Annotated in this window: 47 protein-coding genes and 1 tRNA gene (1 of these 48 running past the window's edge); 30 read left to right on the forward strand and 18 right to left on the reverse strand. The window is 73.1% G+C overall.

Annotation, left to right across the window (positions count from 1 at the left end; genetic code table 11):
• Positions 1-109: 109 nt before the first annotated feature.
• The 5 genes from AB0C21_RS36380 to AB0C21_RS36400 form a co-directional block, all read right to left on the reverse strand.
• The gene (locus AB0C21_RS36380) at positions 110-889 is read right to left on the reverse strand and encodes an SDR family NAD(P)-dependent oxidoreductase (protein WP_500210479.1); all 780 of its coding nucleotides are present in this window, start codon (positions 887-889) and stop codon (positions 110-112) included.
• Between the two features lie 80 nt (positions 890-969).
• A complete protein-coding gene (locus tag AB0C21_RS36385) occupies positions 970-2385 on the reverse strand; it encodes a sigma-70 family RNA polymerase sigma factor (protein ID WP_500210480.1) in 1416 nt (471 codons plus the stop codon).
• On the reverse strand, positions 2378-3610 hold the full coding sequence (locus AB0C21_RS36390) for a PP2C family protein-serine/threonine phosphatase (RefSeq protein ID WP_500210481.1): 1233 nt from the start codon (positions 3608-3610) through the stop codon (positions 2378-2380). Before AB0C21_RS36390 ends, AB0C21_RS36385 begins: the two co-directional genes overlap by 8 nt.
• A 9-nt stretch (positions 3611-3619) precedes the next feature.
• Entirely contained in the window at positions 3620-4720 is a 1101-nt protein-coding gene (locus AB0C21_RS36395) for an acetate/propionate family kinase (RefSeq protein ID WP_500210609.1), read from the reverse strand.
• Positions 4720-7080 carry a phosphoketolase family protein gene (locus tag AB0C21_RS36400; RefSeq protein WP_500210482.1) on the reverse strand — a complete coding sequence of 787 codons (2361 nt, stop codon included), beginning with the start codon at positions 7078-7080 and terminating at the stop codon, positions 4720-4722. The genes AB0C21_RS36395 and AB0C21_RS36400 overlap by 1 nt, the downstream gene beginning before the upstream one ends.
• A gap of 492 nt (positions 7081-7572) precedes the next feature.
• Between AB0C21_RS36400 and AB0C21_RS36405 the strand changes: the two genes are divergently transcribed.
• Positions 7573-8898 (forward strand): amidase, encoded by a 1326-nt coding sequence (locus tag AB0C21_RS36405; RefSeq protein WP_500210483.1) that lies wholly within the window; start codon positions 7573-7575, stop codon positions 8896-8898.
• A gap of 109 nt (positions 8899-9007) precedes the next feature.
• Here the strand turns inward: AB0C21_RS36405 and AB0C21_RS36410 are convergent, their stop codons facing one another.
• From AB0C21_RS36410 to AB0C21_RS36420, 3 genes are all read right to left on the reverse strand, one after another.
• Positions 9008-11767, reverse strand: a complete 2760-nt coding sequence (locus tag AB0C21_RS36410) for an AAA family ATPase (RefSeq protein WP_500210484.1) — start codon at positions 11765-11767, stop codon at positions 9008-9010.
• A 105-nt stretch (positions 11768-11872) separates the two neighbouring features.
• The gene (locus AB0C21_RS36415; protein WP_500210485.1) at positions 11873-12778 is read right to left on the reverse strand and encodes a serine hydrolase; all 906 of its coding nucleotides are present in this window, start codon (positions 12776-12778) and stop codon (positions 11873-11875) included.
• Complete coding sequence (locus tag AB0C21_RS36420; RefSeq protein ID WP_500210486.1) at positions 12775-13746, reverse strand: LysR family transcriptional regulator; 972 nt, start codon at positions 13744-13746, stop codon at positions 12775-12777. The genes AB0C21_RS36415 and AB0C21_RS36420 overlap by 4 nt, the downstream gene beginning before the upstream one ends.
• Positions 13747-13899: 153 nt before the next feature.
• Between AB0C21_RS36420 and AB0C21_RS36425 the strand changes: the two genes are divergently transcribed.
• Positions 13900-15549 carry a penicillin-binding transpeptidase domain-containing protein gene (locus AB0C21_RS36425; RefSeq protein WP_500210487.1) on the forward strand — a complete coding sequence of 550 codons (1650 nt, stop codon included), beginning with the start codon at positions 13900-13902 and terminating at the stop codon, positions 15547-15549.
• A gap of 95 nt (positions 15550-15644) precedes the next feature.
• On the opposite strand, the gene bla is transcribed toward AB0C21_RS36425, so the two are convergent.
• The 3 genes from bla to AB0C21_RS36440 form a co-directional block, all read right to left on the reverse strand.
• On the reverse strand, positions 15645-16598 hold the full coding sequence (gene bla / locus AB0C21_RS36430; RefSeq protein WP_500210489.1) for a class A beta-lactamase: 954 nt from the start codon (positions 16596-16598) through the stop codon (positions 15645-15647).
• 107 nt (positions 16599-16705) lie between these two features.
• Positions 16706-17740 carry a magnesium transporter CorA family protein gene (locus tag AB0C21_RS36435; protein WP_500210490.1) on the reverse strand — a complete coding sequence of 345 codons (1035 nt, stop codon included), beginning with the start codon at positions 17738-17740 and terminating at the stop codon, positions 16706-16708.
• A 65-nt stretch (positions 17741-17805) separates the two neighbouring features.
• Positions 17806-18819 (reverse strand): LacI family DNA-binding transcriptional regulator, encoded by a 1014-nt coding sequence (locus tag AB0C21_RS36440; RefSeq protein WP_500210492.1) that lies wholly within the window; start codon positions 18817-18819, stop codon positions 17806-17808.
• A 123-nt stretch (positions 18820-18942) separates the two neighbouring features.
• On the opposite strand from AB0C21_RS36440, the gene AB0C21_RS36445 reads away from it, so the two are divergent.
• Positions 18943-20151: an MFS transporter gene (locus AB0C21_RS36445; RefSeq protein WP_500210495.1), complete on the forward strand. Its 1209-nt coding sequence runs from the start codon at positions 18943-18945 to the stop codon at positions 20149-20151.
• A gap of 16 nt (positions 20152-20167) precedes the next feature.
• Here the strand turns inward: AB0C21_RS36445 and AB0C21_RS36450 are convergent, their stop codons facing one another.
• On the reverse strand, positions 20168-22006 hold the full coding sequence (locus AB0C21_RS36450) for a dolichyl-phosphate-mannose--protein mannosyltransferase (RefSeq protein ID WP_500210497.1): 1839 nt from the start codon (positions 22004-22006) through the stop codon (positions 20168-20170).
• Between the two features lie 94 nt (positions 22007-22100).
• On the opposite strand from AB0C21_RS36450, the gene rsmI reads away from it, so the two are divergent.
• The gene (rsmI, locus tag AB0C21_RS36455) at positions 22101-22958 is read left to right on the forward strand and encodes a 16S rRNA (cytidine(1402)-2'-O)-methyltransferase (RefSeq protein ID WP_500210498.1); all 858 of its coding nucleotides are present in this window, start codon (positions 22101-22103) and stop codon (positions 22956-22958) included.
• 140 nt (positions 22959-23098) lie between these two features.
• Positions 23099-23401, forward strand: a complete 303-nt coding sequence (locus AB0C21_RS36460; protein ID WP_149260990.1) for a hypothetical protein — start codon at positions 23099-23101, stop codon at positions 23399-23401.
• 96 nt (positions 23402-23497) lie between these two features.
• Here AB0C21_RS36460 and AB0C21_RS36465 read toward each other — a convergent pair whose 3' ends face one another.
• A complete protein-coding gene (locus AB0C21_RS36465; protein WP_500210500.1) occupies positions 23498-25342 on the reverse strand; it encodes a glycosyltransferase family protein in 1845 nt (614 codons plus the stop codon).
• A 413-nt stretch (positions 25343-25755) separates the two neighbouring features.
• Here AB0C21_RS36465 and AB0C21_RS36470 point away from each other — a divergent pair, with 413 nt between their 5' ends.
• Positions 25756-27081, forward strand: a complete 1326-nt coding sequence (locus AB0C21_RS36470; protein ID WP_500210501.1) for a glycosyltransferase family 2 protein — start codon at positions 25756-25758, stop codon at positions 27079-27081.
• Between the two features lie 178 nt (positions 27082-27259).
• Positions 27260-29143 (forward strand): hypothetical protein, encoded by a 1884-nt coding sequence (locus AB0C21_RS36475; RefSeq protein ID WP_500210503.1) that lies wholly within the window; start codon positions 27260-27262, stop codon positions 29141-29143.
• Here AB0C21_RS36475 and AB0C21_RS36480 read toward each other — a convergent pair.
• Positions 29140-30756: an ArnT family glycosyltransferase gene (locus AB0C21_RS36480; RefSeq protein WP_500210504.1), complete on the reverse strand. Its 1617-nt coding sequence runs from the start codon at positions 30754-30756 to the stop codon at positions 29140-29142. The genes AB0C21_RS36475 and AB0C21_RS36480 overlap by 4 nt on opposite strands.
• Positions 30757-30938: 182 nt before the next feature.
• Here AB0C21_RS36480 and metG point away from each other — a divergent pair, with 182 nt between their 5' ends.
• The 10 genes from metG to AB0C21_RS36530 all read left to right on the forward strand — a co-directional run bounded on the left by metG (position 30939) and on the right by AB0C21_RS36530 (position 41443).
• Entirely contained in the window at positions 30939-32732 is a 1794-nt protein-coding gene (gene metG, locus AB0C21_RS36485; protein WP_500210506.1) for a methionine--tRNA ligase, read from the forward strand.
• Positions 32729-33553 carry a TatD family hydrolase gene (locus AB0C21_RS36490; protein ID WP_500210507.1) on the forward strand — a complete coding sequence of 275 codons (825 nt, stop codon included), beginning with the start codon at positions 32729-32731 and terminating at the stop codon, positions 33551-33553. The genes metG and AB0C21_RS36490 overlap by 4 nt, the downstream gene beginning before the upstream one ends.
• Positions 33554-33711: 158 nt before the next feature.
• Positions 33712-34536 carry a resuscitation-promoting factor gene (locus AB0C21_RS36495; protein WP_500210508.1) on the forward strand — a complete coding sequence of 275 codons (825 nt, stop codon included), beginning with the start codon at positions 33712-33714 and terminating at the stop codon, positions 34534-34536.
• A gap of 59 nt (positions 34537-34595) precedes the next feature.
• Positions 34596-35501 (forward strand): 16S rRNA (adenine(1518)-N(6)/adenine(1519)-N(6))-dimethyltransferase RsmA, encoded by a 906-nt coding sequence (gene rsmA / locus AB0C21_RS36500; protein ID WP_500210511.1) that lies wholly within the window; start codon positions 34596-34598, stop codon positions 35499-35501.
• The gene (locus AB0C21_RS36505) at positions 35498-36682 is read left to right on the forward strand and encodes a glycoside hydrolase family 26 protein (RefSeq protein ID WP_500210512.1); all 1185 of its coding nucleotides are present in this window, start codon (positions 35498-35500) and stop codon (positions 36680-36682) included. The genes rsmA and AB0C21_RS36505 overlap by 4 nt, the downstream gene beginning before the upstream one ends.
• Positions 36683-36703: 21 nt before the next feature.
• On the forward strand, positions 36704-37633 hold the full coding sequence (locus AB0C21_RS36510) for a 4-(cytidine 5'-diphospho)-2-C-methyl-D-erythritol kinase (RefSeq protein WP_500210514.1): 930 nt from the start codon (positions 36704-36706) through the stop codon (positions 37631-37633).
• Positions 37634-37759: 126 nt separating this feature from the next.
• Entirely contained in the window at positions 37760-38005 is a 246-nt protein-coding gene (locus AB0C21_RS36515; RefSeq protein ID WP_500210515.1) for a hypothetical protein, read from the forward strand.
• Positions 38006-38094: 89 nt separating this feature from the next.
• Positions 38095-38454: a collagen-like triple helix repeat-containing protein gene (locus tag AB0C21_RS36520; RefSeq protein ID WP_500210518.1), complete on the forward strand. Its 360-nt coding sequence runs from the start codon at positions 38095-38097 to the stop codon at positions 38452-38454.
• A 60-nt stretch (positions 38455-38514) separates the two neighbouring features.
• Positions 38515-40278, forward strand: a complete 1764-nt coding sequence (locus AB0C21_RS36525) for an ABC-F family ATP-binding cassette domain-containing protein (protein WP_500210519.1) — start codon at positions 38515-38517, stop codon at positions 40276-40278.
• Between the two features lie 46 nt (positions 40279-40324).
• Positions 40325-41443, forward strand: a complete 1119-nt coding sequence (locus tag AB0C21_RS36530) for an amidase (protein WP_500210521.1) — start codon at positions 40325-40327, stop codon at positions 41441-41443.
• 10 nt (positions 41444-41453) lie between these two features.
• Here the strand turns inward: AB0C21_RS36530 and AB0C21_RS36535 are convergent, their stop codons facing one another.
• The gene (locus AB0C21_RS36535) at positions 41454-41942 is read right to left on the reverse strand and encodes a MarR family winged helix-turn-helix transcriptional regulator (protein WP_500210523.1); all 489 of its coding nucleotides are present in this window, start codon (positions 41940-41942) and stop codon (positions 41454-41456) included.
• A 45-nt stretch (positions 41943-41987) separates the two neighbouring features.
• Positions 41988-42788, reverse strand: a complete 801-nt coding sequence (locus AB0C21_RS36540; RefSeq protein WP_500210525.1) for a patatin-like phospholipase family protein — start codon at positions 42786-42788, stop codon at positions 41988-41990.
• A gap of 114 nt (positions 42789-42902) precedes the next feature.
• On the opposite strand from AB0C21_RS36540, the gene AB0C21_RS36545 reads away from it, so the two are divergent.
• Positions 42903-43697 carry a trans-aconitate 2-methyltransferase gene (locus tag AB0C21_RS36545; RefSeq protein WP_500210526.1) on the forward strand — a complete coding sequence of 265 codons (795 nt, stop codon included), beginning with the start codon at positions 42903-42905 and terminating at the stop codon, positions 43695-43697.
• A 176-nt stretch (positions 43698-43873) separates the two neighbouring features.
• Positions 43874-44236, forward strand: coding sequence for a VOC family protein (locus tag AB0C21_RS36550; RefSeq protein WP_353818050.1), 363 nt, complete (start codon positions 43874-43876; stop codon positions 44234-44236).
• On the opposite strand, the gene AB0C21_RS36555 is transcribed toward AB0C21_RS36550, so the two are convergent.
• Together AB0C21_RS36555 and AB0C21_RS36560 are read right to left on the reverse strand one after the other, a co-directional pair.
• Complete coding sequence (locus AB0C21_RS36555; RefSeq protein ID WP_268843265.1) at positions 44228-45010, reverse strand: TetR/AcrR family transcriptional regulator; 783 nt, start codon at positions 45008-45010, stop codon at positions 44228-44230. The genes AB0C21_RS36550 and AB0C21_RS36555 overlap by 9 nt on opposite strands.
• A 17-nt stretch (positions 45011-45027) precedes the next feature.
• Entirely contained in the window at positions 45028-45981 is a 954-nt protein-coding gene (locus tag AB0C21_RS36560; protein WP_500210527.1) for an acyl-CoA desaturase, read from the reverse strand.
• A 441-nt stretch (positions 45982-46422) separates the two neighbouring features.
• Here AB0C21_RS36560 and AB0C21_RS36565 point away from each other — a divergent pair, with 441 nt between their 5' ends.
• From AB0C21_RS36565 to AB0C21_RS36615, 11 genes are all read left to right on the forward strand, one after another.
• Positions 46423-47196, forward strand: coding sequence for a hypothetical protein (locus tag AB0C21_RS36565; protein WP_500210529.1), 774 nt, complete (start codon positions 46423-46425; stop codon positions 47194-47196).
• A gap of 75 nt (positions 47197-47271) precedes the next feature.
• Positions 47272-47344: transfer RNA gene (locus AB0C21_RS36570), tRNA-Gln, on the forward strand.
• A 167-nt stretch (positions 47345-47511) separates the two neighbouring features.
• On the forward strand, positions 47512-48957 hold the full coding sequence (gene glmU, locus AB0C21_RS36575) for a bifunctional UDP-N-acetylglucosamine diphosphorylase/glucosamine-1-phosphate N-acetyltransferase GlmU (RefSeq protein WP_500210530.1): 1446 nt from the start codon (positions 47512-47514) through the stop codon (positions 48955-48957).
• Positions 48958-49152: 195 nt separating this feature from the next.
• Positions 49153-50133: a ribose-phosphate diphosphokinase gene (locus AB0C21_RS36580; protein WP_141578287.1), complete on the forward strand. Its 981-nt coding sequence runs from the start codon at positions 49153-49155 to the stop codon at positions 50131-50133.
• A 320-nt stretch (positions 50134-50453) separates the two neighbouring features.
• Entirely contained in the window at positions 50454-51089 is a 636-nt protein-coding gene (locus AB0C21_RS36585) for a 50S ribosomal protein L25/general stress protein Ctc (RefSeq protein WP_500210532.1), read from the forward strand.
• Positions 51090-51217: 128 nt separating this feature from the next.
• Complete coding sequence (gene pth / locus AB0C21_RS36590; RefSeq protein WP_500210534.1) at positions 51218-51793, forward strand: aminoacyl-tRNA hydrolase; 576 nt, start codon at positions 51218-51220, stop codon at positions 51791-51793.
• 314 nt (positions 51794-52107) lie between these two features.
• Positions 52108-53583, forward strand: coding sequence for a sugar transferase (locus tag AB0C21_RS36595; RefSeq protein ID WP_500210537.1), 1476 nt, complete (start codon positions 52108-52110; stop codon positions 53581-53583).
• A gap of 151 nt (positions 53584-53734) precedes the next feature.
• On the forward strand, positions 53735-54679 hold the full coding sequence (locus AB0C21_RS36600; protein WP_500210539.1) for a 3'(2'),5'-bisphosphate nucleotidase CysQ: 945 nt from the start codon (positions 53735-53737) through the stop codon (positions 54677-54679).
• Positions 54680-54771: 92 nt separating this feature from the next.
• Positions 54772-55689, forward strand: coding sequence for a sulfate adenylyltransferase subunit CysD (gene cysD / locus AB0C21_RS36605; protein WP_500210540.1), 918 nt, complete (start codon positions 54772-54774; stop codon positions 55687-55689).
• Between the two features lie 62 nt (positions 55690-55751).
• Positions 55752-57014 carry a sulfate adenylyltransferase subunit 1 gene (locus AB0C21_RS36610; RefSeq protein WP_149261241.1) on the forward strand — a complete coding sequence of 421 codons (1263 nt, stop codon included), beginning with the start codon at positions 55752-55754 and terminating at the stop codon, positions 57012-57014.
• Positions 57015-57105: 91 nt separating this feature from the next.
• Positions 57106-57671, forward strand: the 5' portion of a protein-coding gene (locus AB0C21_RS36615) for a glycosyltransferase family 2 protein (RefSeq protein WP_149260970.1). The gene runs 331 nt beyond the window's last position; only the first 566 of its 897 coding nucleotides appear in the window; the start codon lies at positions 57106-57108; its stop codon lies beyond the right edge, outside the window.

Below are 57671 nucleotides of genomic sequence, written 5' to 3' on the forward strand. Positions count from 1 at the left end.
CTGAAGATCGGCCCCAGGAAGGCCCTGATCCTGGCGTCCGCAGCGCTCTTCGTGATCGCCGCGGTGGGCGGCGGCGCGTTCCTGCCCTCCGCTGCGCTCCGGGCGCCCGTCAGTCGGTGAAGATGCCCGCCGTCGCGTTGACGAACGTCGCGGTGATCGCGGCGGCGCCGTCCGAGGCGAGGAAGGCGGCGGTGTCGGCGATCTGGGCGAGCGTGGGGGAGCGGCGCAGCATCCGCATCTCGGCCAGCCGCGTCAGCAGCCCCTCGAAGGCGGCCTCGTCCAGGTCGGCGCCGTGCAGGGCGAGCTTCTCCCGCGTCATCGTCTCGGGGAGCCCGGCCGTCCAGATCCCGACGACGCGGACGCCGCTCGGGCCGCACTCCTGCGCCAGGTTCCGGACGAGGGCGTCGATCGCGGCGTCCGCCGGGCCGGTGCCGCCCATCATCGGGCTGCCCTTGGCCGAGCCGCTGTTCAGCGCGAGGATCACGCCCGAGCCCTGCTCGGACATGTGCCGCGCGGCGGTCCGGGCGGTGAGGAAGTTCGCGGTGATGCCGGTGGTGACGGGGCGCAGGAAGTCCTCGGCCGGTACGGCGGTCAACGGGGTCCCGTGGACGTCGCCGCGCGAGACGAGGTTGAGCGACACGTCCAGGCTCCCGGCCTCCTCCACGACGCGGCGGGCGTGCTCCTCGACGGCCTTCTCGTCCAGCGCGTCCACCACGGCGACCTCGGCGCGGCCGCCCGCGGCGGCGATGCCGGCCGCGACCGCCTCCAGGCTCGCGCGGGTCCGGCCGGCCAGGTGGACGGTCGCGCCGTGCCGGGCGAACGTCCGGGCCACCGCGCCGCCGATCGCGCCGCCGCCGCCGTAGATGATCGCGTTCTTGTTCTCCAGCATGTCCTTGCTCCGTTCCTGTAGGGCGAACGGATGTTGAGACGTACCCCGGCGGAGAAATCATCGCGGGCCGGGCGGGAGGGTCAGGGCGCCAGGGTGAGCGGAAGGCCGAAGGCGGGGAACAGATGGGGCTCGAAGGAGGTGATCTCGGCGATCAGGCCTTCCTCCACGCGCAGGACGTCCAGCACCTGGGCGCGGTAGACGCTGGTGCCGGGGCGCTGGACGTAACCGGCGACCGCAAGCTGCCCGTTGGCGCGGGCCGGGAGGTGGCGCCAGCGGCCGATGTAGGCGGGGGAGGCGGGGTCGAACGTCTGCCGGAGCATGCCGATGATCGCTTCGCGGCCGCCGAACCAGAGCGGGTTGGGCGGCATGGTGATCCGCACGTCGTCGCGGAGCATGGCCGCCATCGCGGCGGTGTCGCCCTCCACGGCGGCCTTCATGTACCGCGCGAGCAGGTCCTTCTCCGCCTCGGACGGGTCGGCGCCGCGCGCCCACCGCTCGCGCCGCCGGGGGAGGTGCTCGCGCAGGGCGGGGCGGGCCCGCTGGAGGGCGCTGTTCACCGAGGCCAGGGTCATGTCGAGGGCGGTCGCGGTGTCGGCGGCGGGCCAGCCGAGGAAGTCCCGCATGATCAGCACGGCGCGCTGCCGGGGCGGCAGGTGCTGGATCGCGGCGAGGAACGCCAGCTCCATCGTCTCCGACGACTCGGCCGCCGCCTCGGGCTCCGCGTCCGGGAACGGCTGCAACCAGGGGAGGAACGGCGACGCCTCCACCCCGTCGGTGGGCGGGACCGGCGAGGGGCCGTAGCGCTGGGGACGGCGCTCGTCCCGGCGCAGGAAGTCCAGCGCCGTGTTCGTGGCGATCTTGTAGAGCCAGGCGCGGAGGCTGGAGCGCCCCGCGAAGCCGTCGCGGTTCTTCCACGCCTTGAGCAGCGTCTCCTGGACGAGGTCCTCGGAGTCGTCGTAGGAGCCGACCATCCGGTAGCAGTGCACCTGGAGTTCGTGCCGGTACCGCTCGACCAGCCCGGCGAAGGCCCACTCGTCGCCCTCCCGGAGGACCGCCGCCTCCTCCGACTCCGCCGCCTCGTCCGGTTCCGTCACGCCCGGTTGCGTTACGCCTGATTCCGTCACGGAGGCGTCCGTTACGGAATTCCGGGGTGCGGGGCCCGGCGCCGCGCTGGTTCGCGTCACGCGTTCCGGCGTTACGGTTCCCGCCGCGTCCCGGGCCACCCGGGCGATGCGGCGCAGCCGTCCGACCGAGGACGCCAGCGACTGAACGCCGGTGTAGAACGGCCCGGGCGCTTCGGGGGTGAGGCCGCGCACCTGGCGTTCGATGTCGGAGATCAGCTCGTGGACGGCCTCGCCCCCGGCCCGCCGCGTCCGGTACGCCTTCTGCCGGCACGCGGCCGAGCAGTACAGCGACGCGCGCCCCGGCCTCCCGGCCGCGGGCGGCATGGGCTTGCCGCAGGAGCGGCACGCACGGCCCGGCGCCGTGTCAGTCATCCCGGGGGTCCTGCGGGATGCGGCGCACGAGCAGGAGGGCGACGTCGTCCGGCGCCGCCTCGCGGCCGATCAGCGCCGACATCACCGCCGCGCCGACCGCCTCCGGCGGACCGGCGTGGACCGCCTGGCACAGCCGGGCGACGCCGTTGAGGATCGAGTCGTCCCGCCGCTCGATGAGGCCGTCGGTGTAGAAGCAGAGCAGGGCGCCCGGCGGGACGTCGATGGTCTTGGTCCGCCGGGGGATGTCCTCGCCCAGGCCGATCAGGACGTCGAACTTCATGTCGAGGGGCTCCGCCGGGCCGTCCGGCGGCGCGAGGACCGGGGGAGGGTGGCCGGCCGACGACAGCCGGATCCGGCCCCCGGTGCGGTCGGCGACCGCGTACAGCACGGTCGCCGTCGCCTCGGGCTCGAAGTGCAGCATCTTCCGGTTGAGCTTGCGCAGTACCTCGGCCGGGTCGTCGTTGTCGAGCGCGTACGCGCGCAGCGCGCTGCGCATCCGGCCCATGACGACGGCCGCCGGCAGCCCGTTGCCCGCCACGTCCCCGATCACGATGCCGATCTCCCCCGACGGGAGCATGAACACGTCGTACCAGTCCCCGCCGACGATCGCCTTGCCGGGACGGTAGCGGGCGGCCATCTCGAACCCGGGGACGTCCGGCGGCGCGGCCGGGATCAGGCTGCGCTGGAGCTCCAGCGCGCCGGCGTGTTCGGAGCGGCTGAGCACGGACTGCACCGCCTGCGCGGCGCGGGAGCCCGCGAGCTGGAGGAACTCGGTCTCCTCGGAGGTGAACCGGCGGGGGGCGAGCGTCCCGACGTGCATGACGCCGACCAGCCTCCCGGCGCCGACGAGCGGGACGCCCAGCAGCGACTGCAGGCCCCGCTCGACGAGCAGCGGGTTGAACACGTTCGCGCTCGGGACGTCCGGAATGTAGACCGGCCGGCGCTCGGCGGCGACGCGTCCCGCGAACCCCTCGCCGATCGGGACGTGGGCGGCCTGGGCGACCTCTTCCTCGATGCCCTTCGCGGCGGTCGCCACGAGGAAGCGCTCCTCGCGGTCCAGGAGCAGGACGACGGCGGTGTCCACGCCGAGGACGGCGCGGACGCGGTCGAGGAGGGTGTCGAGCAGTTCGTCCACGCCCATCTGGACGAACGCCTCGTCGGTGATCGCCTGGATGTTCGCCAGCCTGCGGTTCGCGCCCTCCGTAGCGCCCGCCGTCTTCTCCACCTTCACACCTTATGTACTAACCCGCTGGTCCTGACAGGAATCGTTCCCGAGGCACCTCCGGACACCGTCGGCGATCTCCAGGTCCTCGCGGGCCGCCACCACGAGCGTCCGGACGGCGGCGCCGTCCGCGGTGACGTCGGTGTCGCCGTCGGCGGCGGCGTTGCGGCCGGGGTCGACGGAGGTCCCGAGGTACGCGAGGTCCTCGGCCAGCCGCGCGCGGACCGCCGGATCGTGCTCGCCGATGCCGCCGGTGAAGACGAGCACGTCGAGCCCGCCGAGGGAGGCGGTCATCGCGGCGGCGCAGGCGCGGAGGCGGTGGTGGTAGACGTCGAGGCCGGCGAGGGCGGTCGCGTCGCCCTCGGCGGCCCGCTCGCGGACCCGGCGCATGTCGCCGGTGCCGGTCAGGCCGCGCAGCCCGGAGCTGCGTTCGAGCGCGTCGCCCACCTCCGCCGCCGGCACCCCGTGCTTGATCAGCCACAGCGGGATGCCGGGGTCGATGCTGCCCGCCCGGGACGCCATGACCAGCCCTTCGAGGGGCGTGAACCCCATCGTGGTGTCGACCGACCGGCCTCCGGCCACCGCGCACAGGGACGCGCCGGCCCCCAGGTGGCACACCACCATCCGCGGCGCGGCCGGGTCCGTGCCGAGCATCTCGGCGGCGCGCCGCACGGCGTAGGAGAACGACAGGCCGTGGAAGCCGTAGCGGCGCAGGCCGAACCGTTCGACCCACTCCCGAGGGAGCGCGTAGGCCGCGGCCGCGTCCGGCAGGGCGGCGTGGAACGCGGTGTCGAAGCACGCCACGGCCGGGACGTCCGGCAGCACGCCGGTGATCTCGTCCAGGGCGTGCAGGGAGGCGGGCTGGTGCAGCGGCGCGAGGTCGGCGAGCTCGCGGAGCCGCTCGGCGACCTTCCCGTCGACGCGCACCGGCTCGGTGAAGTCGGTACCGCCGTGGACGAACCGGACGCCGATGGCGTCCGGCCGGGGCATGTCCGCGACCAGCCCGGCCATCTCGTGGCCGCCGCCGGAGTCCTCGGCGAGGACCGTGTCGCCGGCGTCGAGCAGGCTCACCTTCAGGCTGCTCGACCCGGGGTTGACCGTCAGGACCCGCATCAGTAGGGCCACGTCCAGTCGCTGACCTCGGGTGCGTCCTCGCCGTGGTCGCGCGTGTAGGAGCGCAGGAAGAGGCGCTGGTCGGCCATCCGCTGCCGGATGTGGGCGACGCGGGCGCCGAGCTGCGGGACCCGGTCGATGACGTCCATGACGAGGTGGAACCGGTCCAGGTCGTTCAGCATGACCATGTCGAACGGCGTGGTCGTCGTCCCCTCCTCCTTGTAGCCGCGCACGTGCAGGTTGCCGTGGCCCGCGCGCCGGTAGGTGAGGCGGTGGATGAGGTACGGGTAGCCGTGGAAGGCGAAGATGACGGGCTTGTCCCTGGTGAACAGGGTGTCGTACTCGCGGTCCGACAGGCCGTGGGGGTGCTCGCTGTCCGGCTGGAGCCGCATCAGGTCGACGACGTTCACGACCCGGACGCGCAGTTCGGGGAACAGCTGCCGGAGCAGGTCGACGGCCGCGAGCGTCTCCAGCGTCGGGATGTCGCCCGCGCAGGCGAGCACCACGTCGGGGTCCTCGCCGCCGTCGGTGGAGGCCCACTCCCAGATGCCGATGCCGCGGGTGCAGTGCGCGATCGCGGCGTCCATCGGCAGCCAGTTCAGCGCGGGCTGCTTCCCGGCCACGATCACGTTGACGTAGTCGCGGGAGCGCAGGCAGTGGTCCCCGACCGACAGCAGCGTGTTCGCGTCCGGCGGCAGGTACACCCGGACGATCTCCGGCTTCTTGTTCAGCACGACGTCGAGGAAGCCGGGGTCCTGGTGGGTGAAGCCGTTGTGGTCCTGCCGCCACACGTGCGACGACAGCAGGTAGTTCAGCGACGCGATCGGCCGCCGCCACGGCAGGCCTCGGGTGACCTTCAGCCACTTCGCGTGCTGGTTGAACATCGCGTCGACGATGTGCACGAACGCCTCGTAGCTGTTGAACAGCCCGTGCCGCCCGGTGAGGAGGTAGCCCTCCAGCCAGCCCTGGCACAGGTGCTCGCTCAGCACCTCCATCACCTGGCCGGACGGCGCCTGGTGCTCGTCGGTCGGCAGCAGCTCGCCCTCGAAGACGCGGTCGGTGGCCTGGAACACGTCCCCGAGCCGGTTGGAGGCCGTCTCGTCCGCGCCCATGATCCGGAAGTTGTCCGGGTTGGCCCGCACGACGTCGCGCAGGAAGGTCCCGAGGCGCCGGGTGGGCTCGGTGGTGACGGTGCCGGGCTTGCCGACCTCCACGGCGTACTCGCGGAAGTCGGGCAGCGTCAGCGGCTTCAGCAGCAGCCCGCCGTTGGCGTGCGGGTTCGCGCTCATCCGCCGCCCGCCCTCGGGCGCGAGGGCCCGCAGCGCGGCGACCGGGCGGCCGTCCTCGTCGAACAGCTCCTCCGGGCGGTAGGAGCGCAGCCACTCCTCCAGCTGCGCGCGGTGCCCGGCGTCCTCGCACACGCCGGCGAGCGGCACCTGGTGGGCCCGCCAGGTGTTCTCGACCGGGAGGCCGTCCACCTCCTTCGGGCCCGTCCAGCCCTTGGGGGACCGCAGGACGATCATGGGCCAGCGGCGCCGCTCGGTCGCCCGCCCCTCGCGGGCGCCGCGCTGGATGTCGGCGATCTCGTCGAGGGCCTGGTCGAGGGCGGCGGCCATCTTGCGGTGCATCGACGCGGGCTCGTCCCCGCTCACCAGGATCGGCCGGTAGCCGTACCCGTCCAGCAGCTGGACGAGCTCCTCCTCGGGGATCCGGGCCAGCACCGTCGGGTTGGCGATCTTGTAGCCGTTGAGGTGCAGGATCGGCAGGACGGCGCCGTCGCGCACCGGGTCGAGGAACTTGGTGGAGTGCCAGCTCGCCGCCAGCGGGCCCGTCTCCGCCTCGCCGTCCCCGACGATGCACGCCACGACGAGGTCGGGGTTGTCGAACGCGGCGCCGAACGCGTGGGCGAGGGAGTAGCCGAGCTCGCCGCCCTCGTGGATGGAGCCGGGCGTCTCCGGCGCGACGTGGCTCGGGATGCCGCCGGGGAAGGAGAACTGCCGGAACAGCCGCCGCATGCCCGCCTCGTCCTGCGAGACCTCCGGGTACACCTCGCTGTAGGTGCCTTCGAGCCACGCGTTGGCGACGGCCGCCGGCCCGCCGTGCCCCGGGCCCATGACGTAGATCATGTCGAGGTCGCGCGCCTTGATCACGCGGTTGAGGTGCGCGTAGCAGAAGTTCAGCCCCGGCGTGGTGCCCCAGTGCCCGAGGAGCCGGGGCTTGAGGTCCTGCCGTTCGAGGGGCTCGCGGAGCAGCGGGTTGTCGAGGAGGTAGATCTGCCCGACCGACAGGTAGTTCGCCGCCCGCCAGTACGCGTTGATCGCTTGCAGTTCGTCATCGCTCAGGGTGAACGACTGGGTCATTGGCGCGTCCTCCGGGTGCTCGTGACCGCCCTGAGGACATCCCGTCCCCACGAACGGGGTTCTCAACCGTCATGGAGAGCCCATCAGCCCTTTGCCCGCGGGCCTAGGGCCGAACGTCCCGGAGGGCCGGAACGACAACGAGGCCACGGCGCTCGGCCGTGACCTCGTTCCCCCCACCTGGATGTGAACGTCGCCGGTTACAGGGGCGGCCTGCCGTGCGAGACGGCGCCCGGCCTCCGCCCCGCCCCCCAGCGAACCGGCGGGACCACTGGGTGCGACGAAGCCTGCCGCCTACTCGTGCGTAGGTGCGCGGTTCCCGGAGCGCGGTCGACAAGCGGCGGGCCGCCTGCGACGAGCGGTCGACAGTGAGTGATCAATTGGTGACGGAGTGCCCGATCGCGGACGCCGGCGGGGGCCGCCGGAGGGACCGGAGGGGCTGGTGCGGTCTGAGATGCTACGCAGATCGGTACAGGTAACCGGCAAGGAGGCGGAATGGGCGGGTTCTTCACCGGACGGACGCTGACCGGCATCGGGCGCGACCTGCGCTCGGGCCGGGAGTCGGCGCGGGGGCTGGTCGCCCGGGCGCTGGAGTCGGTCGACGAGGACCTGAACGCCTTCACGACCCTGGACGCCGAGGGCGCCGAGTCCGCCGCCCGCTGGGCCGACGAGGAGCTGGCGTCCGGCGTCGACCGGGGGCCGCTGCACGGCGTCCCGGTCGCGGTGAAGGACATCATCGACGTCGCCGGGCTGCCCACCGGGATGGGGTCCGGGCACTTCGCCGGGCACGTCGCGGAGACCGACGCGGCCTGCGTGAGGATGCTGCGGGACGCGGGCGCCGTGATCCTCGGCAAGACCGGGACGCAGGAGTTCGCGTTCGGCGGCAGCGGCGACGTGTCGGTGAACGGGGCGGTCCGCAACCCCCGCGACCGGGAGCGGATGTCCGGCGGGTCCAGCAGCGGCAGCGCCGTCGCGGTCGCCTCCGGCACGGTCCCGCTGGCCATCGGCACGGACACGGGCGGGTCGGTGCGCATCCCGTCCGCGTTCTGCGGGGTCGCCGGGTTCAAGCCGCCCTACGGCGTCATCCCGGCGGACGGCGTGTTCCCGCTCTCGCGCTCGCTCGACCACGTGGGCGTCCTCGCCGCCACGGCCGACGACTGCCGCATCGCCTACCACGCGCTGACCGGCCCGGCGGTGGCCGTCCCCTCCCTCGTGGACGGGCCGTCCGCGAGCGGCCCGGACGGGGGCGCGCCGTACGGGCGCGTCGCGTGGATCGAGCCGCCGGCGTGCGACCCCGAGGTGGAGCGGCGCGTCCGCGCCCTGTTCCCGGACGCGCCGTCCGAGCGGATCGACTTCGCCGGCCTCCGGCAGGTGTTCCTCGCGATCGAGTACAGCGAGGCGTACGACGTGCACGCCGAGCGCGTCGCCGAGGCGCCCGGCCTGTTCCAGCCGGCGACGCTCGGCCGCCTGGAGGAGGCGGGCCGGATGCCGGGCTGGCGGCTCGTCCGGGCGCTGCGCGAGCGGGACCGGTACGCCGAGGAGATCGCCGGGCTGCTGGACCGCTACGACCTGCTGGCCATGCCGACCATGCCGATCCCCGCGCCGCGGATCGGGGCCGCCGAGGTCGGGCTCGGTCCGCTCACCGCGCTCCTGGTCAGCCTCACCTCGCCGTGGAACGTGCTGGGCCTGCCCGCCCTGACCGTCCCCGCCGGGACCGTCCCGGCGGACGGCGGTGTCGAGCTGCCGGTCGGGGCGCAGCTCGTCACCCGCCGCGGCGGCGAGAGCCTGCTGTTCGCCGCCGCCGAGCACCTCGCGCCCTGACCCGGCCCGCGCCCAGGCCTGTCTCGAAGTGGCCTCGGCCACGCGCGCGAACGCGTGACCTGCCCGGTGGAGCGAAGCCGGAGGCGAGCGAAGTGGGCCGGGGCTCGGTCTACAGGTAGAGGCCGAAAAATTCTTCTGGGTGCTCCAGCAGCGGGGGGAGGTCGTCGGCGGTCAGGGTGACCAGCTCCTCCTTCGTGGGGAGCGCGGCCTGGTCGCCGGCCTTCTCCTTCCCCCCGGCGCCCTTCTTGGTCGCGGCCCCGTTCTTGGCCGCCGCGTCCTTCCTGAAGGAGACGGCGGCGGAGGCGACGCGGTCGGCCTGGTTCGCGACGGCCACGTCCAGCATGTTGCGCATCAGGCGGCCGTTGCCGAAGGACGGGCCGCGGGGCGCGCGGCGCAGCATCGTGCGCAGGACGTCCTCGGTGCCGGGGGCCAGCTCGAAGCCGTCGGCTGCGGCGAGCTGGCGGAACACGGTGATCAGCTCGTCGTCGGTGTAGTCGGGGAAGTGGATCTGCTTGGGGAAGCGGGAGTCCAGGCCGGGGTTGGCGGCGAGGAACTCGGCCATCTCCTGCTCGTAGCCCGCGACGATCACGACGAGGTCGTCGCGGTGGTCCTCCATCAGCTTGACCAGCTCGGCGATCGCCTCGTGCCCGTAGTCGCCCTTCAGCGGCGATTGCGTCAGCGTGTAGGCCTCGTCGATGAACAGGACGCCGCCGACCGCGCGCTCCACGAGCCGGCGCGTCCGGGGCGCGGTCTGCCCGATGTACTCGCCGACGAGGTGGGCGCGGGACGCCTCCACCAGGTGCCCGGACGACAGGACGCCGAGCCGCTTGTAGATGCGGCCGAGCAGCCGGGCCACCATCGTCTTGCCGGTGCCCGGGTTGCCGGTGAACACCATGTGCCGGGTCGGCGGGGTGATCCGCAGGCCGGACTCGCTGCGCAGCCGCGCCGCGTGGGTGCCCGCGACGAGCAGCGCGATCTCGTGCTTGACGGTCTCCAGGCCGGTGAGCTCGCGCAGCTCGGCCAGCGGGTTCCCGGCGGCCTGCGCGGTGTCGAGCGCGGCCGGGATGTCCTGCTTGCGGATGACCAGCTCGCCGCCCGGCGCACCCGGGTCGAGCTTGGCCCGCGCCGCGGCGACGACCTGCTCGGCGAGGTGCGAAGCCAGGCGGGCGTTGCGGAGCGTCTGCATCGGCGGGGTCGCGGCCAGCAGCGCGCCCGCCGCCTCGACGGCCGGGCGGGTGGCGCGGGCGCCGCGGGCGTCCAGCGCGCGGCGGAACAGCTCGGCGTGGCCCGCCGCCGTGAACGGCCGGGTGCGCGCGATCCGGAACCGCTGCGGCAGGACGGGGTTGATCTCGCGGATCCGCTCCTCGCCGCCGGCGTCGCACAGCGCCACCACGTTCAGGTCGGGGTGGACGGCGAGGAGCCGGTGCAGCTCGGCGGCCAGGGCCTCGCCGTTGCCGGGGTCGGCGACGATCCCGTCCAGGCCCTCGATGATGAGCAGCCGGTCGCCGGCGCAGTCGCGGGCGTCGGCGTGCAGCTTGGCGACGGCGTCCGACAGGCGCTGCCCGGCGAACAGGTTGTCGGTGACCCAGTGCGGGTCGCGGCCGAACGCGAGCGCCCTGCCGAGCTCCTCGGCGGCGTCGCGCTTGCCGGTGCCGTCCGGGCCGCTGATCAGCAGCCGGACGGGCGCGCTGCCGCGGGTCAGCTCGTCCAGCGCCGCGGTCACCTCCGGCTGCTCGACCAGCGTCGTGGCGATCTCCGAGCGCGCGGCGGGGGCCGCCGCACCGGCGCCGCCCGCGGCGGGGACGCTCTTCAGCGTCTCGGTGAGCGGGTTCACGACGCGGCGGCGCGGCGCGTACAGGCGGCGCAGGTCGGTCTGGAACTGGCCGACCGGGATCCACTCCGCCTTCGGGAACCACGGGTCGCCCGGCAGGCCCTGCACGATCGCGACGAACCGCATCGCCATGTCGAGCCAGCCGCGGCACGCGTCGGCGGCGCCCGCGACGAGCGCCCGGACGAGCCACGCCCGCGTCCGCTCCTGCCACGCGCCCGGCTTGAACCCGCGGCGCTCCGCGGTGAACCGCTGGAGCAGCTCGCCGTAGCGGTCCTCGCCGAGCGCGACCGCGAGCTCGGCGGGGACGTGGTCCATGCTGCCCTGCAGGAGCAGCTGGACCAGGTGGACCTCGATGCCCTCCTCGCGCGGAGCCGCCTCGACCAGGTGCTCGTAGGACGCGGTCAGCCCGGCGCAGACCCACTCCAGGTAGCCGACCGGGCCGAGCAGCTCGGGCACCGCCGCGACGATGTCGTCCCCGGCGTGCGCGTGCCAGTGCTCTCGCAGCTCCATCTTGGGCAGGTTCACGTCGCAGACCGGCGGGTCGTCGTAGAGGCGCAGCAGCGCCTTGCGCCGCTCCTCCAGCGGCTCGATGCCCTCCAGCACCGACAGGCAGTCGCGGGCCAGCTCGATCGCCAGGGCCCGGTCGGGCGCCTCGATGAGCCAGTCGACCGGCGGGCGCCACCGGCCGCCGGGCGCGTCCCAGCGGGTCATGCGGTCGCTGAGCGGGCCCGGGTTCACCAGGTGGCGGTGCAGCAGCCGCTCGGGGAGCTGCGACCAGGAACCCGCCTTGATCGCGCCGCCGCCCGGCAGGAACGCCAGCATGCCGAAGATCTCCGCGGTGACGAGCGACGCCGGCAGCGTCAGCAGCTTGTGCTCGTCGGTGGTCAGCTCCACGGCCCGCGGGTCGGCCGCCAGCCCGTCGATCCGGGCCGAGATCTCCTCGAACAGCCCGTCCGGGACGCGCCACGGGCCGTGCGAGTAGACGTCGAGCACCGGCTCGTCGGTGAGCAGTAGCTCCAGATGCTCCGGCAGCCGCAACGAACACTCCCCAATACCGTCCAAAACAGGGGTACAGCTTATGTTTCCAGAGCGGGTGCCGTGGCGTCCGTGTCCCACCGCACACTCAAGGGTCCCACCGCACGCTCAAGGCCGGCGGAGCGACTCCACGGCGATCCGGGCGGCGGTTCCGATGACCGCGTCGGCCTCCGGGAGGACGGCGACGGGCAGCGTCGACCTGGTGAACACCGCCACCGCGTAGCGCGCCCCGTCGGGGTACTCGACCGCGCCCACCTCGTTGCGGAGGGTCGGCAGCGTGCCGGTCTTGCCGCTGACGACGACGTCGTCGTAGGGGAACCCCGACGACAGGCGGTGCGGCCAGACCTGGAGGCCGAGCAGGCGCCGCATCGCCGCCGACCCGGCGGGCGGGGCCGCCTCGTCCCGCCAGATCATCGACAGCAGCCGGGTCATGTCGCGGGGCGTGCTGCGGCTCGTGCGGAGCGGGTCGAGGGCGCGCAGCCGGCCCTGGAGTCCCGGCTCGTCCAGCCTCGCCCACACCTCGGCGACGCTGTCCGCCCCGGCGTCGGCGAGCAGCGTCTCGTGCAGCTCGCGGCCGTTGCCCAGGATGACGGTCCGGCGGAGCCCGAGGTCGGCGGCCGTCGCGTTGACGGCGTCCAGGCCGACCCGCTCCATCACGACGTCGGCGGCGGCGTTGTCGCTGACGGTGATCATCAGGCAGGTGAGGTCGCGCAGCGACATGCGGACCTCGTCCAGCAGCGCCGACACCCCGGTCGGCCCGGCCGTGCGGTCGTCGGGGCGCAGCACCACCTGCTCGGTCGGGTCGAGGACGCCGTCGGCGGCCTGCCGGTGGAACGCGACGAGCAGCGGCACCTTGAACACCGACGCGAGCACCACCGGCTCGTCGGCGCCGACCGCGACCTCCCGGCCGGTGTCCATGTCGACGACGTGCAGGAAGCCGGTCACCCCGGCGGACCGGAACGCCGTCTCGATCCGCTCGGCCGCCTCCGCGCTCCTGACGGGGGCCCCGCTCATGCCAGGAACCCCGAGGAGGGGCGCGGGACGACCCGGCGGGCGGGCGGCCGGTCGAGGGGCGCCATGCCGGCCTCGTCGCGCAGGACCGCGGTCGCGACGGCGGTGAAGTCGGCGATGGCGCGGGCGTGCTCGGGGTCGCGGGCCCGCCGCCAGGCGCACGACGTCCGCCAGGCGAGCGGCTCGCCCGCCAGCGGCCGCCACGCCGCCCCGGCGGTGTCGTCGGTGCGCGGGACGAGCGCCACGGCCGTCCCGGCGAGGACGAGCCCCAGCGCGAACCCCGGATGCCGCGCCTCGTGCACGGCAGCGGGCGCGTACCCGTGCCGCCGGCAGCCCGCGAGAAGCTCGTCGTGCGCGCCCGGCGCCTCCTCGCGCGGCGGGACGACGACCTCGCGGGTGTTGAGGTCGGCCAGGTGCACCTCGGGGGGCGCGCCCGGCTCGGCGGCGCCGTCGCCGGCGGGCAGCAGCACGCCGAGCGGCTGCGCCAGCATCGGGCCGAGGTCCAGCCCGCGGGTGTCGCACGGGTGCCGCACCACCCCGGCGTCCAGCGCGCCCTCGGCGAGCGCGCGGATCTGGTCGTCGGTGCCCGTCTCGCGCAGGTCGAGCCGCAGGTCCGGGCGGCGCTCCCGGAACGCGGCGATCAACGCGGCGACGACCCGGCCGCCGAGGTCGCTCGGCAGGGCCGCGCGCACCGTCCCGACCTCGCCCAGCCGGGCCCGCTCGGCGACGGAGTAGATGCGGTCCACGCGGGTGAGGATGTCACGTGCCTCCTCCAGCAGCAGGCCGCCCGGCGGGGTGAGCCGCACCCGCCGGCTGGACCGGTCGAACAACCGCACGCCGAGCTCCTTCTCCAGCCGCTGGATACGCTGGCTCAGCGGCGGCTGCGCCATGCCGAGGCGCTCGGCCGCGCGGCCGAAGTGCAGTTCTTCGGCGACGACGACGAAGCACCGCAGATGCCCGACCAGGTTCACGAGCAGCGATGATATCAATTCGGATATTCATCCGGAGCGATATCAATCTTGGACTTTTCGGGCAGAGCCTGGTCTCCTTGTGCCCCCACCGGTCCGCCCGCCCCGTCAGCGGGCCCCCGGCCGGTGGACCGATCAGGGGGAAGGAGTTGGACGATGCGCCGATCCCGTGTGCTCGCCGTCGCCGCGGTCGCGGTGGCGGTCGTGATCGTGGGGGCGGGGGCGGTGTGGTTCCTGCGCGACGGTGACGACCCGAGGGACACCGCCGAGCGCTATCTCGCGGCGTGGAGCGGCGGCGACTTCGCCGCGATGAAGGCGCTGACCGACCGCCCGCCCGCCGACTTCGAGGCGCGCCTCAAGCGGATGCGGGACGACCTCGGCGCCGTCAGGCAGCGCTACACGGTCGCCTCCGTGGGGCGTCCCAAGAACGACGCGGTGGGCGGGTCCTACGGCGCCGAGGTGACGCTGGCCGGCGACCGGAAGTGGAAGTACACCGGGTCGCTGCCGATGGTGAAGACGGACGGCGAGTGGCGCGTGCGCTGGTCGCCGCAGGTCGTGTACCCGGAGCTCAAGGAGGGGCAGCGGCTGCGCGCGTCCCGCGCCTGGCCGGACCGCGCCGCCGTCCTCGCGGCGGACGGCAGCGACCTCGCCTCCTCGCCGTCCGGGTCCGCCCGGCAGCTCGCCGGGCAGGTCGGCCCCGTGTCCGCCGAGGCCGCGGGCAAGCTCGGCGCTCCCTACCGCAAGGGCGACCCGGCCGGTGTGGACGGCCTGCAGAAGCAGTACGAGCACCGCCTCTCCGGCAAGCCCGCGCTCGCCGTGCAGATCGTGGACGCCAAGGACGTCCCGGTGAAGACCCTGGAGCGGTTCGGCGGCGCCGAGGGCGAGCCGGTGAAGACGACCATCGACCCGAAGACGCAGGCCGCCGCAGGGCAGGCCGTCTCGACCGCGAGCAAGCCCGCGTCGATGGTGGCGCTGCGCCCCTCCACCGGCGAGATCCTCGCCGTGGCGAACCAGCCCGGCGGCTACAACCGCGCGCTGATGGGCCGGTACCCGCCCGGCTCGACGTTCAAGGTCGTCACGGCCGCCGCGCTCGTCGCGGGCGGCATGTCCCCGGCGACGAAGGTGGGGTGCCCGGCGACCACCACGGTCGGCGGCAGGTCGTTCCACAACTACAAGCACGAGGACTTCGGGTCGGTCCCGCTCCGGGAGGCCTTCGCGCACTCCTGCAACACCACGTTCGCGCGCCTCGCCGTGGACAAGCTGGGCGAGAAGCGGCTCGCCCAGGTCGCGGCCCAGTTCGGGTTCAACGCCCCGGTCATCGCGGGGCTCCCCGCCGTGCGCGCCGCGTTCCCGGACACCAAGGACGACACCGCGTTCGCCGCCGCGTCGTTCGGGCAGGGCCAGGTGCTGACCAGCCCGCTCAACATGGCGAGCGTCGCCGCCGCGGCGGCCGACGGCACCTGGCGCTCGCCCCGCCTGGTCGGCGCCTCCCTCGCCGCGCAGGCGGCCGACGCCGGGGGCCGCAAGCCCGAGCCGCCGAAGCGGCTGGAGCCCGCCGTGGAGAAGGCCCTGCACGCCCTCATGCCGGCCGTCGTCAGCGAGGGCACCGCGTCCGGCGTCGGCTTCCCGGCCGGTACCGCCGGCAAGACCGGCACCGCGGAGTTCGGCGAGGGGGACGACCCGCCGACCCACGCCTGGTTCATCGGCTACCGCGGGGACGTCGCCTTCGCCGTGATCGTCGAGGGCGGCGGCACCGGCGCCGAGGCCGCCGCTCCGATCGCCGCGAAGTTCCTCCGGGCGCTCTAGCCCGCGGCGGTCCGCGACGCGCGTCGCCCCTGGCACCGGACGCCTGGACGTCCGGTACCAGGGGCGATCGCCTTCGGAGCGCTTCCGGGAAGCGCTCAGCGGAGGGCGTTGGCGAGGATGCGCGCCGTCTGGGCGACGGCCTGGTCGTCGGCCGCCGCGTCGGGCGCGAACCGGTTCGTGGTGATCACGATGACCAGCGGGGCGCCGGACGGCGGCCAGGCGATCGCGATGTCGTTGGCGGTGCCGTAGGTGCCGCCGGTGCCGGTCTTGTCGCCGACCGTCCAGTTGTTCGGGAGCCCCGCGCGGATGCGCTTGTCCCCGGTGACGGTCGCCTTCATCCAGTCGATGAGCCGCCTGCGATCGGCCGGCACGAGCGCGCCGCCGGTGGTGAGCGCCCGCAGGTTCCCCGCCCACGGGCGCGGCGCGGTGGTGTCGCGCACCTCGCCGGGCTTCCAGATGTTGAGGTCGGTCTCCCAGCGGTCGCTGCGGCTGACCGTGTCGCCGAGCGAGCGGAAGAACGCGGTGAGGCCCGCGGGCCCGCCGATCTGCTTGAGCACCAGGTTCCCGGCGGTGTTGTCGCTCTGGGTGATGGCGGCGTGGCACAGGTCGGCGACGGTCATGCCGGTGTCCACGTGCTTCTCGGTGACGGGGGAGTACTCGACCAGGTCGTCCTTCGTGTAGCGGATCACCCGGTCGAGCAGGCCGGGGTCGGACTGCCGGGCCTTGCGCAGCACCGCGCCGCACGCCATCGCCTTGAACGTCGAGGCGAACGGGAAGCGCTCGTCCGGCCGGTGGGCCACGGCGCGCCCGGTGCCGGTGTCGATCGCGAAGGCGCCGATGCGCGCGTGGTGCGTCGCCTCGAGGCGGCCGATCTGCCGGGTGACCCTCGCCTGCGCGGAATCGACGGCGATCGTGGACGTGGCGCTGCGCGGCGCCGCGGTCCGCGCGTCCGGCTCCGTGCCGGAACCGCAGCCGGCGAGGCCGGCGATCGTCGTCAGGGCGAGAGCGGCGGCGCCGAGCCGCCGGTGTCGGGTGCTGTGGGTCGTCATGCGGGAGAGAAGACCAGAGCCGCGAACGTCATGTCCAATATTGATATGGCGCGGGATCCGATATGCGAACGCATATGATGCGGCCCTGACCTGGCCGGACCCGGCGGTCAGAGCCAGTCGCGGACCTTGAAGATCACATAGAGGGCGAGGCTGCAGACGACGACGATGACCGTGCTGGCGACGAACCCGGAGTAGTGGCCGAACCCGGGATAGGGGACGTTCTGCCCGTAGAACCCGGTGACGGCGGTCGGCACCGCGATGATCGCCGCCCAGCTGGTGACCTTCTTCATCACCTCGTTCATCCGGTTGCCCTGCAGCGCCAGCCGCGTCTCCAGCAGGTCGGCGACGAGGTCGCGCAGGGCGTCCGTCCACTCCCCGACGCGCAGGGTGTGGTCGTAGACGTCCTGGAAGTAGGGGACGAGCGGCGCGGGGACGATCCGCGGGTCGCGGCGGAGCAGCGTGTTCAGCACCTCCCGCATCGGCAGCGCGATCCGCCGCAGCGCGGCCAGGTTCTTGCGCAGCCGGTAGCTGCGCCGCTGGATCTCCTTGACCGGGAACGCGTCGTCGAAGACCAGGTCCTCGACCGCGTCGGCCTCGTCGTCCAGCGCCTGGACGGCCGCCAGTTGCAGGTCGACCACCAGGTCCAGGAGCCCGTAGAGCAGGAAGGCCGCGTTCGGCTCGCCGAGCCCGGCGTCCGGGCTCTGGTCCCAGCGCCGGATGAGCGCGTCCACGTCGAACCCGCAGTCCTGCCGGACCGTGACGAAGGCGCGCTCGCTGATGAACGCCGACACCTCGTGCATCGCCAGCTCGCCGTCGGTCACCACCGGAACGTAGACGTTGAGGAACGCGTACCCCCGGTAGCGGTCGAGCTTCGCCCGCTCGTGCCGGGACACCGCGTCCTCGACGGCCACGGGATCGAGGCCGAGTTCGTCGCTGACCACGTGCAGGTCCTCGCGCCCCGGCGCGCACAGGTCGAGCCACACGACGACGTCCGGGCGCTCCAGGTAGTCGCTGAGCTCCGCGACGGGGAACCCCTCCGCCTCGATGCGGCCGTCGCGCCAGGCCCGCGTCCGCGGCGGCGCCGAGCCGATCCGGTCGTCCGGATGCGCGTCGATGTCGATCTCAGACGGATGGGATTCCATGGGCGGCGTTATACCCCTCTTTTCGAAAACATGATGGTCCGGTGGGCTTGCGGGCCCCGGACCGGTCAGCGGGGGCGCGGCGGCGCCGTCGACCCGCGGACGACGAGTTCGCCGGGCAGGACGAGGGGCGCCGGGGCGCGGCCGTCGAGGAGGGCGAGCAGCGCCGCCATGCCCTGGGCGCCCAGTTCCTCGGCGGGCAGCCGGACGGTGGTCAGCTCGGGCTCCAGCGCCGTCGCCAGCAGCACGTCGTCGAACCCGGTGACCGACACGTCGGTCGGGACGTCCAGTCCCAGCGCGCGCGCCGCCTTGTACGCGCCCGCCGCGATCAGGTCGTCGTCGCAGACGAGCGCGGTCGGCGGGTCGGGGGCGGTGAGCAGCCGGGTGGCGGCGCCCTTGGCCGAGGCGACGTCGATCGCGCAGGCGGACCGGGTCAGCACCCCGCCCGGCAGGCCCGCGACGGCGCCGGCGAGGGCGTCCGCGCGGGCGTGGAACGTCCACTGGTCCACGGCGGCGGCGACATGCCCGATCCGGCGGTGGCCGAGGGCCGCGAGGTGCGCCGCGATCTCCCGCATCCCGTCGGCCACGCCGAAGTCGACCGTGGGGACGGGGGCGCCGGGCCGCCCGGCCGGGCCGCTGTCCAGCATCACCGCGGGCGTCCCGCGGAACCGGCCGAGCGCCTCCACGGCCATCGAGCTGGCGAGGATGCCGTCGATCGCCTCGTCCGGTGCCGCGAACGGGCTGTCGGCGGGGCCCGCGGCGTCGTCCGGCCAGGTCGAGACCACGACGCCGAAGCCGTGCCGGGACGCGACCCGCGCCGCGCCGGTGTAGACGGGGCCGAAGAACGGCGCGGTCAGGGTCGGCACCATCAGCAGGACGGTCCGGGTCGTGCCGAGCCGCAGATTCCGGGCCGCCTGGTTGGGCCGGTAGCCGAGCCGCTCGGCGGCGCTCCGCACGCTGCGCGCGGTCGCGGGGGAGACGCGCCCGCTCCACTTGCCGCCCAGCACGAGCGAGACCGTGGACTGCGAGACCCCGGCCTCCTGAGCCACGTCCTTGCTGGTGGGACGGCTGATCGCCGGCACCTGCGCCTCCCTGGCGGATCGGTCGGACGAAATCAGACTAGAACGGGACGACCCGGAGGTGGTACGTATGACGGGGGTAATACGTATGACTCGGCAAGCAGGACGGGATCTCGGGGGCCATCGATGCGCGGCTATGTCGTCTTCCTGCGGAGGCCGTACGCGGGACGCCTGCTCGGCGGCACCCTCCTCGGACGGCTCCCCAACGGGATGGGCATCCTCGCCGTCGTCCTGCACGTCCGCGCCGACGACGGCGGCTACCCGCTCGCCGGGACCCTCGCCGCGATCCTCGGGCTCGCCACCGCCGCCGGGCAGCCCGTCCTCGGCCGCGCCATGGACCGGTTCGGCCAGCCGCGCGTCCTGCTGCCCGCCGCCTGCGCCTCCGCGGCCGGTTTCGCCCTGCTCGCCGCGGTCGGCGCGGACCCGCTCCCGGTGGCCGTCGCCGCCGTCTTCGCCGCCGGGTTCGCCACCCCGCCCCTCGAAGCCGGGCTCCGCGCGCTGTGGCCCGACGTCCTGGACGGCCCCGAGCAGGTCGACGCCGCCTACGCGCTCGACGCCGCCGCCCAGGAGCTGCTGTTCACCGCCGGGCCGCTGCTCGTCGTCGCCGCGGCCGTCGTGAACACCGAGACCGCGCTGCTGCTCACCGGCGCGCTCGGCATCGCCGGAACGCTCGTCGTCGCGCTGTCGGGGCCGTCGCGCAGGTGGCGGGGCGCGCCGCGCGCCTCCGACTGGGCCGGGCCGCTGCGGTCCCCGGGCCTGCGGGTCCTGCTGCTGTCGCTCGGCTGCGCCGGGATCGCGCTCGGCGTCTACTCCGTCGCCGTCGTCGCCTACGCCGAGGACCAGGGCAGCGACCTCGCCTCCGGGCTGCTGCTGGCGTGCATGGCGGGCGGCGCCCTCGCCGGCGGGATCGCCTACGGCGCCCGCTCGTGGGCGGGCGCGCCGCACCGGCGGCTGCCCTGGCTGCTGGCCGCGCTCGCCGCCGGATACCTCCCGCTCGTCCTCGCGCCGGGCCTGCCCCTCATGTCGGTGCTCGCCTTCGCCTCCGGCGTCTTCCTCGCGCCCGTGCTCGCGTGCAGCTTCACGCTCGTCGACCGGCTCGCCCCGGCCGGGACCGTCACCGAGGCGTTCGCGTGGATCGTCGCGGCGATCGGCGCGGGCAGCTCCGTCGGCTCGTTCGTCTCGGGCGTCGGGCAGGACGCCGCGGGCGTCCCCGGAGCGTTCGCGGGCGCCGGGGCCGGGGGCGTCCTGGCCCTGGCCGTGTGCCTGCTCGGCGCGCGGACGCTGCGCCCCGCCGTGCGCCCCGCCGTCCCCGTGGACGCCGCCGCCGGGCTCTAGCGGCCCCGGCCGCGCGTCAGACCCAGGACTGGAACCAGATCCGCTCGTGCCAGTCCTCGTAGGGGATCGTCTGCGCGGACAGGATCGGATGGAAGTACGCGAAGTTGGCCAGCACCACCAGCATGAACGCCCCCGCCGCGGCGGCGCCGATCAGCCGCCTGACCCCGGCGGTCTGGACGGGCGCCGGCGGCGCGTGCGCCCCGTGCTCGCCGTACGGGTGCTCGCCGTACGGGTGCTCGCCGTACCCGTGGTCGTCGTACGGCTGCTCGTCATGGGGCGCGTGCTCGCCGTACCGGCCCTGCTCGCCGTACGGCGCGAGGGCCGGATCCTGGTCGGCCGGGGAGTCCCAGGGCAGGCCGGGAGGACCTTCGGGCATGGCCCCTTGGGGAGCGGCGGCTCCGCCGTTCTCGCCGGGACGTGCCGCGTGCGCGCCCGCCGCCCAGCCGGGCGCGGGTCCGATCAGGTAGCCGAGCACGAGGACGACCGCCAGCACCATGAACGGGATCAGCGGCGTCGCGTAGAACAGGAACATCGTGCGGTCGGCGAACGCCGACGGGAACCAGGTCAGCCAGCCCGCGAGGAAGCCGAGCAGGATCGCCCCGGCCCGCCAGTCCCGCAGGATCAGCCAGATGAACGCGACCACGATCAGCGCGACCAGCGCGCCCCACCACAGGGCGGGCGTGCCGATCCCGAGGATCTCGCGCGAGCAGCGGGACGCGCCGCCGCACGCGCCCTTGGGCTCGGTGTAGAAGAACGCGACCGGGCGGCGCAGGATCGGCCAGTCCCACGGCCACGACTGGTAGGGGTGCTTGGCGTCGAGCCCGGTGTGGAAGCCGAGCATCTCCGCGTGGTAGTGCCACAGCTTCGGCATAGCCTCGAACGGCCGCCACAGCGGGTTGCCCGACGCCGTGCCGCGCCCCCAGCCGCCCGGCTTGAAGATCCACCCCCACCAGGTCGCCAGGTAGGTGACGAGCCCCACCACGACCATCTGCACGAACGCCGGGACGGCCTCCAGCAGCATCGTCCCCTGCAGCGGGGCCCGCACCCCGGCGGCGCGGCGGGCGCCGTAGTCCCACAGGACGGTCATCAGCCCGAACGCGGCGACGTAGAAGATCCCCGTCCACTTGGTGGCGCAGGCGAGGCCGAGGCAGACGCCCGCCCCCCACCGCCAGCCGTGCGCGAGGAACGGCCCGTACACCGAGGTCTCGCCGGCCTCGATCCGGTCGGCGAGGGCGCGGCGGGAGCGGTCCCGGTCGTTCACCAGGCAGGCGAACCCGGCGAGGACCCAGAACATCACGAAGACGTCCAGCAGCGCGGCCCGGCTGGTCACGAACGCCAGGCCGTCCAGCGCCAGCAGCAGCCCGGCGGCGCAGCCGAGCAGCGTCGAGCCGGTCATCCGGCGCGCCACCCGGCACAGGATCAGCACCGACAGCGTCCCGACCAGGGCGGGCACGAACCGCCACCCGAAGGGGGTCGCGCCGAACATCGCCTCGCCGATCGCGATCATCCACTTGCCGAACGGCGGATGCGCGACGAACGCGGGACCGCTGCCCCAGATGTGCGCGTCCGGGTCGGCGATGAGCATCTTGTCGGCGTTCTCGACGGTGTTGTGCTCCCAGCCGAACTTCAGCAGGGCGAGCGCGTCCTTGGCGTAGTAGGTCTCGTCGAAGACCACCGCCTTCGGCGTGCCCAGCCGGTCGAACCGGAGGTACGCCGCGAGCGCCGTCACCAGCAGCGGGCCCAGCCAGGACAGCAGCGGGCTGCCCGGGATCGCGGGCGTGAGCCATTCCCGCAGCGGAGGGGGCCTGCGCCGGGAGGCCGTGGCCGGGACCGAAGCCAGATCCGTCGTCGCCATCCCGCGAGTTTATTTGCACTCGCCGCCTCCTTCAGGACCTCGGGGCGCCCCCTGGGACAATGGGCCCCGTGACCGGACCGGGATGGAGGCCGCGATGGAGGCCGTGACAGGGGCCGTGACGGGGACGCTGCGGCTCGCCGCGGCGCCGATCGGGAGGCCCGAGGACGCCTCGGCCCGGCTGCGGGCCGCGCTCGCGGAGGCGCCGGTCATCGCGGCGGAGGACACGCGGCGGCTGCGGCGGCTGGCGGGCGACCTCGGCGTCGAACTCGCCGCGCGCGTCGTGTCCTACAACGACCTGAACGAGCGGGAGCGGGCGGCGGGCCTCGTCGAGGACCTGCTCGCCGGACGGGACGTCCTGGTCATCACCGACGCCGGGATGCCGGGCGTGTCGGACCCGGGGTACCGGCTCGTCCGCGCCGCCGTCGCCGAGGGCGTTCCGGTCACGGTGCTGCCCGGGCCGTCCGCGGTCACGACCGCGCTGGCGGTGTCGGGGCTGCCCTCCGACCGGTTCTGCTTCGAGGGGTTCCCGCCGCGCAAGCCGGGCGAGCGGGCCCGGCGGCTGGAGGCGCTCGCGGGCGAGCCCCGCACGATGGTGTTCTTCGAGTCGCCGCGCCGGCTGCCGGTGACCCTCGCGGCGATGGCGGAGGCGTTCGGCGCGGACCGTCCCGCCGCGGTCTGCCGCGAGCTGACCAAGACCTACGAGGAGGTCCGGCGGGGGACGCTCGGCGAGCTGGCCGCGTGGGCGAAGGACGGCGTCCTCGGCGAGATCACCCTGGTGGTCGGGGGCGCTCCCGAGCCGCGCGGGCTGTCGGACCCCGCGGAGCTGGCGGCGGCGGTCGCCGCGCGCGAGGCGGCCGGGACGCCCCGCAAGCAGGCCATCGCCGAGGTCGCCCGGGAGAACGGCGCGCAGAAGCGCCTCGTCTACGACGCCGTCGTCAAGGCAAGGAAATAGTCACCGCCCCCAGAGCGATGCAAACGGGGTCCTCGCGGGCATAACTGAGCCGGTGGCCTCCGGCCGGGGCATCCGAGGGAAGCAGACCAGAGGCGCCGCGGTCAGATGCGTACGGAACGGTCTGCGAGGGGGTGAGTGCCGTGCACGAGGCATGGACGAACCACGAGGTTTGGGGCTTCGAGTGCCTGAGCTGTGCGGGGTCCTGGGACGAGGAGTTCCGGGTCCGGCACTCCGGCGACGGGCACGGCAACGAGGCCGTCGTCTACGAGCGCCACGGCCAGCCCTGCACGACGCCCTGGGTCAACCGGTGCTGCCCGACCTGCGGCAGCGAGAACGTCAAGGCGCTGTCCGCGACGCACGGCAGGCGGGAGGACCCGCCGATGGCCCGCAGCGTCAGCGACGTGGCGATGGTCTTCCACCTCCGCCGGATGCACGCCTGGTAGCCGCCCGGCACCGCCCCTGCCCGCCGTGTGTCCGCCGTCAGGTCGTGATTTCCGCCCTCAGGCGGTGGATCCGCCGTCAGGCGGCGGCTCTGCCGTTCAGGCCGTGACCTCGGTGGCCCGGGGTGAGTCGGGCACCGCCGGCTCGGTGGGCTGCGCGGGCTCGGCGGACGGCGCCGACTCGCTCTTCGCGCGCCGGGCGAGGCGGCGCGTCCACCCGGTCACCGTCTCGCGGGCCTCGGGCCGGAACGCCAGCCCCGCGGCGAGCGCCGCCAGCGGGACGGCGGGCAGCACGTACCGGTAGTCGAACTCGGCGGTGGCCGCGGGCGCGAGCAGCAGCCCGGTGGCGAGCGTCCACGGCAGCAGCGCCTCGCCGCCGAACCGGCGCCACAGCGGGACCAGCCCGGCCAGGCCGATGAGCAGGATGCCGCCGACCATCGTCCCGCGCAGGTAGAAGACGTCCTGGTAGCCGCGGGCGACGCCGGCGAACGGCTCGGCGACCTGCGTGCGGGCGTTGCCGTGCTCGTAGCCGCGCGCGTCCTGCGCCGCCGTCCCGCCGCCGGGCATGTGCCAGTCGGGCAGCGGCCTGCTCTTCTTCTCGAACTCGTACTGCGAGTACGTCGCCGGGTCGGGGAACACCGTGCGCTTCCACTGGAAGACCCGGAAGAAGTCGTGCGCGACGACCCGCGCGTAGTCGAGCGGCTGGGCGGTGATGGCGCGCTTGGCGAAGTCGTTGCCGAGCTTGTTGTTCTCGGGGCTGAACCGCGTGCCCGTGTAGCGGTTGAGCGGGGAGCGGGCGTTCCAGATGCCGTCCTGCGAGTTGGGCAGCCGGTTCCCGGGCTCGGTGCACAGCGGGTACTCGCTGACCGGCAGGTCCTTCATCCGGTGGCAGTCGGCGAACTTGTAGACCCGGGCGTACAGGAAGATCCCGTTGCTCTCGGTGATCGCGAACTTGTCGCTCTCGGCCTTGTACCAGCCCATGTAGCCGAGCACCGGCAGCAGGCAGGCGACCAGCGTCGCGGCCATGAGCCGCCAGCCGCAGCGCCGGATCAGCATGTACACCAGCACGCCGAGGAGCACCGGCATGCCGACCGAGCGGGTGAGCCAGGCCATCCCGACGATGAGCCCGACCGCCGCGGCGATCTTCCAGGTCGGGCGGTCCCGCCAGAGCAGCAGCGTGACCGCGCACATCACCAGGAACGTGAACGTCGTGTCCGAGAGCACCAGGTGCTCGAGCTGGAGCTGGTAGGCGTCCAGCAGGACCGGCGCGGACGCGAGCGCGGCGCCCCAGCCGGGCAGCCGGAACCGGCGCCGCAGCAGCGCGTAGATCATCACGCCCATCGCCAGGCCCATGAGGTGCTGGATCCCGGCGACCAGCGCGAAGCTGTGGAAAGGCTTCAGGGCGAGCAGCAGGAACGAGTACCCGTCGGGCCGCAGCGGGTGCGGATACGGGTCCATCGCGACGTTCAGGTAGTCGAAGCTGTCGTTGAAGAACATCACCGGCTGGTAGCCGAGCATCGTTACCAGGCGGAGCAGCGCCGCTATGGCAATGATCACACTGAACGTCGGATTCCGGCGCGCCAGCGTCCACAGGCCGCGGGCGCGCCCGCGGCCGGGCTCCGCGGTCGTATCGGTCGGCTCCTCCGGCGCGTCCCCCGATTCCGGACGTACCTTTGTGTCCGTTTCCGGGCCGTCCTCAATGGCGGTGCCGGAATCGGCGACCGTGGCGCGGGATATGCCGGGCTCCAGTGCCGCCGACGCGGAACCGAGCGCGGCCTTGCCGGAGCCTGGAGGAGATTTGGCCGAATCCGGGATGGTCTTCGGCCCCCCGGGCGTGTCGCCCGGGACGTCCGTCGTCGCGGCGGACGCGGCCGCCGTGGCCAGGGCCGTTCCGCCCTGCGCCGACCCGTCGAGCGCGGTGCCCCGCGGCGTTTCCCCCGCCACTGCCGCACCTTCCCTTCGATGTCCGGCCCCCGGTCCGGTGGCACTGAGTCCGTCCCCGGCACTACGTTCGTCCACGGCACTGCGTCCTGCGGAGCGCGTCACAGCCGCCCAACCCTTTCCGGGCCGCCGTGCCCGTATGCTTGACGTCCTAACATGCCGCCCGCGATCGCGCCGGATAGGGTTTTCCGGTTGCAAGTGGGCAACACGATACGGGTGCTCTTGACGAGAGCGGCCCTCAAGCCCCGCCCTCGGCGGGCATCATTGAACGCTGACGGGCCGTCCCGAGGAACCACACGCGGAACAACAGAGATTAGTGGAAAACGCCGCAGACGGTCAGCAGGTGTAACAGGGTCACCAAGAGTAACGACGCCACCAGGGGTAACGAAGGAGATCGCGTGGAACTCTCCGTAGTGATGCCATGTCTGAACGAGGCCGAGACGGTCGAGACCTGCGTCCGCAAGACGATCGCCTTCTTCGAGGACAAGGGCATCGACGGCGAGGTGGTCATCGCCGACAACGGCAGCACGGACGGCAGCCAGCAGCTCGCGCGGGACGCGGGCGCGCGCGTCGTGCCGGTGATCGACAAGGGTTACGGCAACGCCCTCATGGGCGGGATCCGGGCCGCGCGCGGCAAGTACGTCGCGATGGGCGACGCCGACGACTCCTACGACTTCGCCACCCTCGGCCCGTTCCTCGACGAGCTGCGCGACGGCGCCGACCTCGTCATGGGCAACCGGTTCAAGGGGGGCATCGCCGACGGCGCCATGCCGCCGCTGCACCGCTACCTCGGCAACCCCGTGCTCAGCTTCGTCGGCCGGCTGTTCTTCGGTAGCAAGATCGGCGACTTCCACTGCGGCCTGCGCGCCTTCGACAAGGACGCGATCCTGCGGCTCGGCCTCCAGACCGGCGGCATGGAGTTCGCCAGCGAGATGGTCGTCAAGGCGACCCTCCAGGGCTACGACATCCGCGAGGTGCCGACCACGCTGTCGCCGGACGGGCGGACCCGCGCCCCGCACCTCAACACCTGGCGCGACGGCTGGCGCCATCTGCGCTTCCTCATGCTCTACAGCCCCCGCTGGCTGTTCCTCATCCCCGGCCTCGTCTTCATGACGCTCGGCCTGATCGCCGGGATCGCGCTCTCGACCGGTCCGGTGACCGTCGGAGAGATCGCCTTCGACGTCGACACGCTGGTCGGCGCGTCCGCCGCGCTGGTGATCGGCTTCCAGGCGGTGCTGTTCGCGCTGCTGACGAAGGTCTATGCGATGCAGGAGGGCTTCCTCCCGCACGACCGCCGGGTGCAGCGCGTCATCGACTGGTGGAGCCTGGAGCGCGGCCTGCTGCTCGGCGGGCTGCTCGCCGCCGCCGGCCTCGCCGGCCTCGTCGCCTCCCTGCTGCACTGGCGGGTGAACAGCTTCGGCGAGCTCGACCCGCGGCACTCGCTGCGCATCGTCGTCCCCGCAGCGACCGCGCTCGTGATGAGCTTCCAGGCCATCTTCGCCTCGCTGTTCGTCAGCATCCTCGGCATCCGCCGCCGCCAGCACCCGCCGCTCACCGACCCGGCCGAGGAGGCCGCGGGCGTCGTCGACGCGGCCGTGCGGAAGGTCGCCGAGAGCGAGGCCGAGAAGGCGGAGCGCGCCGAGAAGGGCGCGGAGCCGGAGAAGGTCCCCGCCGCGAAGGCGGGCGCGACGGCCGGAGCCGGCGACGAGGACGGCGACGAGGACGGCGCGTCCGCGCGCTGACGGGCGCCCGCGCTCGCGGCCCGCGCGGCACGCGTCCCCGGCGGAGCCGGTCTTCGTCACCATCCGAGAAACCGCGGGGGCCGACCGTGCCGGAGGCTGAGAGCTTGCTGAGCGTCTCCGGGCCTGGGACCGGCGCCCCGCCCGCACTATGACAGGCTTGACCGTCGATGGATCTCCCTTGCCCGACCGTCCGCGCCAGGCGGGCCGTGCGCCGGTGAGCACGCGCACGCCGCCGGACGACGCCGCGCCGCCGGACGACGCCGCGCCGACGGACGACGCCGCGCCGACGCCCGCGCCGGCCGCCGTCGCGCGGCCGCCGGCGGACCCGGTCGCCGCCCCGCGCGCGGACCGCCGCCGCTGGGCCTGGCTGTTCGTGCTCGGCTGGGCCGCGCAGGTCGCCGTGCGCCTCTGGCTCGCGTCGGGGCAGACGATGCCGGTCGCGACGCCGGACGAGTCGGGCTACCTGTTCGCCGCCCGCGTCCTCACCGGCGGCCCCGACGCCGACATGTCGTTCGGGACGGTGTACCGCGGCGGCTATCCGCTGCTGCTCACGCCCGCCTTCTGGATCGGCGCGGGCCCCGTCGGGGTGTACCGGGCCGCCCTGGTGATCAACGCGCTGGTCAGCGCGGCGATGCTGCCGCTGGCCTACCTGCTGCTGCGCCGGCTGGCGGTGCGGCGGCGCTGGTCGTACGTCTTCGCGCACGTCACGGCGCTGCTGCCGTGCGTGCTCTTCTACTCCGGGTTCGTGCTGACGGACGCGATCCTGCCGGTGCTCGTGGCCGGCTGGCTGCTGCTGACGCACACCTGGCTGACCGCCCCGCCCGCGGTCGGGGGCCGCTCGCCGGTCCGGCCGACCCCGACCGGCACGGGCGCCTCGCTGCTGGTCGCCTACGCCTACGCCTGCCACACCCGCGGCGCGATCCTGCTGCTCGTGCACGCCGCGCTGCTCGGGGCCGCCCTGGTGCTGCGGTGGCGGGCCTGGCGGTCCGTGTCCGCGTCCGTGCTCGTCCTCGGCGCCGCGACGGCCGCCGGCATGCTGCTGAACCGGTCGCTGCTGCCGCACATGTACCCGCAGGGCGACAACGACCTCGGCGGCAACGTCGTGAAGCGCGTCACCACCCTGGACGGGTGGGGCTGGATGCTCTCGCTCGGCACCGGCCAGGTCTGGTACCAGGCCGTCGCGACCGGCGGCGTGGCGGCGCTCGGCCTCGTCACGGTCGCGTTCCTCGCGGTCCGCCGCACCACCCCGGGGCCGACGCGGGCGCTGGCGCTCGCGCTCCTCGCGATCGTGGCGGGCATCGCGTTCGCGACGTCGGCGGCCCTGCCGGTCGAGTACCGCATCGGCAACTACGTGTACGGCCGCTACCTGGCCAGTGTCACGCCGGTGCTGTTCGCGGTGGGCGTCGCGGTACTGATGCGCGCCTCGCGGCGGACGCTGCTGTGGACGGCCGGCGCCGCGGCCGCCCTGACGGTCGTCGCCGCTTGCGTCGTCCAGTGGTACGCGGGCGACCTGCTCACCCGGTACACCTACACGGCCTACGACTTCCCGGAGACGGCGTTCCTGACCTGGGACTGGAAGGCGTTCCACCTCTGGCACGCCACGCTGGCGGGCCTCCTGCTGCTCGCGCTGTCGGTGGCGGCCGTCCTGGTCCGGCCGCGCCGGTCGACCGGCCCGCTGCTGCTGGCGGGCCTGCTGGCCGCCGTCGCCCTTGCCATGTGCACCACCGCCACCGAGCGGATCGCGCAGCCGCTGGTGCGCGCCGAGACCGCCCACACCGACCTGCGGGGCAGCGTCGACCTGACGAAGCAGCGGTCCATCGCCGTCGACTGGAACATCTGGTGGACGATCCGGCTCTCCCAGTACTACTGGGCCTGGTGGAGCGACGGCAGCGTCTTCGACGCCCGGTGGACGGCACCGCCGCAGGACGCCGACATGGTCGTGCTGGCCTGGCCGAAGGACACGCCGCCCACCGCGTCGTGGCCGAAGGGCGCCCCGCCCGGCTGGCACGTCGTCGCCAGCCGCCGAACCGCCGAGGGCGACTGGGTCGCCTGGACCCGTTAGTTCCCGGAGCGGCTCGCGGCGGGGGGGTTCCAGAGTTGGAGTACTCCGTCCGACGAGCGCCACATGAGCGTCCAGCCCTGGGACGGCTCCGGTCGCCAGCCGCCGCCGATCTGCGACTCCATGCCGCGCCAGCGCGTGTAGAGCATCGGGCCCTCCGTCGCGTTGCGCGGGACCGGCAGGTAGTGCGGGAAGTCGCGGATCTCGCCGCGCCAGACGGGGCGGCCCCACATGTCGCGCGTGTAGAACGTGAGGGTCTGCGCGAGCCGCCGGTCGGCGCAGATCAGCGTGATGTCGCGGTGGTCGCCGAGGTAGCCGCGCAGCTCGTTCCACGCCTTGTCGCGCGGCAGCTCCGGGACGGCGCGCACGGCCGCCACCGCGTACGTCGCGCCCAGCGCGACCGCCAGGACGGGAGCCACGACGGTCCGGAGCCGCAGCCGCGACACCAGGCCGGGCGGCAGCATCCGGAACATCAGGATCAGCGAGCCGGACCCGCCGGCGAGCAGCGCGGGCAGCACCGCGAACCAGTACCGCTGGAGCCAGGCGCGCAGCGAGATGTCGTTCGGGTCGAGGACGCCGGAGAACAGCGTCAGCGGCACCGCGAGCGTGAAGAACCACACCAGGACCAGCGCAAGCCGCCGGTCACGGGTGAGGGCCCAGCCGACGATGGTGAGGGCCAGCGCGGCGGTGAAGACGAGGCCGAGGGGGTTCCACTCGTGCATCGCACGCAGGAACGACCGCGCGGCGAGCGAGCGGGTGACGTAGTCGCGGGACTGGCCGCCGTGCTCGGCGGCCGACATGAGCCCGGCCATCGGGCTGCCCCAGACGAGCTGGTTGTGGACGAAGTTGAGCAGCAGGATCGCCAGCATCGGCGCGCCGACCGTGACGTTGCGGCGCCACGGGATGCGCAGCAGCGCCAGGTAGGCGGGGATGGCGAGGAAGAGGAAGGCCAGGAACTCCCGGACGAGGAACGACGCGCCGAGGAGCACCCCGGCGGCCAGCAGCATCCGCGTCTGCGCCCGGCCGGTCCTGCGGCTCGCGACGACGAGCCCCGCCATCCCGATCGTGAACAGCCCGGCGCCCGGCATGTCCGGCAGCATGACGCCGGTCGACCAGGTGATCTCGTGGCCGAACGGGTTGGTCATGGTGAAGAACGGGTGGACCAGCATGACCGCCGCGGACACCAGGCCCGCCACGTCCCCGAACAGGGAACGGACGACCAGGTACGTCCCGACGAAGAAGGCGGCGCCGCCGACGGCCGCGACGGTGAAGTAGGCGGCCTGGCCGTCCCCGAGGACCTCCTGGGCGAGCCGCGCCGGCAGCACCAGCCCGATCCGGGTGACCTGGTGCGGCACCTCGTCGAACGGCCACTGGGTGAGCGGGATGTGGGGCCAGTCGCGGGCGGCGAGCCACACGTAGTAGGGGTCGAAGTACAGCGGCGGCGTCATGACCACCCACTGGGCGAGCACCGCGGACGCCGCGACCAGCAGCGACAGCCACACGACCCGCCGGGTCCGCCGGACCCGGCCCACCAGGCCCGTTCGCGCGGACGGCGCGTCCGGCCCCGCGTCGGCGGCTTCCCGGGCGAGCGGCTCGTCGGACGTCGTCTGGGCCATGCCTGGGTTCCCGCCTCCGCTGGTCCGTGCTGGTGGTGGCCGATCCGTGCCGCCGGCGGCCGGCCCGCGGCACCGATGGCCGCGCCCGCGCGGCGCCCCTGCGCCGCCCCCGCGCCGCCCCGCGACGCCGGACCAGGTTACTCGCGTGCCGTGGCCCCCGCGACGCGACTACCCTTGATTCCATGTCCTCGTCAAGCCGTCATATCTTGACCGCGCCCGCATGGCCGTACGCCAACGGGCCCCGTCACATCGGGCACGTCTCCGGTTTCGCGCTGCCCGCCGACATGTTCAGCCGCTACCAGCGGATGGCGGGCAGCAAGGTCCTGATGGTCAGCGGCACCGACGAGCACGGCACGCCGATCCAGGTGCAGGCCGACAAGGAGGGCGTGACGGCCCGCGAGCTGGCCGACCGCTACAGCTCCGTGATCGCCGAGGACCTGCACGGCCTCGGCATGTCGTACGACCTGTTCACCCGGACGACGACGCTGAACCACTACGCGGTCGTCCAGGAGGTCTTCAAGGGCCTGTACGACAACGGCTACATCTTCCCGACCAAGACGATGGGCGCGATCTCCCCGTCCACCGGCCGGACGCTCCCGGACCGCTACATCGAGGGCACCTGCCCCATCTGCGGGTACGACGGGGCGCGCGGCGACCAGTGCGACAACTGCGGCAACCAGCTCGACCCGATCGATCTGATCAACCCGGTGTCGCGGATCAACGGCGAGACGCCGAAGTTCACCGAGACCGAGCACTTCATGCTCGACCTGCCCGCGTTCACCGAGGTCCTCGGCCGGTACCTGCGCGGCAAGCAGGGCCAGTGGCGGCCGAACGTGCTGAAGTTCGCGCTGAACCTGCTGGACGACATGCAGCCGCGGGCGATCAGCCGCGACCTCGACTGGGGCGTGCCGATCCCGCTGGACGGCTGGCGCGACAACCCGGCCAAGAAGCTGTACGTGTGGTTCGACGCGGTCGTCGGCTACTTCTCCGCGTCGGTGGAGTGGGCGCGGCGCTCCGGCGACCCCGAGGCGTGGCGCGCCTGGTGGCAGGACCCGGAGGCCCTGTCCTACTACTTCATGGGCAAGGACAACATCGTCTTCCACGCCGAGATCTGGCCGGCGATGCTGCTCGGCTACAGCGGCCAGGGCGACCGGGGCGGCAAGCCCGGCTCGCTGGGCGCGCTGAACCTCCCGACCGAGGTCGTGTCGTCGGAGTTCCTGACGATGGAGGGCCGCAAGTTCTCCTCGTCCCGCCAGGTCGTCATCTACGTGAAGGACTTCCTGGAGCGCTACGACGTCGACGCGCTGCGCTACTACGTCGCGGTCGCGGGCCCCGAGAACCAGGACACCGACTTCACGTGGTCGGAGTTCGTCCGCCGCAACAACGACGAGCTGGTGGCCGCGTGGGGCAACCTCGTGAACCGCTCGGTGAACATGGCGGCGAAGAACTTCGGCGCGGTCCCCGAGGCGGGCGACCTCACCGACGCCGACCGGGCGCTGCTGGAGCGCAGCCGGAACGCGTTCGGGGCGGTGGGCGCCGAGCTGGAGCGCTCGCGGTTCAAGAACTCGATCACCGAGGCGCTGGACGTCGTCCGCGACGCCAACAAGTACCTGTCGGACCAGGCGCCCTGGAAGCTGAAGGACGACCCCGAGCGCGTCAAGTCGATCCTGCACACGGCGCTGCAGGTCGTCGACGACGCCAAGACGCTGCTGACGCCGTTCCTGCCGAACTCCTCGCAGAAGGTCTACGAGATGCTCGGCGGCGAAGGCGTGTGGAGCGGCATGCCGGAGCTGGAGACGGTGTCGGAGGAGGGCGGCCCCGACTACCGCGTCCTCACCGGCGACTACGCGACCGAGGCGCGCTGGGAGTCCGTGCCGATCAAGCCGGGCGTCCCGCTGGCCAAGCCGACGCCGCTGTTCAAGAAGCTGGACGCGTCGGTCGTGGACGAGGAGCTCGCCAGGCTGGAGCAGGCGTGACCCGAGACGGGGACGGGCAGGCCGCACGGTCCTACCCGCCGCTGCCGGAGCGCCTGCCCGTCGACGTCTTCGACAGCCACTGCCATCTGGACATCGTCGAGACGCCGGTGGACGAGCAGCTGAGGTCGGCGCGGGCGGCGGGCATCGCGCGGATCGTCACGATCGGCTGCGACCTGCCGTCCTCCCGGTTCGCGGTGGAGGCCGCGGGCGAGTTCGACGACGTGTACGCGGCGGTCGCGATCCACCCGAACGAGACGACGGGCATCAGCGACGCCGTCCTGGCCGACGTCGCCCTGCTGGCCGCGCACCCGAAGGTCCGCGCGATCGGCGAGACGGGCCTGGACTACTACCGCGACTGGGCGCCGAAGGACGACCAGCACCGCTCCTTCCGCGCCCACATCGACATCGCCAAGCGCACCGGCAAGGCGCTCGTCATCCACGACCGCGAGGCCCACGACGACGTGCTGGCGATCCTGGAGGAGGAGGGCCCGCCCGCGACGGTGGTCTTCCACTGCTACTCCGGCGACGCCGCCATGGCGCGGGTCTGCGCCGACCGCGGCTACCTGATGAGCTTCGCCGGGAACGTCACGTTCAAGAACGCCGAGCCGCTGCGGGAGGCGCTGCGCGCGGCGCCGCTCGACCTGCTGCTCGTGGAGACCGACGCGCCGTTCCTGACGCCGATCCCGCACCGCGGGAAGCCGAACGCCTCGTACCTGATCCCGCACACCGTCCGCGCCATGGCGGAGGTCAAGGGCGTGGACCTGGCGGAGCTGTGCACCGCGATCGCCGCGAACGGGGAGCGGGCCTTCGGGCCCTGGTGAACCCCGCCCCGCTTTCGCCCGGTATGCGGCCCCAATAGCCCGCATACCGGGCAAATGGGGCGAGTGATGGCGTTGCGGTGGCGGAGACGGGCGGGGACCTCTAATCTCTGGCCGTTGGACGGGCGCCCCCCGAGCCCGGCTCCCTGGAGGAACTCCCCGTGCCTTCCCCCCTTGCCGCGCGGACGCGCGCGCCCCGCGCACTCGCCCCCGCCGCCGTCCTGCTGGCGGCGGCGCTACTGGCCTCGGCGTGCGGCGGGGACGGCGGATCGGCCGCCCCGAAGAACGGCGTCGTCGCGGACGCGCCGCGCACCAGCGCCCCCGCGCCGCGCAAGGTCGTCATCGTGGTCGACGCGAAGAAGACCGAGACGATGACGACCGGCACGACCGTCGCGCAGGTGCTGGAGCAGGCGAAGATCGCGCTCGGCCCGCACGACCTGGTCAAGCCGGCCGCCGACCGGCCCGCCGGGGACGTCATCAAGATCATGCGGCTGCTGTCGGACCCGGTGACCAAGGTCGTGAAGACGCCGGCGCCGACGGTCCGCAAGAAGAGCTCGTCCGTCCCGCCGTGGAGCGAGAAGGAGCTGCGCAAGGGCCGTCCCGGCATCACGGTCGTGAAGGTGGCCTACGCCCGGCGCAAGGGCCGCCGGGTCATCACCGTCATCGCCAAGCAGGTGAAGCGCAAGCCCGTCGCGCGGATCGTCGCGGTGGGGCCGAAGTCGGCCAACACCGGCTCGGTGACCCGGCTGAACTGGCACGGGCTCGCCAACTGCGAGTCCCACAACAACCCCAAGGCCGTGAACCCGGCCGGGTACTACGGCCTCTACCAGTTCTCCCTGTCGTCCTGGGCGTCGGTCGGCGGGTCGGGCAAGCCGTCGGACGCGAGCGCCGCCGAGCAGACCTACCGGGCGCAGCTGCTCTACAAGCGGGTGAACGGCCGCTGGCAGGGCCAGTGGCCCAACTGCGGGAAGTTCCTGTTCTCCTGAGCGGCGCCCACCGGGGACCTGGGGGACGGGCCCGCGCGACGACAGGAGAGACTTGGCGCATGGGGGACACCAGTGGCCTGCTCGGGCCGGCGGACGTGCGGGAGCTGGCCGGGCGGCTCGGCATCAGGCCGACGAAGACGCTCGGGCAGAACTTCGTCATCGACGCCAACACCGTCCGGCGGATCGTCCGGGCCGCCGAGCTGAGCCCTGACGACGTCGTCATCGAGGTGGGCCCCGGGCTCGGGTCGCTCACGCTGGCGCTGCTGCCGCTGGCGCGGCGCGTCGTCGCCGTGGAGATCGACCCGGCGCTCGCCGCGGAGCTGCCCGCCACCGCCGCGGCCCGCGAACCGGAGTTCGCCGGGCGGCTGGAGGTGGTGCGCGCCGACGCGATGAAGATCGCTGAGGTGCCGGGGCCGGCGCCGACGGCGCTCGTCGCGAACCTGCCCTACAACGTCGCCGTCCCGGTCGTCCTGCACCTGCTGGCCGTCCTGCCGTCGCTGCGGTCCGCGCTGGTGATGGTGCAGGCCGAGGTCGCCGACCGGATGGTCGCCGCGCCCGGCTCCAAGATCTACGGGGTGCCCTCGGTGAAGCTCGCCTGGTACGGGGAGGCCCGCCGGGCCGGGCCCGTGGGCCGCGCGGTGTTCTGGCCCGCGCCGAACGTCGACTCCGGGCTCGTGGCGTTCACCCGCCGCGACCCGCCGCCGACGACGGCGTCCCGGCAGGAGGTGTTCGCCGTGGTCGACGCCGCGTTCGCGCAGCGCCGCAAGACGCTGCGCGCGGCGCTCGCGGGCTGGGCCGGGTCGGCGACCGCCGCCGAGGAGGCGCTGCGCGCCGCGGGCGTGGACCCGCGGGCCCGGGGCGAAGCGCTGGACGTGGCCGCCTTCGCCCGGATTGCCGAGTATGGTCCTTCTCGCCGGGGTGATCACCCTCGAACCCCTGAGGCGAGGGCTCCCCGCGGGGGATGACGCATCAGCATGAGCCGGAGGTCGATGTGAAGGCGCGTTCGCGGGCGACGCGAGCCGGATGGCCGATCGTGGGGACGGCGCTGCTCGCGACCGCTGGCGTGGTCGCCACGGTCGCGGCGGGCTGCGGGGGCGGCGCCGGCGCGGCACCCAAGATCACGACGACGGCGCGGGCGGGCGTGGCGCCGGTCCCGCCGGCGCAGGGCGCCTACTTCGGGGCGTGGGTGCCGCCGGAGCACGCGGGCCGTCCGTCGGCCTCCGCATCCCCGTCCGGCTCCCCTTCCGACCCGTCCTCGGACCCCTCGTCGGGTTCGCCGTCCGGCTCGCCGTCGGGCTCCGCGTCGGAGACGCCGTCCGGGAAGGACGCCGGCAAGCCCGGCATGGCGCCCATCGTCGGCTTCGAGCAGCGCCTCGGCCGCCGGCTCGACATCGTGCAGAGCTACCGCGGCTGGAAGAGCGACTTCCCGGGCGCGCTGGAGGAGTCCGTCGCGGAGGGGAACCGCTACCTGCTGCTGACCTGGGACGGCGCCGACACCCGCGAGATCGTCCAGGGCGAGCACGACGAGCTGATCGCCAAGCGCGCCCGCGCCGTCAAGGCCCTCGGCAAGCCGGTGTTCCTGCGCTGGTCGCGGGACATGGACAAGTCCACCAACCAGAGGAGCGTGCACTCGGCGGCCGACTTCACCGCCGCCTGGAAGCACGTGCGGGAGATCTTCAAGCGGGAGCGGGTCGACAACGTCGCCTGGGTGTGGTGCCCGACCGCCCGCGGCTTCAGCGGCGCGAACGCGGGCTCGTACTACCCCGGCGACGACCAGGTCGACTGGATCTGCGCCGACGCGCAGCCCGGTGCCGACTACGACTACCGCGACCTGTCGGAGGCGCTGAAGCTGTTCACCGAGTGGGCCCGCGGGCGGCACAAGCCCATCATGATCGCCGAGTTCGGGGTGCCGAAGTCCTACGGCCCGCGCCGCGCCGAATGGCTCCGCGAGGCCGCCAAGACCCTCCAGGATCCGCAGGTCAAGGCCGTCGTGTACTTCAACTCCGACGAGCAGGCGAAGAACGCCCGCGACAAGCGCCGCGCCTACTCGGTGACCGGCGACCTGCACGCGACCTCGGCGCTCCGCGAACTCGCCACCACGCCCTACTTCAACCCCCGCAACCTCCCCGTCACCAGTGGCGGCTGAGGGTCCCGTAGGGTTTCGCGAGTGAGCGCAGTGACGGTGCGGGTCCCCGCCAAGGTGAACCTCCAGCTCGGCGTCGGTCCGGTCCGCGACGACGGCTACCACGACCTCGTCAACGTGTTCCACGCCGTGTCCCTGTTCGACGAGGTGACGGCCGAGCCGGCCGAGCGGCTGGCGGTGGAGGTCGAGGCGGCCCCGCACGCGAGCGTCGCGGTCGACGGCGTCCCCACCGGTGAGGACAACCTCGCCGCCAGGGCGGCCCGGCTCGTCGCCGCGCGCCTCGGCGTCGAGGGCGGCGTCCGGCTCTCGATCCGCAAGGCGATCCCGGTCGCGGGCGGCATGGCGGGCGGCAGCGCCGACGCCGCCGCCGCGCTCGTCGCGTGCGCCCGGCTCTGGGACGACCGGGAGCAGCCCGCCCTCACCCGCGACGACCTGATGGAGCTCGGCGGGGACCTCGGCAGCGACGTGCCGTTCGCCGTCCTCGGCGGCACGGCCGTCGGCCTCGGGCGCGGCGAGCGGCTCACCCCCGCCCTCACCCGCGGGACGTTCCACTGGGTGTTCGCCACCGCCGACGGCGGCCTGTCCACGCCCGCCGTCTACGGTGAATGCGACCGGCTCCGCCTGGCGGCGGGGGAGGCGGCCGCCTGGCCGACCGTGTCCGAGGCGCTGATGACCGCGCTCGCCACCGGGGACGCCAAGGCCCTCGGCGCCGCGCTCTCCAACGACCTGGAGCCCGCCGCCCTGTCGCTGCGCCCGTCGCTGCGCCGCACGCTCGACACCGGCCGGGAACTCGGCGCGATCGGAGCGCTCGTCTCCGGCTCCGGCCCCACCTGCGCGTTCCTCGCCGAGACCCGCGAGGACGCCGCCGCCCTGGCGGACGCGCTGGAGACCGCCGGCGTCGCCAAGCAGATCGTCCGGGCCCACGGACCCGTCCCCGGGGCCACAGTCCTCTGACGGAACGGTGTGCCTGCCATGTCCCGGTAGCTGCCATCGTCACACAAGCGAACCTCGGGGTAGCGGAGCGCGTCCTCTAACGGTGACACCGGTTCCTTCGGTAGACCCGACCGGCGAGGTGGAACGATGACGTATCTGTCCGCGATGCTGGGCCTGGTGGCGATCGCCATGATGGGGACGCTCGTCCTGCTGGCGGTGCGCCGCGACCGGCACCTGCGCCGCAACGCCCCCGACAAGGTGGTGGCGGCGGCCGCCGGAACCGGGTCCGCGTTTCCGGATTCCGCGGTGCCGGGCCCCGCGGCCTCGGACGACGCCGCGCCGGAGCCCGCGGCCCCCGGCTCCGTGGTGCCGAGGGAGCCGGGCGGGCAGTAGGCTCGCCGCGCGGCCGGGACCTTGGTCGCCCTGATCGACAGGTTCGCCTCCCCCGATTGTCGGAACTCAGCGAAATGGCTCGGCTTGGCATGCTGTCCCCCTTCCTGGTCCTGCTCCTGCTCCTGTTCTTTGCCGCCGTCGTGGTGGTCCTAGTGGTGATCGCCACCAGCTCGTCGAGGTCCCGCAGGGGCGCGGCCTACGGGCCGCCCGGCGCCTCGTACCCGCCCCAGCAGCACCCCGGCCAGTACGGCCAGCCGGGCCAGTACGGCCAGCCGGGCCAGTACGGCCAACCTGGTCAGTACGGCCAGCCGGGGCAATACGGCCAGCCCGGTCAGCCCGGTCAGTACGGCCAGCCGGGGGATCAGGGCCAGTACGGGCAGCCTGGGGAGCCGGGCCAGTACGGGCAGCCGGAGCAGCCCGGTCCTTCGAGCCCGCCGCCCCCGAACTGATCGTCCGGGCGGGGCGCGCCGTGCGAGCGGTGCGCGGAGGGCAATACGCTTGAAGGCGCCGTGAATCTGATCAATCTTGAGAACGTCGCCAAGGCCTACGGGCCCAAGCCACTGCTCGACGCCGTGTCCCTCGGCCTGGACGAGGGCGACCGCGTCGGCGTCGTCGGCCGCAACGGCGGCGGCAAGAGCACCCTCGTGTCCGTCCTCGCGCGGGAGACCGAACCCGACGACGGCCGCGTCACCCACGCGCGCGGTCTCCGGCTCGGCTACCTGACCCAGCGGGACGCGTTCCCGGAGTCCGCGACCGTCCGGTCCGTAGTGCTGGGCGACCGCGCCGAGCACGAGTGGGCCGGCGACGTCCGCGCCCGCGACATCCTCGGCGGCCTGCTCGCCGACCTCGACCTGGACGCGCCGCTGGCGGGGATGTCCGGCGGGGAGCGCCGCCGCGTCGCGCTGGCCCGGCTCCTCGTCCCCGAGTCCGACCTGCTCCTGCTGGACGAGCCCACCAACCACCTCGACATCGAGGCGATCGACTGGCTGGCCCGGCACCTGAAGGGCCGCAAGGTCGCGCTGCTCGTCGTCACCCACGACCGCTGGTTCCTGGACGAGGTCACCGACCGCACGTGGGAGGTCGTCGACGGCCGCGTCGAACGCTACGAGGGCGGCTACTCCGCCTATGTCCTCGCCAAGGCCGAACGGTCCCGCATCGCCGCCGCCACCGAGGCCAAGCGGCAGAACCTGCTCCGCAAGGAGCTGGCGTGGCTGCGCCGCGGCCCGCAGGCCCGCACGTCCAAGCCCAAGTTCCGGGTGGACGCCGCGCAGGCCCTCATCGCCGACGAGCCGCCGGCGCGCGACTCGGTGGAGCTGACCCGGTTCGCGACGGCGCGGCTCGGCAAGACCGTCTACGACATCGAGGACGTCGACGTCCGCCTCGGCGACCGCGACCTGTTCCGGCGCATGACGTGGCGGCTCGGCCCGGGCGACCGTGTCGGCCTCGTCGGCGTCAACGGCAGCGGCAAGAGCACGCTGCTGCGCCTCCTGGACGGCTCCGTCCGGCCGGTGTCCGGAACAGTGGTGCAGGGCAAGACCGTCCAGCTCGCGCACCTGTCGCAGAACCTGGAGGAGCTCGACCCCGCCCGGCGCGTCCTGGAGTCGGTGGAGGAGATCCGCCGCCGCATCACCGTGGGCAAGCGCGAGTGGACGGCGAGCCAGCTCCTCGAACGCCTCGGCTTCGCGGGCGACCGGCAGTGGACGCCCGTCGGCGACCTGTCCGGCGGCGAGCGCCGCCGCCTGCAGCTGCTCCGCCTCCTCATGGCCGAACCCAACGTCCTCCTCCTGGACGAGCCCACCAACGACCTCGACATCGAGACCCTCACCGAGGTCGAGGACCTGCTGGACGGCTGGCCCGGCACCCTCGTCGTCGTCAGCCACGACCGGTACTTCCTGGAGCGCATCACCGACCACGTCGTCGCGCTGCTCGGCGACGGCCGCGTGTCGCTGCTCCCCGGCGGCGTCGACGAGTACCTCGAACGCCGCGCCGCCGGAACCGCCCCCAAGCCCGGCGCCGTCCGCGACGAGCCCGCCCCGCCGCCCCCCAAGCCCAAGGCCGGCGGCCAGGACTGGAAGGCCCGCAAGGAGCTCGACCGCCTCGAACGCCGCCTGGAGAAGCTGGCCGGGCAGCAGGCCGCCCTCCACGAGCAGCTGGCCGCGCACGCCACCGACTACGCCAAGCTCCAGGAACTGGACGCCCGCCTCAAGGAGATCCAGACCGAGGCCGCCGAGGTCGAAGAGGAATGGCTCATGCTCGCCGAGGATCTCGGCTAGCAGGAGTCCCTTGGCGGTTTTCGGGCGTACCGGGCATCATCCCTGGATGACGACCTGGATCCTGAAGACGGACGAGCCGGGCGACGGTCCGCGACTCGCCGTCAAGGACGCGATCGACGTCGCCGGGCTGCCCACCACTGCGGGCTGCCAGGCGGTCGCCGAACGCGCCGAGCCCGCCGCGGTGGACGCGCCCGTCGTCGCGTCCGCCCGCGCGCAGGGCGCCCGCATCGCCGGCAAGACCAACCTCAACGAGTTGTGCATGGCCGCGGACGGCGTCAACCCGTGGACGGGCACGCCGGTGAACCCGCTCGACCCGTCGCGGGTCCCGGGCGGCTCGTCCAGCGGCTCCGCGGTCGCCGTCGCCACCGGCGAGGCCGACGTGGCGTTCGGGACCGACACCTCCGGGTCCGTCCGCATCCCCGCCGCGTGCTGCGGCATCGCGGGTCTGAAGACCACGAACGGCCGCGTCCCCCTGCACGGCGTCTACCCGCTGTCGCCGACGCTGGACGTCGTCGGGCCGATGGGACGCGACGTCGCCGCCGTCGTCCTCGGGATGCGCCTGCTCGAACCCGGCTTCACGCCCGTCCACTACGACCCGTCCTGGACGATCGCGCGCCTCCGCGTGGACGGCGCGGACCCGGCGATCGACGACGCCGTCGACGACGCCCTGCGCCGCCTCGGCCCCGTCACCGACGTCACGTCCGAGCACTACGCCGACGCCGCCACCGCCAACGGCGTCATCATCAGCGACGAGGCCCCGCGCCAGAACGGGCGCCTTCTCGCCGAACCGGACAAGCTGAGCGGACGCATCGCCCGCCGCATCCAGCACATGATCGACGTGTCCGAGGCCGGGATGCTCGACTGGGCGCTCGGCGTGCGAAAGGCGATCAGGGCCGAACTGGACGCCATCCTCGCCCGGCACACCGCGATCGCCCTGCCCGTCCTGACGTGCCTCCCGCCAGAACCCGACGATGCGGACGAGTCCGACCTGGTCCTCACCGCCCTGGTGGGCCAGATCAACGTGGCCGGCCTCCCCGCGTTCGCCCTCCCCGTCCCCATGCCCGGCTCGCACCTCCCCACGTCCGTCCAGCTGATCGGCCGCGCCGGCGCCGAAGAACACCTCTGCGCCCTCGCCGCCGCCCTGGAAAGCGCCCTGACCCCCTGAACTCGGGGAGTCACGCGTCGAAGGGGATGAGGAGGGTTCTCAGGAGGCCGGCGAGGGTGTCGCGCTGGTCGGGGGAGAGGCTTTCCAGGATCGCCTGCTCGCGGCGGAGGAGGTCGGCGAAGGCGGCGTCGACGCGGGTCAGGCCCGCCTTGGTCAGGCGGACCTGGACGCCGCGCTTGTCCTGCGGGTCGGGGTGCCGCTCGACCAGGCCCGCCGCCGCCAGCCGGTCGATGCGGTTCGTCATCGTGCCGGACGTCACCAGCGTCGCGTGCAGCAGGCGGCCGGGGCTCAGCTGGTAGGGGGCGCCGGCCCGGCGCAGCGCGGTGAGCACGTCGAACTCCCACGACTCCAGGTCGTGGTCGGCGAAGACGGCGCGCCGGGCGCGGTCGAGGTGGCGGGCCAGCCGGGACACGCGGCTGAGGACCTGCAGCGGCCGGACGTCCAGGTCCGGACGCTCGGTGTTCCACGCCTCGACCAGCCTGTCGACCTCATCGCGCATGCCGACACCCTACCTGTCTTGATATCGAGAAAGGTGGGTGCGGGATCAGCGCCGGGCGCCCAGCGCCGCGGCGATCCGCTCCGCCGCCTCCGGCGCCTGCCGGACCCCCTCGCGGTAGACCGGCGCCCAGCGCGACCGGTCCCCGAGGTTCGGCCCGAACGCCTCCAGCGCCCGCTCGTCCGGGACGATCCGGACGTCACCGCCGCCGCCCCGGGGCATCGGCTCCACCACGACGAGCGGCCCGGCCCCCTTCACCAGTTCCGCGTCCGACCATCCGCTGAACGCGCCGTCCATGTAGCGGCGCCCGCCGATCGGCACCGGCTCGCAGAACCCGGGCGCGGCGCTGCTCGCGGCCACCGCCAGCGTCAGCGGGACGCCGCTCGACGCGTCCCACAGCACCGGTTCGCCCGACACGGCGTCCACCCCGGTGATCAGCAGCCGGGTGCCCGGCCACGCGTCCGTGCCGACCAGGTACCGCATGCTCGCGCGATGGCGCTCCGCGGGCGGCGCCGCCGCGTCCAGCGCCAGGCGCCCGATCCGCCGCCTGGCCTCGTCCGGTTCCAGTCCCGGCGTGCCGCCCACCTCGAACACCCGCGCCATCACCGAGCCGTCCACCGGCGCGGGCGGCTCGCTCGGCGGCGGCAGCTCGGCCAGCGCCGCCAGGTCCCGGCCCGTGGTGATCGCGGCTCCGGCGATGGCGCCCGCCGACGTCCCGACGACCACCCCCGCGTCCGCCGGCTCCACGCCCGCCTCGCGCAGCCCCGCCGCCAGCCCCATCAGCCACGCCGTCCCGACCGGGCCGCCAGGGCCGAGCGCCAGCGCCCAGCCGTTCTCGTCGTCTGTCATGGCGGTGAGCCTAAGAGCCCGCTCCGCGCGGGCGCATCAGTCAGGCGACCGGGTCGCGGTGACACGCCACAAGATTCTTGACATCAAGATAGCGGCGGGGCATCATGTCTCTTGATGTCGAGAGAAACCGCGGCCGTGTGGGACCCCGCGCAGTACGGGGTCTTCGGCGACGAGCGCGCCAGGCCCTTCAACGAACTCGCCGGCCGGCTCGGCGGCCCCCCGCCCGCCCGCGTCGCCGACCTCGGCTGCGGGAGCGGCGAACTCACCGCCACCCTCGCCGCCCGCTGGCCGGGCGCCGTCATCGACGCCCTCGACAGCTCCCCCGAGATGATCGCCGCCGCGCGCGAGCACGAGATCCCGGGACGGCTGGCCTTCCGCGTCGCCGACGTCGCCGCCTGGGAGCCCGAGCACCCGGTCGACCTCGTCATCTCCAACGCCGTCCTGCAGTGGGTCCCCGAGCACCCCGACCTGCTGCCACGGTGGGTCGACGCGCTCGCCCCCGGCGGACGCCTCGCCTTTCAGGTCCCAGGCAACTTCGACGCGCCCAGCCACGTCCTGCTGCGCGAGATGGGCCGATCCCCGAAGTGGGGCGGCAGGCTCGCGCACCTGCAGCACGACGCACCCGTCCTCGACTCCGCCGGCTACCTCGACCTCCTGGCCCGCCTCGGATGCGCCGTCGATGCCTGGGAGACCACCTACATCCAGGTGCTCCAGGGCGAGGACCCCGTCCTCGAATGGGTCAAGGGCACCGCGCTGCGGCCTGTCCTCACCGCACTCGGCCCCGACGAGGCCGACGAGTTCCTCGCCGAGTACCGGGAGAGGCTCAGGCGGGCCTATCCCGCCGCTCCCTACGGCACCGTGTTCCCGTTCCGGAGGATCTTCGTGATCGCGACCAGGAACGACCCCTAGACGGGACGCCGCCCGCCTGCCCGAGGGAAGCGACTCTGTTCCCCTGCGGTGCGCCACCTCCGGCGGACGGGCGGCGTCCGTACGACCCGGCTCGCGACCCGAGACCGGCGACCCCGGCCGGCGGCCTTCCGGACGAACTCCGGAAGGCCGCCGGCGCGCCACGTCCGGAGGCAACCATGATCACCGGCGTCCACCACGTGCAGCTCGCCGCACCGCCCGGCAGCGAGGACCGGCTCCGCGCCTTCTACGGCGGCGTCCTCGGCCTCGAAGAGGTCCCCAAACCGCCCGAACTCGCCAAGCGCGGCGGAGCCTGGTTCCGCGGCCCCGGGGTCGAACTCCACCTCGGCATCGAGCCCGGCTTCCGGCCCGCCCGCAAGGCCCACCCGGGCCTGCTCGTCGACGACCTCGACGCCCTCGCGGCCCGCCTGCGGGCCGCCGGCCATGACGTCACGCCCGACGACCTGTTCCCGGGCCACCGCCGCTTCTACGCCGACGACCCCGTCGGGAACCGGCTGGAGTTCCTGCGGCCGTCAGGCTGACGGGTCCGCGAGCTCCTCGAAGTCGCGCCGCGCCCGCCGCTGGGCCTTCTCCGCCTTCGCCGCGGCCTTCTCCTCGGCCCGCTCCGCCTTCGCGGCGGCCTTCTCCGCGCGCTTCTCCTGCCGCTCCATCTCCTTGCGGCGCCGGCGCGGATCCAGCGACGGCCTCGGCTCCAGCCCGGACAGCCCGTTCCAGGCCAGGTTCACGATGTGCGCGGCCACGTCCTCGCGGCGCGGCTTGCGGACGTCCAGCCACCACTGGCCCGTCAGCGCCACCATGCCCACCAGGCTCTGCGCGTACAGCGACGCGAACTTGTCGTCGTACCCGTGGCGGTCGAACTCCTGCGCCAGTATGTACTCGACCTCGCCCGCGATCTCGCTCAGCAGGCTCGCGTAGCTGCCGGTCCCCGTCCCGCCGTGCGAGTCGCGGACGAGGATCCGGAACCCGTCCGGCCGCTCCTCGATGTACTCCAGCAGCGCCAGTGCCGCCTTCTCCAGCTTGCTCCGGTAGTGCACCACCGAGTTCAGCGAGTCGGTGACGAGCCCCAGCAGCCGCTCGAACTCCCGGTCGACGACGACCGCGTAGAGCCCCTCCTTGCCGCCGAAGTGCTCGTACACCACCGGCTTGGACACCCCGGCGGCCGACGCGATCTCCTCGACCGACGTGCCGTCCAGGCCGCGCTCGGCGAACAGCGTCCGGCCGATCTCGAGGAGCTGCTCGCGGCGTTCCTTGCCGGTCATCCGCTTCCTGCGGATCCTGGGAACGGGTTCTGTCACAGGATCAATTGTGGCGGTCAAGCCGCCTGCTTCGTGCGCTTGGCGGCGAGCCGCTCCTGGTTCGGCCAGCGGACGTCACGGGCCAGACCGAGCTTCTCGAACATCCAGATGATGCGCGCGCTGATGTCGACCTGCCCCTTCAGCACGCCGTGCCGCGCGCAGGTCGGGTCCGAGTGGTGCAGGTTGTGCCACGACTCGCCCAGCGACGGGATCGCCAGCCACCACACGTTGCGCGACTTGTCCCGGACCTCGAACTCCTCCTTGCCGAAGGTGTGGCAGATCGAGTTGATGGACCACGTGACGTGGTGGACCATCGTGATCCGGACGAACCCGGCCCAGAACAGCGCCGTGAGGAAGCCCGCCCACGACATGGTGACGAGCCCGCCGATCACCGCCGGGAGCAGGAACGACACCGCGACCAGGCCCGGGAAGGCCAGGTGGATGCGCCGGATGTCGGGGTCGTTGAGCAGGTCCTTGGCGAACCGCTGCTTGGAGGTGCGGTTGGCGTCGAACAGCCACCCGTAGTGCGCCCAGGCGAGGCCCTTGGCCAGCGCCTTCCAGTCGTCGCCGAACCGCCACGGCGAGTGCGGGTCGAACTCCTTGTCCGAGTGCTTGTGGTGCCGCCGGTGGTCGGCGACCCACGTGATGACCGGACCCTCGATGGCCAGGCTCCCGGCCAGCGCCATGAAGATCTTCAGGCCGCGGGTGGCCTTGAAGGACCCGTGGGTGAAGTAGCGGTGGTAGCCGACCGTGATGCCCCCGGCCGACAGGAGGTAGAAGACGGCCATGAGCGCGACGTCCGTCCAGCCGAGGAACCGGCCCCAGGCCAGCGGGACGGCGGCGAACAGTGCCAGGAAGGGCACCGCGGTGAACACGGCGACCAGCGCCCGTTCCGCGTTGCCGCGCTTCTGGGGCGCGAGTTCGGGACGTCGCTGCGGGCGGGGCGGATCCATCGTCGGAGCGGTTGTCATGCGTCATCACTTCCTGTGACTCGGGCAGCCTTACCTACGCCAACGTAACCTACGAGACCGTAGGTTGTGCAGAGCTGAACCGTAAAATGAGCGGGAAACTGCCTCTTCGGCCACATAACTCTCTTGCGGAACGGAGGGTTGGCGAGCCGCCGCGGAAGGACGGTCGGGCGTGGGCCCTCGCCCTGACCGTACGCGCCGTGCGAAGTGCTCCCTCGCCGGATCGCGGTTGGCGCCTCCGGAGTCGGTTGCTCCGGCCTCGCCTACCGCCGCGCCTCCGCGGAGACCGGTGCGCCGCTCGACCGGGCCCTGGCCGCTCGGCACGCAGTTTGCTTGCTCGATGACACACGTTCTAAACCAACCCGAACAAACCACTCCAGACCTGTCGCCGCTAATAGTAATAATCCAACTACGGAAAGTTAAAGTCGCTGGTACGGTTCATGCATGAGTGGACCGATGCCGGACGAGATCCGAGACAAGCTCAAGCCCAAGGCCATCGAGCTCCGCCGCCAAGGCTGGACCTACCGCGAGATCGCGGGCTCCCTCAACATCTCGATCAGCGCCTGCTCGCTGTGGTTACGGCATCTGCCCGAGCCGCCCCGGAAGGGGTATTCCCAGGAGCGGATCGCTGCGATGTGGAGGTCGCGCTGGGAGCCCCTCCACATCGCTCGCGAGCAGCAGCGCCAGGAGACCAAGCTCAAGGCTTGCCGGGAGATCGGCGAGAGAGACGAGCGCGACATTCTCATGGCGGGCGCGCTCGCCTCCTGGTGTGAGGGTGAGAAGGACAAGATCTACAAGCGCAGGGAACGGGTGTCGTTCATCAACAGCGATCCGGCCCTGATCCTCCTTTTCATGCGGTTCCTGGAGGTCGCCGAAGTGCGTCGGGAGCACTTGCGGATCAGGCTCCACATTCACGAGACGGCCGACGTCGAGGCGGCCGCCGACTGGTGGTCGGAGTTGATCGGGTACCCGGCCGAGGAGTTCCGTAAGCCCGTCATCAAGCGCCACAACCCCAAGAGCGTGCGGAAGAACCTCGTCGACGAGTACCGGGGCTGCCTGCAGATCTCCGCGAACAAGAGCGCCGAGCTCTACCGGCGCATCGAGGGGTGGGCCTACGGTGCCATGCTCGGGACCGAGGGTGCCGAGGCTCGTCTGATCAGCCGTTCCGATGAGGTGCTCGGCAAGGTCCTCGCCGACCGCGGCGGGCGAAGGCAATAAGTGTGGGGTCGTGCGGCCCGCACCGGTATCGTGGGCCCTTGCAGGCGCCCTCGCGATGGCGATGAGCCCTGCTGGTCCGCCGTAGCGTAACGGGTAACGCAGCTGATTTTGGTTCAGAAGAGTCCAGGTTCGAGTCCTGGCGGCGGAGCTGTCGGAAATGTCCCGAGGGGTGGCCCTCGGGTGGGTGATGGGGTGACAGGAGCGGGGCGGGCGGTATCCTGCCCGTGTCGGGTTCGCCCCGGCCTGCCGTGTCGTGATGTCGCAGGTGGGCGGGCCCGCGACCGATCCCCGTCCGCGATGCCGAGGAGCCTCCTTGTGAGCGCTGCGAGCCGCCCGGCCGCCGTCATCGTCCTCGCCGCGGGCGAGGGCACCCGGATGAAGTCCCGTACCTCGAAGGTGCTGCACGAGCTGTGCGGGCGCAGCATGCTCGGCCACGTGCTGGCCGCCGCCCGCGAGCTGGAGCCCGAGCGGCTCGTCGTGGTCGTCGGGCACCGGCGCGAGCAGGTCGTCGAGCACCTCGCCGAGCACGCGCCGGACGCGGAGGCCGCCGTCCAGGAGCAGCAGGGCGGGACGGGCCACGCCGTGCGGATGGCGCTGGAGCACACGGGCGCGCTGAACGGGACGGTCGTGGTGACGAACGGCGACCATCCGCTGCTGCGGGGCGAGACGCTGCGGGCGCTCGTCGAGGCGCACGAGGACGAGGGCAACGCCGTCACCGTGCTGACGACCGAGATGCCCGACGCGACCGGCTACGGGCGCATGGTCCGGGCGGCGGACGGCAGCGCCGAGGCGATCGTGGAGCACAAGGACGCCACCGAAGAGCAGCGCGCCATCAGCGAGATCAACGTCGGCATGTACGCGTTCGACGGCGCGCTCCTGGCGGACGCGCTGAAGCGGGTGACCACCGACAACGCGGGCGGCGAGGAGTACCTCACCGACGTGGTGGCGATCCTGCGCGGCGACGGCCACCGGGCGGGCGCGCATCTGGCCGCCGACTGGGTGGAGACCCAGGGCGTCAACGACAAGGTCCAGCTGGCGCAGGCGCGCAGGCAGCTGAACGACCGGATCCTCGAAGCGCACATGCGGGCCGGCGTCACCATCGTCGACCCGGCGTCCACCTGGATCGACGTGCAGGTGACCGCCGAGCCGGACGCCGAGATCCACCCGGGGACGCAGCTGCACGGCCGGACGCATCTGGGCGAGGGCGCGCGGATCGGCCCGGGCTGCACGCTGACCGACACGGTGGTCGGCGCCGGCGCGTCGGTGACCAACGCGGTGTGCGTGGAAGCGGAGATCGGGCCGGAGGCGTCGGTCGGGCCGTACGCCTATCTGCGGCCCGGGACGCGGCTGGCGCCCAAGGCCAAGATCGGGACGTACGTCGAGACCAAGAACGCCGACATCGGCGAGGGCACGAAGGTGCCGCACCTGACCTACGTGGGCGACGCCGAGATCGGCGCGGGCTCGAACATCGGCGCGAGCTCGGTGTTCGTCAACTACGACGGCGTGCAGAAGCACCGCAGCGTCATCGGCTCCCATGTGAAGGTCGGCAGCGACAACATGATCGTGGCGCCGGTGACGATCGGGGACGGCGCCTACACCGCGGCCGGCTCGGTGATCGTCCAGGACGTCCCGCCGGGGGCCATGGCGGTCGCGCGGGGGCGGCAGCGCAACGTCGAGGGCTGGGTCGAGCGCAGGCGGGCGGGAACGCCCGCGGCCGAGGCGGCCCGGCGTGCCCGGGAGGGCGAGGAGGGCGCGCGGTAGCGCGCCCGATGAGGACTGCCCCGCCGCAGGGCGGGGAGGTGGAGGACGACGGCGTCTTCCGGAACAACAGAGAGCCGCCCGACGTGAGAGCGGCTCGGTCACAAGACGACCGCGCACCGGACTCTTTGGCGCGCGGGTAGTGGGGACAACCACCCACATGTAGGGCATAGTTCCATTGAGGGGGAGTTGTCAGAGGTGAGTGGGATCAAAACGAGCGGCCAGAAGAAGCTGATGCTCTTCACCGGCCGAGCCCACCCTGACCTGGCCAGGGAAGTAGCCGACAACCTCCAGGTCGAGCTGACGCCGACGTCCGCCTACGACTTCGCCAACGGCGAGACGTTCGTGCGGTTCCTGGAGTCGGTGCGCGGCTCCGACGCGTTCGTGGTCCAGAGTCACACGGCTCCCATCAATCAGTGGATCATGGAGCAGCTGATCATGGTGGACGCGCTGAAGCGCGCGTCGGCCAAGCGGATCACGGTGGTGGCGCCGTTCTTCGGCTACGCCCGGCAGGACAAGAAGCACCGCGGCCGCGAGCCGATCTCGGCGCGGCTGATGGCCGACCTGTTCAAGACGGCGGGCGCCGACCGGCTGATCACGGTGGACCTGCACACCGCGCAGATCCAGGGCTTCTTCGACGGCCCGGTGGACCACCTGTTCGCGCTCGACCTGCTGGCCAGGCACTTCGAGAGCCGGCTGGACACCTCCCAGGTCACGGTGGTCGCGCCGGACGCGGGCCGGGTGCGGGTCACCGAGCGGTGGAGCGACCGGCTGGGCGGCGTCCCGATGGCGATCATCCACAAGAAGCGCGACCCGGACGTGGCGAACGAGGTCAAGGTGTTCGACGTCGTCGGCGAGGTCGCGGGCCGCACCTGCGTCGTGGTGGACGACATGATCGACACCGGCGGGACGATCGTGAAGGCGGCGGACGCGCTGTTCGACCAGGGCGCGACGAAGGTGGTCGTGGCGGCGACGCACGGCGTGCTGTCGGGTCCGGCGGTGGACCGGCTGAAGAACTCCCGGATCTCCGAGGTGGTGCTGACGAACACGCTGCCGATCCCGGAGGAGAAGCAGTTCGACAAGCTCACGGTGCTGTCGATCGCTCCGCTGGTCGCGCGGGCGATCAACGAGGTGTTCTCCGACGGCTCGGTCACGAGCCTCTTCGGCGGCCACAGCTAGGCCCTCGTTCCGGCCGCGTCGTCCGGCGCGGCGCGAGGCACCGGGATCGGTTCCGGCATGGGCGCGACGGGCGCGGCGGCGCCCATGGCGTCGGCAGGGCCTTGGCGTTGGGCGTTGCCGTGTTGGGCTAGACTTGTGCAACCGCGTATGCCCCAGGACGTTCAAGTGCGGTGCCGGCGCAGGGGCCGCACTCCCCGGGGAACGCAAACGAATCTTTGAGCGCGCCCGCCTTCGACGGCGCGCGAGGATCGCAACGCTCTGTCCGTAGCGGACGTCCGATGGCGGACGGCCGTGGATCGCAACAACGAGGAGTTTTCGCCGTGTCCGAGGTACGCATTGCCGCCGAGCCGCGCACCGAGTTCGGTAAGGGTGCCGCGCGGCGCACCCGCCGGGCCGGCAAGGTGCCCGCCGTCCTCTACGGTCACGGCACCGACCCGCAGCACATCTCGCTGCCGGGCCACGACCTGATGCTGGCCCTGAAGACGCCGAACGTGCTGCTGACCATCGAGGGCCTCGGCGGCGGCGCCGAGCTGGCGCTGCCGAAGGACGTCCAGCGCGACCCGGTCAAGGGGTTCCTGGAGCACGTCGACCTGCTGCTGGTGAAGCGCGGCGAGAAGGTCGTCATCGAGCTGCCGGTCAACCTGGTCGGCGACGTCGTCCCGGGCGGCGTCGTCCAGCAGGAGCTGGTCCAGGTGTCGGTCGAGGCGGAGGCGACGAAGATCCCCGAGGCCGTGGACCTGTCCATCGAGGGCCTCGAGGTCGGCACGCAGGTGCTGGCCGGCGACCTGAAGCTGCCGTCGGGCGTGACGCTGCAGGTCGACGCCGAGGCCCTCGTCCTGCAGATCGCCGACGCGACGGCGTCGGCGGGCGCGACGGAGACCGAGGCCGAGGCGGCCGAGGCGGCCGAGGCCGCGGCCGCGGCTTCCGAGGCCGAGGGCGAGGCCGCCGCCGAGTGACGGCGGCGCCGCCGGGCCCTCGCGGCCCGGCGCGCGGCCGCGTCGGACGGCGGGCCGCACGGTACTTCCACGGCCTCCGCGGGTGTGCGCACCGGCGGAGGCCGTGTTCGCGTGTGTGAGGAGTGCGGGTGGACGCGGATCTCTGGCTCGTCGTGGGGCTGGGCAACCCGGGGCCGTCGTATGCGAAGAACCGGCACAACGCGGGGTTCATGGTGCTGGACGTGCTCGCGGAGCGCGCCGGGGGCCGGTTCAAGTCGCACCGGGCGCGGGCGGACGTGCTGGAGGGCCGTCTCGCCGGGGCGCGGGTGGTGCTGGCGAAGCCGCGTTCGTTCATGAACGAGTCGGGCGGTCCGGTGAAGGGGCTGCGGGACTTCTACAAGGTGCCGGTGGAGCGGCTGGTCGTCGTCCACGACGAGCTGGACATCCCGTTCGGCGCGGTCCGGTTGAAGCAGGGCGGCGGCGACAACGGCCACAACGGGCTGCGGTCCGTCACCAAGTCGCTGGGCGCGAAGGACTACCTGCGCGTGCGGTTCGGGGTGGGGCGGCCGCCGGGGCGGATGGACGCGGCGGCGTTCGTGCTGAAGGACTTCTCCGCGGCGGAGCGCAAGGAGCTCGGCTTCGAGGTGGACCGGGCGGCCGACGCGGTCGAGGCGCTGCTGTCCGACGGACTGGCCGCGGCGCAGAACGCCTTCCATGCCGGATGACGCGATGCGCGGTCATTTCCATGCCGGATGAATATCATGCCGGATGACCGGATCCGGACGCCGTTCCGCGACCGGGCGGTCGCCGTGCGTATGGTGATCAAGGGTACGCGAGGTGCTTATTCGTACGCGTTCGCCCGCGTTTGTATGCATTGGTGGGGTGGTGTCCGCGTTTCCCCCGTGACCACGGCAAAGCGGCCGTAAGATGCAGGTCGATTGAGGTTCGGGCTTTCGTGTGAACCTCAGGCTGCGCTCAACCGTCTTCGGTGTGAATCGCGCTGACGGGGCGCGCGTTACAGGGGATTGGTGAGTGGTTTATGGCCGTCGTTGACAAGGTCCAGACCGAGTCATCGATCCGCCATGAGCACGAGCGCGCGTCGTCGCCGAACTGGAGCAGGACCTACCGCCGGCTCGCGCGGGGCCTCGACTTCGCCAGCATGCTGATGGCCGGCGTCATCGCCTTCGTGCTCAGGTTCCCGGGCGTCCCGACGGAGCTCGACGCGCCGTACGTGGTCCTGACCGTGGCCCTGCCCGTGCTGTGGCTGCCGACGCTGGTGCTGTGCCGGGCGTACCAGCCGCGGTACGTGGGCGTCGGCTACGAGGAGTTCCACCGGGTGCTGCGCGCCGGGTTCATCCTGACGGCGGTGGTCGCGATCGTGGCGTACGCCACGAAGACCGACGTCGCGCGCGGCTACGTGGTGATGGCGCTGCCCCTCGGGACGTTCCTGGCGCTGCTGGCCCGCTACCGGCTGCGCAAGTGGCTGCACAAGAAGCGCTGGCACGGCGAGTACATGCGGCGGGTCGTCGCGGTGGGGCACCGCACATCGGTGTCCGACCTGATCCGGTTGCTGCAGAAGAAGCGCTACCACGGGATGGACATCGCCGCGGTGTGCCTGCCCCCGGCGCTGGCGGCGGGCGAGGACGCGGTCGCCGAGGTGGAGGGCGTCCCGGTGCTGGGCGACTTCAGCCAGGCGGCGGCGGTCGCGGAGCGGATCGGCGCCGACTCGGTGGCCGTGCTGGCGTGCCCGGAGATGGACGGCGTGGCGCTGCGCCGGCTGGCGTGGCAGATCGAGCGCAACGACGTCGAGCTGGTCGTGGCGCCCGCGCTGATGGACGTGACCGGCCCGCGGATCTCGATCCGCCCGGTGTCGGGGCTGCCGCTGCTGCACGTGGAGCATCCGGAGCTGGACGGCGGCCGCAAGGTGCTCAAGGGCCTGGTGGACCGGGTGGTCGCGCTCGGCGGGCTGGTGGCGCTGAGCCCGCTGCTGCTGCTGATCGCCGTCCTGATCAAGATGTCCGGGGAGGGCCCGGTGCTGTTCCGGCAGACCCGCGTGGGGCGCGGGGGCCGGGAGTTCACGCTGCTGAAGTTCCGCACGATGGTCGCCGACGCCGAGGCGCGGCGGATGGAGCTGCTGTCGGCGAACGACAACGACGGGGTGCTGTTCAAGATCCGGCAGGACCCGCGGGTGACGCGGGTGGGGCGCCGGCTGCGCCGGTACTCGCTGGACGAGCTGCCGCAGCTGATCAACGTGCTGCGCGGCGAGATGTCGCTGGTGGGGCCGCGCCCGCCGCTTCCGGAGGAGGTCGCCCAGTACGGCGGGGACGTCTACCGGCGGCTGGTGGTCAAGCCGGGCCTGACCGGGCTGTGGCAGGTGAGCGGCCGCTCGGACCTGTCGTGGGAGGAGTCGGTCCGCCTCGACCTGCGGTACGTGGACAACTGGAGCCTGGCCCTGGACCTGCAGATCATGTGGAAGACGTGGTCGGCGGTGTTCCGCGGATCCGGCGCGTACTGAGCGGCCCGCCCGCCGTCCTCCGCGCCGTACCAGAGGCGGCCCCGGGCCCGTTCCGGGCGGGCCGCTGACCGGGACCTGGCCCGGTGGACCGGGCGCGCCGCATGAGAAAGTGGACCGAGCAGACCAGTCGAGTCGGGAATGTGATCTACAGATGACCGAGTCAGGGACGGTAGACGATCATTCGCTCGCGGCCGAGCTCGCCGGGGAGGCGGGCCGGCTGCTGCTGGGCGTGCGGGACGAGACGGGCTTCGCCGACGCGAAGGCCCTGAAGGACACCGGCGACCTGCGCGCGCACGAGTACCTGATGGCGGCGCTGGCCGAACGGTGTCCCGGCGACGCCGTCCTGTCCGAGGAGGGGCGGTCCTCGGTCGCGGGGAAGCGCTCCAAGGACGACGACCGCGCCCCGACCCGCAACACCGCCGACGCGGAGCGGCTCACGGCCTCCCGCGTGTGGATCGTCGACCCCCTGGACGGCACCCGCGAGTTCTCCGAGGAGGGCCGCCGCGACTGGGCCGTGCACGTGGCGCTGTGGGAGCGGGACGCCTCCGGAGCCGGCCGCCTGGCCGCCGGGGCCGTGGCGCTGCCCGCGCAGGGCCTCGTCCTCCGCACGGACGCGACGGGCGGCGCCTCGCTCGTCCGGACGGACCTCACCGGCGCCGACCCGGTCACGGGCGGGAGCGGGTCCGCCGCCGCGCCGCCGCCGCGCGAGGTCCCGCTGAACGTCCCGGCGCCGGACGCCGGCAAGCTCCGCATCGCGGTGAGCCGCACGCGCCCGCCGGAGTTCGTGCGGCGGCTGGCGGAGGCGATCGAGCCGGAGGTGGAGCTGGTGCCGATCGGGTCGGCCGGCGCGAAGATCTCCGCGGTGCTGCTCGGCGAGGTGGACGCCTACGTGCACGCGGGCGGCCAGTACGAGTGGGATTCCGCCGCCCCGGCGGCGGTGGCGCTCGGCGCTGGGGCGCACGCGTCCCGCGTCGACGGGTCGCCGCTCCGCTACAACCGGGAGGACCCCCGGCTCCCGGATATCCTGGTGTGCCATCCCGGGTCGGCATCGACGCTGCTGACCGGCATCCGGGAAGTGAGCGGCACGCTGCCCTGACGATCCGTCCCAGGGCGGGACCGAACCGGCGAGAGCCGGCCGCCGTGCCACCGGTTGCATCTGCCAGAACAGCGTGGAAAGAGCCCCAGACCATGCAGCGTTACGATTACCTGCTGTCCCAGCTGGACATCCTCGAAGCCGAGTCGATCCATATCTTCCGAGAGGTGGCGGCCGAGTTCGAACGGCCGGTGCTGCTGTTCTCGGGCGGCAAGGACAGCATCGTGATGCTGCGCCTCGCCCAGAAGGCCTTCTGGCCCGCCCCGATCCCGTTCCCGGTGATGCACGTCGACACGGGCCACAACTTCCCCGAGGTGATCGAGTTCCGCGACCGCCGGGTCGCCGAGCTCGGCGTCCGGCTGATCGTGGCCTCGGTGCAGGACGCGATCGACAGCGGCCGGGTGGTGGAGCAGAAGGGCCGCCGCGCGTCCCGGAACCGGCTCCAGATCACGCCGCTGCTGGACGCGATCGAGCAGCACCAGTTCGACGCGGCGTTCGGCGGCGCGCGGCGTGACGAGGAGAAGGCCCGCGCCAAGGAGCGGGTGGTGTCCTTCCGGGACGAGTTCGGCCAGTGGGACCCGAAGAACCAGCGCCCGGAGCTGTGGAACCTGTTCAACACCAAGATCGTGCAGGGCGAGCACGTCCGGGTGTTCCCGCTGTCGAACTGGACCGAGCTCGACATCTGGGACTACGTGCGCCGCGAGGAGCTGGAGCTCCCGCCGATCTACTTCGCGCACACCCGGCGGGTGTTCGAGCGGGACGGGCTGCTGCTGGACGCCGAGACGGGGTTCGCGAACCGCGGCGACGACGAGCCGGAGTTCTCCGCGACCGTCCGGTACCGGACGGTCGGGGACGCGTCCTGCACGGGCGCGGTGAAGTCGAACGCGGAGACGCTGGACGAGGTGATCGAGGAGATCGCGGCGACGCGGATCACCGAGCGCGGCCAGACCCGCGCCGACGACCGCACCAGTGAGGCCGCCATGGAGGACCGCAAGAAGGAGGGCTACTTCTGATGGCCAGCGCGAACGACCGGCCCGCCGAGTCCCGGCCGGCCACGGCCCCGTCGGCCAAGACGATGGACCTCCTGCGGTTCGCGACCGCCGGCAGCGTCGACGACGGCAAGTCCACGCTGATCGGCCGGCTGCTGTTCGACTCCAAGTCGATCTTCGAGGACCAGCTGGAGTCGGTGGAGAAGACCAGCGCCGACCGCGGCGAGGAGTACACGAACCTGGCGCTGCTGACCGACGGCCTGCGGGCCGAGCGGGAGCAGGGCATCACCATCGACGTGGCGTACCGGTACTTCGCGACGCCGCGCCGCAAGTTCATCATCGCCGACACCCCGGGGCACATCCAGTACACCCGCAACATGGTGACGGGTGCCTCCACCGCCGACCTGGCGATCATCCTGGTGGACGCCCGCAAGGGCATCCTGGAGCAGTCGCGCCGGCACGCGTTCCTCACCACGCTCCTCCAGGTCCCGCACCTGGTCGTGGCGATCAACAAGATGGACCTGGTCGACTACGAGCGGGGCGTGTACGAGCGGATCGTGGACGAGTTCACGGCGTTCGCCTCCAAGCTGGAGGTCACCGACCTGACGTTCATCCCGATCTCGGCGCTGCACGGCGACAACGTCGTCGAGCGCAGCGTGAACATGCCGTGGTACGAGGGGTCGTCGCTGCTGCACCACCTGGAGCACGTGCACATCGCCTCCGACCGCAACCTGATCGACGTGCGGTTCCCGGTGCAGTACGTGGTCCGCCCGCACGCGTCCACGGACCCCGAGCTGCACGACTACCGCGGCTACGCGGGCCAGGTCGCGGGCGGCGTGCTGAAGCCGGGCGACGAGGTGGTGCACCTGCCGTCCGGGCTGACCACGACGATCACCCACATCGACGGGCCGGGCGGGCCGGTGGCGGAGGCGTTCGCGCCGATGTCGGTGACGCTGCGCCTCGCCGACGACATCGACATCTCCCGCGGCGACATGATCGCCCGTCCGAACAACCGGCCCGAGACCGCGCAGGACATCGACGCGATGGTCTGCTGGATGACCCCGGACCGCACCCTCACCCCGCGCACGAAGCTGGTCATCAAGCACACGACCCGCACCGCGAAGGCGATGGTGAAGGAGCTGCACTACCGGCTGGACGTCAACACGCTGCACCGCGACGACCAGGCGGCGGCCCTCGGCCTGAACGAGATCGGCCGCGTCTCCCTGCGGGTGACGCAGCCGCTGTTCGTCGACGACTACGGCCGCAACCGCCTCACCGGCGGCTTCATCCTGATCGACGAGGCCACCAACAACACCGTCGCCGCCGGGATGATCACCGGCGCGCGCTGACCGTTCGCCGCGGGGCCCGCCCGGCCCCGCGGCCGCGTCCCCCAGAATTCCCTCCGACCCCCTCGAACCCCTACGACAAGGCAGGCCCTCGATGCCCCCGTCCGTCGGAGTCGTGCTCCCCACGCACAACCGGCCGGAGCTGCTGCGCCGCGCGCTGGAATCGGTGCTGGCGCAGGACTACGAGGGCGAGGTGCGCGCGGTCGTCGTCTTCGACCGGGCCGAACCCGACATGTCCCTCGCGGGGGACCGCGTCGAGGTCATCCGCAACACCCGGGCGCCGGGCCTCGCGGGCGCCCGCAACTCCGGCGTCCTCGCCCTCGGGACCGACCTGGTCGCGTTCTGCGACGACGACGACCTGTGGCTGCCCGGCAAGCTCGCCGCGCAGGTGAAGGCCCTGGAGGGCGAGCCGGACGCCGTGCTGTGCAGCTCCGGCATCCTGATCGACTTCGACGGGCGGGAGCTGCCCCGGCTGGCCGGCACGGACCGGGTCACCTACGACGCGCTGATCCGCGACCGGATGATGAGCGTCCACTCCTCCACCTACGTGGCGCGCCGCGAGCCGCTCATCGAGATCGGCATGGTGGACGAGTCGATCCCCGGCAGCCAGGGCGAGGACTGGGACCTCGCGCTCCGCGCCGCCCGCCGCCACCCGGTGCT

This window comes from Spirillospora sp. NPDC049024 (assembly GCF_040649235.1).
In the GTDB taxonomy this organism is placed as follows: Bacteria; Actinomycetota; Actinomycetes; order Streptosporangiales; family Streptosporangiaceae; genus Spirillospora.

What these genes read in the sequence shown, in the direction of transcription:
- AB0C21_RS36505 (WP_500210512.1), top strand. Translation starts at nt 35,498, where the DNA reads ATGACGCATCAGCATGAGCCGGAGGTCGATGTGAAGGCGCGTTCGCGG.
- AB0C21_RS36395 (WP_500210609.1), bottom strand. Translation starts at nt 4,720, where the DNA reads ATGCGGGTCCTGACGGTCAACCCCGGGTCGAGCAGCCTGAAGGTGAGC.
- AB0C21_RS36550 (WP_353818050.1), top strand. Translation starts at nt 43,874, where the DNA reads ATGATCACCGGCGTCCACCACGTGCAGCTCGCCGCACCGCCCGGCAGC.
- AB0C21_RS36385 (WP_500210480.1), bottom strand. Translation starts at nt 2,385, where the DNA reads ATGACTGACACGGCGCCGGGCCGTGCGTGCCGCTCCTGCGGCAAGCCC.
- AB0C21_RS36445 (WP_500210495.1), top strand. Translation starts at nt 18,943, where the DNA reads ATGCGCGGCTATGTCGTCTTCCTGCGGAGGCCGTACGCGGGACGCCTG.
- AB0C21_RS36435 (WP_500210490.1), bottom strand. Translation starts at nt 17,740, where the DNA reads ATGGAATCCCATCCGTCTGAGATCGACATCGACGCGCATCCGGACGAC.
- AB0C21_RS36400 (WP_500210482.1), bottom strand. Translation starts at nt 7,080, where the DNA reads ATGACCCAGTCGTTCACCCTGAGCGATGACGAACTGCAAGCGATCAAC.
- metG (WP_500210506.1), top strand. Translation starts at nt 30,939, where the DNA reads ATGTCCTCGTCAAGCCGTCATATCTTGACCGCGCCCGCATGGCCGTAC.
- AB0C21_RS36515 (WP_500210515.1), top strand. Translation starts at nt 37,760, where the DNA reads ATGACGTATCTGTCCGCGATGCTGGGCCTGGTGGCGATCGCCATGATG.
- AB0C21_RS36520 (WP_500210518.1), top strand. Translation starts at nt 38,095, where the DNA reads ATGCTGTCCCCCTTCCTGGTCCTGCTCCTGCTCCTGTTCTTTGCCGCC.
- AB0C21_RS36540 (WP_500210525.1), bottom strand. Translation starts at nt 42,788, where the DNA reads ATGACAGACGACGAGAACGGCTGGGCGCTGGCGCTCGGCCCTGGCGGC.
- AB0C21_RS36535 (WP_500210523.1), bottom strand. Translation starts at nt 41,942, where the DNA reads ATGCGCGATGAGGTCGACAGGCTGGTCGAGGCGTGGAACACCGAGCGT.
- AB0C21_RS36595 (WP_500210537.1), top strand. Translation starts at nt 52,108, where the DNA reads ATGGCCGTCGTTGACAAGGTCCAGACCGAGTCATCGATCCGCCATGAG.
- AB0C21_RS36600 (WP_500210539.1), top strand. Translation starts at nt 53,735, where the DNA reads ATGACCGAGTCAGGGACGGTAGACGATCATTCGCTCGCGGCCGAGCTC.
- AB0C21_RS36470 (WP_500210501.1), top strand. Translation starts at nt 25,756, where the DNA reads ATGCCATGTCTGAACGAGGCCGAGACGGTCGAGACCTGCGTCCGCAAG.
- AB0C21_RS36380 (WP_500210479.1), bottom strand. Translation starts at nt 889, where the DNA reads ATGCTGGAGAACAAGAACGCGATCATCTACGGCGGCGGCGGCGCGATC.
- rsmI (WP_500210498.1), top strand. Translation starts at nt 22,101, where the DNA reads ATGGAGGCCGTGACAGGGGCCGTGACGGGGACGCTGCGGCTCGCCGCG.
- AB0C21_RS36405 (WP_500210483.1), top strand. Translation starts at nt 7,573, where the DNA reads ATGGGCGGGTTCTTCACCGGACGGACGCTGACCGGCATCGGGCGCGAC.
- rsmA (WP_500210511.1), top strand. Translation starts at nt 34,596, where the DNA reads ATGGGGGACACCAGTGGCCTGCTCGGGCCGGCGGACGTGCGGGAGCTG.
- AB0C21_RS36480 (WP_500210504.1), bottom strand. Translation starts at nt 30,756, where the DNA reads ATGGCCCAGACGACGTCCGACGAGCCGCTCGCCCGGGAAGCCGCCGAC.
- AB0C21_RS36545 (WP_500210526.1), top strand. Translation starts at nt 42,903, where the DNA reads ATGTCGAGAGAAACCGCGGCCGTGTGGGACCCCGCGCAGTACGGGGTC.
- cysD (WP_500210540.1), top strand. Translation starts at nt 54,772, where the DNA reads ATGCAGCGTTACGATTACCTGCTGTCCCAGCTGGACATCCTCGAAGCC.
- bla (WP_500210489.1), bottom strand. Translation starts at nt 16,598, where the DNA reads ATGACGACCCACAGCACCCGACACCGGCGGCTCGGCGCCGCCGCTCTC.
- AB0C21_RS36610 (WP_149261241.1), top strand. Translation starts at nt 55,752, where the DNA reads ATGGACCTCCTGCGGTTCGCGACCGCCGGCAGCGTCGACGACGGCAAG.
- AB0C21_RS36415 (WP_500210485.1), bottom strand. Translation starts at nt 12,778, where the DNA reads ATGAGCGGGGCCCCCGTCAGGAGCGCGGAGGCGGCCGAGCGGATCGAG.
- AB0C21_RS36425 (WP_500210487.1), top strand. Translation starts at nt 13,900, where the DNA reads ATGCGCCGATCCCGTGTGCTCGCCGTCGCCGCGGTCGCGGTGGCGGTC.
- AB0C21_RS36530 (WP_500210521.1), top strand. Translation starts at nt 40,325, where the DNA reads ATGACGACCTGGATCCTGAAGACGGACGAGCCGGGCGACGGTCCGCGA.
- AB0C21_RS36560 (WP_500210527.1), bottom strand. Translation starts at nt 45,981, where the DNA reads ATGACAACCGCTCCGACGATGGATCCGCCCCGCCCGCAGCGACGTCCC.
- AB0C21_RS36450 (WP_500210497.1), bottom strand. Translation starts at nt 22,006, where the DNA reads ATGGCGACGACGGATCTGGCTTCGGTCCCGGCCACGGCCTCCCGGCGC.
- AB0C21_RS36565 (WP_500210529.1), top strand. Translation starts at nt 46,423, where the DNA reads ATGAGTGGACCGATGCCGGACGAGATCCGAGACAAGCTCAAGCCCAAG.